Here is a 57,671-nt window from a genome sequence, read left to right on the forward strand (position 1 = left end):
GCCGCGACGAGCAGGGCCAGCACCAGGACCGCGACCTCGCAGACCACCAGCACCCGGACGTTGAGCCACAGGCCCTCGGCGACCGCGGGCAGGGAGCGCAGCGCGACCCGCCAGTCGAAGAACGAGTCGCGCACCCGCGGCCAACCCGGTGCGCCGGTCACCCCGAACCAGACGGCGGCGGCGAACACCACCGTGGAGGCCAGCGCGACCAGGGTGGAGCGCCTGGCCCGGGAGCGCCGGTAGGCCAGGCGCTCCCGCTGGAGGTCGCTGGTCACTTCAACTCGGGGGCGTTGCCCGCCGCGGCCAGCCACTCCTGTTCCAGCCGCGCCAGCGTCCCGTCGGCGCGCAGGGCGTCGACGGCGCCGGAGACGCACGCGGTCAGCGGGCTGCCCTTGTCCAGCACGGCGCCGAACCGCTCCGGTTCGCCGCCGCCGCGCGGGAGTTGGCCGACGATCGCGCCGTCGGTCAGCTCGGCGGAGGTCACGTAGAACGCCGTCGGCAGGTCGAGCACGAGGGCGTCGACCTGCCCGTTGCCCAGGGCGGCCTTGGCGTCATCGTTGGTGTTGTAGACGGCCACTTCCCGCTCCGGGTCGAGTGCGGTCGCCGCGGTGTAGGAGGTGGTGCCGACCTGGGCGCCCAGCTTGACCTCGCGCAGGTCCGCGAGCGACTTCGCCCCCGCGGCGGGGGAGGTCTTGAGCGCCACCACGGCTTGGGCCACGTCGTAGTACGGCGTGGAGAAGTCGACGGCCTGCTTGCGCTCGTCGGTGATGGAGAACTCGGTGAGGTTGGCGTCGAAGGCCTTGGGGCCGGGCTGGATCGCCGCGGTGAAGGTGACCCTGGTCCAGGTCACCTCCTCGCGGGTGTAGCCGAGCCGGCCCGCCACGGCGTAGGCCACCGCGGACTCGAAGCCCTTGCCGGAGGTGGGGTCGTTGTCGACGTACCAGGGTTGGTACACCGGTTCGTCGGTGGCGAAGGTGAACTTCCCCGCCGTGCGGGTCTTGAGCGAGGACTTGGCGCAGTCGCCGCCGGAGCGGGCGGTGCCCTCGTCGGTGGGGGCGCAGGCGGCGACCCCGCCCGCCAGGGTGACGGCGGCGAGGAGCAGAGCGGTCGTACGCATGTGGGCCATCATGGCGCACCCGGGGCCGGGTGCCCGCACTCCGGGACGGCGCGTCGGTCGGGCACCCCCGGGGTGGGCGCCGAGCCGGTCGGGAGTTTTCGGCGCCGGGGGTCTGGTTCGGGCGGGCCGGGCGGTCTAGGTTCGGCGTACTTCGCGCAGGAGGAGGGCCCGTGGACGTCGGGAACCGTTGTGGCACAGGTGCATCCGTTCGGCTGGCGGCCGTTCGGAGCAGCCGGTGAGCGCCTGGCCGCAGTTGCGCGAGACCCGGGTGGTGCGCTCGGGCAGTCCACTGGGGACAGTGGTGTCGTGCAGCCTCACCGACGTGATGCTGTCCGGCCTGCCGGTGTCGGTGGTGTTCTTCTACCGGGTCGCCCCCGACCTCGGGCGCCTCGCGGACGGGCTGGCGGGGGCGCTGCGCCACGTGCCCACCTTCGGCGGGAGGCTGCGCTCGACCGGCGACTCGCTGGAGATCGCCTGCGACGACGCGGGCGTGCCGCTGGCCGTCTACGACCTCGACGACACCCTGCCCGAGGCCATCGCCAGGGCCACGCTGCCCGCCGCGGGCCAGGTCGACCACGTCGACGCGCCCCGGGCCCGCGCGGGCGCCGACCCGCTGCTGACCGTCCGGGTGAGCCTGCTCTCCGACGGCGGCATGGCGCTGGGCTGCTCCTGGCACCACGCCGTCGGCGACATGGCGGCGTTCATGGTCTTCATGCGCGCCTGGTCGGCCTTCACCGAGGGCGGCGAACCCCCGGTGACCGACCTGGTCACCGACCGCGAGACCTACCTCGACGCCGTGCTGCCGGAGGGTGGCGCGGACCGCCCGGGCTTCAAGTTGCCCGAGGGCGAGCACGCCGCGGAACTCGATCGGCACCTGGCCGCCGCCACCCGGGCCAACCGCACCACCCAGATCCACTTCCCCTGGCCCGAGGTCGACGCCCTGCGCGCCGCGGTGATCGCCGACGCGGGCCGCGGGCTGTCCACCAACGACGTCGTCTGCGCGCACGTCGCCAGCACCGTGCGCGCCCTGGACGGGGACACCGCCGTGCGCTGGTTCGCCATGCCGGTCAACGTCCGGCGCACCCTCGGCCTGCCCGACGACGTCGTCGGCAACTTCGTCGGCGAGGTCTTCCTCCCCGCCCCGGCCGACCGCACCGCGCACGCGGTGGCCATCCGCACCGAGGTCGACGCCTTCGCCTCCCGGCACCTGAACCTGCGGGCCAACCGCGAGTTCGTCCGCCGGGTCGGCCCGGCCAGGGTGCTGGAGTGCGTGCCGATCGGGTTCGACCCGGGCAACCGCACCCTGTCGATCACCAACTGGAGCCGCTTCGGCGTCTACGGCGTCGTCTTCGACGGCACCGCGCCCGCGTTCTTCAGCCCCACCACCAACCTGGCCCTGCCCTGGGTCGGCTGGCTGGTGGAGGGCTTCGACGACTCCGGCCTGCTGTGCACCCTGACCCTCCCGGCGAAGCTGGCGGCCAGGCTCCGCACCCCCGCCGGGCAGGCCCTCCTGCACGCCCACCGCCCGGCGGGCACCGAGGTCCCCGAGTTGGCCACCCGAATCCGCAGACTGGCCTGACCGGGTCGTTTTCAGGGCCGCTTAAGCCGCACCCGCCGCCCGCGCGGACACGCTGGCCGCATGAGCGAGGATGTGACGACCCGGGGTGGTGTCGTCGTCGACGACCGGCCACCCGTCTCCCGGGGCTGGACCGCGCGGTACGCGATCGCCAGCACCGGCATGTGGCTGGCGTTCCTGACGCCCGCGCAGGCCCAGTTGGCCCGGCAGGCCGAGCTGTTCGACCCGGCGGGCAAGGCGGCGCTGCTCGGCCTGGCCACCGGTGTCGGTGCCGCGGTCACCGCCGTCGCGGTGCCGGTGTTCGGTGCCCTCAGCGACCGCACCCGCACCCGGTGGGGCCGTCGGCGGCCGTGGGTCGCGGGCGGCATCGCCGTCGCGGCGGCGGGCCTGGTGGCGCTGGCGGGCGCGCAGGGCGCGGTGTCGCTGGTCCTGGGCTGGGTGCTGGCGCAGGTGGGGCTCTCCGCGGTGCAGGCGGGCCTGGTCGCGACCATCCCCGACCGGGTGCCGCGCCCGCAGCTCGGCCTGGTGGCCGGGTGGGCGGGCATGACGCAGATGCTGGGCGCGCTGCTGGGCACGCTGCTGGTCAACCAGGTCGTCAAGGACCTCGCCCCCGGCTACTTGGCCTGCGCGGCGGTGGCCGTCCTGGCGGTCGTGCCGTTCCTGCTCGGGTACCGGGAGCCGCGGGACCTGCCCGCTCCGGTGCGCACGGGGCGGAGGTCGACCATCCAGATCACCCCGGACCTGGCCTGGGCGTGGGCCAGCCGCTTCCTGGTCACCCTCGGTTTCGCCCTGGTCACCCAGTACCTGCTCTACTACCTGACCGACGAGCTGACCCTCGCCGACCCGCAGCGCGGCGTGCTGGTCATCACCGCCATCACCGTGCTCGGCGCCATGGTCTCCGCCCTGGTCACCGGCCGCTGGTCCGACCGCCTCGGCAGGCGCAAGGTGTTCGTCGCGGTGGGTGGTGCGCTGATGGGCGCGGGCGCGCTGTTCCTGGCCCTGGTGCCCGCCTGGCCGGTCACCGCGGTCGCGGCGGGCGCGGTCGGCCTCGGCTTCGGCACGTTCCTCGCGGTGGACCTCGCCGTGATCGCCACCGTGCTGCCCTCGGCCGCCGACACCGGCCGCGACCTCGGCGTCTTCGCCATCGCCAACGCCGCCCCGCAGGTGTTGGCCCCGGTGCTGGCGGTGCCGGTGCTCGCGGTGTCCGGCTACCGGGGCCTGTACCTGGTCACGGCGGTGGTGGCGGTGGTCGGCGGGTTGCTGGTGCGGCGGGTCCGCTCGGTCGGCTGACCGGGTTGCCGAACGCGACAACGGTCTCCCCGGGGGGAGGCCGTTGTCGCCTCAGAGCACTGTCCGTCCCGGACACCGCCGCGCGGTGCCGGTCGTGGTCGAAACCCGCGCTTCTGTTCCGTCACAACGCTTCCGCGAGTCGGGAGCGCGTCCCGGTCAGCAGCCCATCTCCCGGTGGTCGCGCCAGAACTGCGCCGCGGTCAGCACCGACAGCCCGTTGCGGCCGAACACCAGGAAGTCCGATGGTCGGACCTCCCCGATCAGCCCGCCGTCGCGCAGCACGCCCACCGCGACGTCCTCCCGCCACTCCACAGAGAACTCCGCGCGCACCTTCCCCTCGGCGCGCAGCGCCGCCACCCACCGCCGCATCTCCCACAGCAGCGAGGGGTCGTCGTAGGCCACGGCCCGCACCGGCGCCGCCCACGGCTGGTAGACCCGCACCGCCCCCTTCGACCCGCCGGGAATCGGATCGCTCGTCCTGTCACTGGTCCGGCCACTCGATTTGATCATCCCCACCGCACGACACTACCATCGATTCGAACACGCGTTCGAGTGCGGTGGAGCTGTGCGTAGAGTCACCGCGAGGAGGACCTCAACGGGGTCTCAGCGACCACGGGATACGGTGACCCCCGAAACCGGGTGGGGAGTGGCCGACATGGTGACCATGGGCAAAAGCGCGCTGACGTGGGTGCGCAAGACGATGGCGCGCGCGGTGCTGAAGCGCGTGGGCCCGCGGGCGCTGTCCCTGCTGCCCGACAACCTGCTGGTGCCGCTGCGCCGTGACGACCTCGAACCGGTGACCGAACTCGACGAACTGGCCGACCGGGCACCGCTCACCCTGCTGCCCGCCCCGTTCGGGGTGCGGCTGTGGCTGGTCACCGGCTACGACGAGTGCAAGCAGGTGCTGGCCGACAGCACCGGCTTCAGCAACGACTTCTCCCACCTGGGCAAGATCCTGGAGCTGGAGCAGAACCCCGGCGGCCTCGGCTTCGCCGACCCGCCGGTGCACACCCGGCTGCGCAAGGTCCTCACGCCCGAGTTCACCATGCGCAGGCTGTCGCGGCTGGCCCCGCGCATCGACGAGATCATCGCCGACTGCCTCGACGACATGGCCGCCGCCGACGGCCCGGTCGACCTGGTGGAGAAGTTCGCGCTGCCGATCCCGTCGCTGACCATCTGCGAGCTGCTCGGCGTCCCCTACGCCGACCGCGAGGAGTTCCAGCGGCTGGCCGAGGCGCGGTTCGACCTGTTCGGCGGCGCGGGCGCGGGCTTCGGCCACATCTCCGAGTCGCTGGCCTACCTCAAGCGGGTCGTGCGGCAGCAGCGCGAGCAGCCCGGCGACGGCCTGATCGGCATGATCATCCGCGAGCACGGCGACGACGTGGACGACGACGAGCTGGCGGGCCTGGCCGACGGCGTGCTCACCGGCGGCTTCGAGACCACCGCCAGCATGCTCGCCCTCGGCGCCCTGGTGCTGCTGCGCGACGACAAGACCGCCGCCCTGCTGCGCGAGGACGACAGCGCCATCAACCCGTTCGTCGACGAGATGCTGCGCTACCTGACCGTGGTGCAGGTGGCGTTCCTGCGCTTCGCCCGCAAGGACATGGTCATCGGCGGTCAGACCGTCCTGGAGGGCGACGTGGTGGCGTGCTCGCTGAACGCGGCCAACCGCGACGAGTCCGGCCTCGGCGCGGGCATCCGGCAGTTCGACCCGACCAGGGCACCCAGCGCGCACGTGGCCTTCGGCTTCGGCGCGCACCGCTGCATCGGCGCCGAACTGGCCAAGATGGAGCTGCGCGCGGCCTACCCGGCCCTGGTCCGCCGCTTCCCGGACCTGCGCTTCGACCCCACCGCGGGGCCGCTGGCCTTCCGCGAGACGTCGATCGTCTACGGCGTGGAGTCCATCTCCGTCCTCACCTGAGGACCCTGCGGATCACCTGAAGAACCCCCGCCGCAACCTGCGCGGTGGGGGTCGGCCGCGCCATGCTCGGGGCATGACCGCACTGGAGGACCGCGCCGCGGTGCGCAGGCTGCTCGACCGGTTCGGCTTCGGCCCGCGCCGGGGCGACCTCGACCGGGGGTTCGCCGAAACCCTCGACCGGCTCCTGGCGCCCGCCGCCCCGGTCGCCGCCCCGGACCTGCCCGCGCCGGAGCGGCCTGCCGGGAACCAGGAGGCCAAGAAGCGCGCGAACGCCGCCCGCGCCGACCAGGAGGAGCGGTTCGCGGGGTGGTGGCTCGACCGCATGGTGGCCGAGCCGACCGCCACCGAGCGGCTGACCTGGTTCTGGCACGGCCACTTCGCCACCAGCGAGCAGAAGGTGCGCAGCCCCCGGGCCATGCTCGCGCAGAACCGGACCTTTCGCGCGCACGCCCTCGGTTCCTTCACCGACCTGGCGGGCGCGCTCGTCGTGGACCCGGCCATGCTGCTGTGGCTCGACGGCAACGACAACACCGCGGCCGCGCCGAACGAGAACCTGGCCCGCGAGTTCATGGAGCTGTTCGCCCTGGGCATCGGCCACTACACCGAGGGCGACGTCCGCGAGGCCGCCAAGGCGCTCACCGGCTGGCGCGTCACCCGCGAGCAGGACGAAGCTCGGTTCACCGACAAGCGGCACGACCGGTCGGCGGTCACTCTGTTCGGCCGGACCGGTCCGCTCGACGCCCCCGGTTTCGTGGCCGCGGTGCTGGCCCGCCCGGAGTCGGCCGGGTTCGTGGTGGGGCGGCTGTGGTTCCGGCTGGTGTCGTCGTCCCCGCCCCCGGCCGACGTCCTCGACCGCCTCACCGCCGCCTACGGCCCCGGCCGCGACATCGCGGCCACCCTGCGCGCCATCGCCGCCGAACCCGCCTTCCGCGACTCGGCCACCACGCTGGTCAAGCAGCCGGTGGAGTGGCTGGTCGGGCTGCTGCGGGCGGTCGACGTGCGACCGTCCGCGCTGCCGGACAAGACCCGCAAGCGGGTCCGGATCGGACTGGCGGGCATGGGGCAGGTCCCGCTGCGCCCGCCCAGCGTCGGCGGCTGGCCCGCCGCGGCGGCGTGGCTGACCACCTCGGCGGGCGCCGCCCGGCTCGCCCTGGCCAGGTCCGTCGTCGCCGGAGCCGACCTGACCGCCGTCGGCGGCGACCCGGTCGAGGGCGCGCGGGTCCTGCTCGGCGTGGACTCCTGGTCGGACCGGACCAGGTCGGCGCTGGAACAGGTGCGGGGCGACCCGAAGCAGTTGGTGGCGATCGCCGCGTGTGCCCCCGAATACGTCGTGAGCGGATGAGGAAATCATGGACTCGGTGACGCGTAGGCGTTTCCTGACCCTGACCGGTGTCGCGGGCGCGGGTGCCCTCGCCGCGGGGGCCACCCAGGTCGATTGGGGCACGCTGATGACGGCGGCCTCCGACACCCCGCTGGACCCGGGCGCGGGCGTGCTCGTCGTGGTCACCCTCTACGGCGGCAACGACGGCCTGAACACGGTCGTCCCGGCGGGGGACGCGGTGTACCAGGACCTGCGGTCGGACCTGGCGTACCGGCCGGAGGAGGTGCTGGACCTGGGGGAGGGGTTGGGCCTCAACCCCGGGATGACGGGCTTCAAGGGCCTGTGGGACCAGCGGCGGCTGGCGGTCGTGCGCGGTGTCGGCTACCCGGAACCGGACCGCAGCCACTTCCGGTCGATGGCCATCTGGCAGACCGCCACCCCGAAGTCCGCGTCCACCACGGGCTGGCTGGGCCGCTGGCTGGACACACTGGACGGTGACCCCCTGCACGCGCTGTCGGTGGAACCCGTTGCCCCGCCCCTGTTCGCGGGCGAGAAGGGCGGTGCGGCCAGTTTTCCGGTCAACGGCCTGACCCTGCCCGGGGGCAACCCGGGCAAGGCCTTCGAAGCGCTCGGCCGGGCCCAGGAAGGCGAGGACCCCTGGCGGGCGAGGGCGGCGAAGGCCATCGCCGACCTGCACCGCGGCGTGGACACCTTCGCCGAGCCCGCCGCGGGCGAGGACCGGTCCGCCCCGGAGGACGAGCAGTCGACCAAGGGCGCCTCCGCGGGCGGCGGTTCGGCCCTGGGCAGGCAGCTCGCCATGGTCGCCAACCTCATCGAGGCGGGTGTCCCGACCCGGGCCTACTCGGTCTCCCTGGGCGGCTTCGACACCCACGCCGACGAGCGGGGGACCCAGCAGCGCCTGCTGACCGAACTCGACGGTGCCCTCACCCCGTTCGTCGACCGGATGCGCGGGACCGACCGGGGGCGCAACGTGGTGGTCCTGGTGTACTCCGAGTTCGGCAGGCGGGTCCGCGCCAACGCGGGCCAGGGGACCGACCACGGCACCGCGGGCCCGGTCTTCCTGCTGGGCGAACCCGTCGCGGGCGGCTTCCACGGCGAACAGCCCGGCCTGGCGGACCTGGACGGGGACGACCTCAAGGCCACCACGGACTTCCGGGACGTGTACGCGACCCTCCTGGGCAGGGTTCTCGCCGCCGACCCCGCGCGCGTCCTCGACGGCCACCGGGGGAACGTCGACCACCTGATCCGCGCCTGACCGGGCAGCGGCGAGTCGGCGGAGGGCGGTGGGGCTTGGGCGGGTTGCGGACCGCGTCGTTGCGGTGGCGGGTGACGGTCACGGCCTGCGCGGTGGTCGGCGTCGTGCTGATCGCGCTCGGGGTCGTGGTGCGGACGGTGTTCGCGGGGCAGGTGGAGCGCGGGCTGGACGGGCTGGTGGCGAACCGGGCGCAGCTCGGGCGCCAGTTGGCGCGGGAGGGCGTCGGCCCCGCCGCGCTGGTCCGCCGGGTGGACGCCCACGGGGTGCGGGTGGGGTTGACGCTGGCCTCGGGGGAGAGCTTCGGAGAGGTCGGGGGTCCGCCGGAACCCGGTGTCCGCAGGGTGCGGATCTCCCTGGCCGAACCGGGCAGGCTCGACGGTGCGGTGCTGGTGCTCAGCGTGGACACGGCCCTGGTGGACGGTGCGACGTCCGCGTTGGACCGGGTGCTGCTGATCGGCGGGGCGGCGGCGCTGCTCGCGGCGGTGTCGGCGCTGCTGTGGGGGATGCGGGCGGCGCTCGCGCCGCTGGACGCGATGACCCGGCTGGCGCGCGCCACCGCCGCGGGTGGGCGGGGGGCGCGGTTGGCGCCCACCCACCCGGACACCGAACTCGGCCGAACGGCCCGCGCCTTCGACGAGATGCTCGACAGCCTGGAGGGCGCCGAGGACCGCCTCCGCCGGTTCGTCTCCGACGCCGCGCACGAGCTGCGCACCCCCGTCGCCGGGGTGCAGGCCGCGGTGGAGGCGGTCCTCGACCCGGACGTGGACCCGGAGACCCGCGACCGGCTGCACCTGCACCTGATCCGCGAGTCCCGCCGGGCCGCCCGGCTGGTCGACGACCTGCTGCACCTGGCCCGCCTGGACGCGGGCATCGACCTCGACCCGTCCCCGGTGGACCTGCTCGACCTGGCCCACGCGCACGCCGACCGGGTGCGCCTGGTCGCCCCCGAGGTGCGGGTCGTCGTCTCCGGCACGCCCACGACGGTGGTGGCCGACGCCGAACGCCTGACCCAGGTCCTCACCAACCTCACCGACAACGCGCGCAAAGCCATGGGCGGCAAGGGAACCCTGACCCTGGCCGTCACCGCGGCCGACGGGCACGCGCTGGTCGACGTGCGCGACACCGGTCCCGGGATCGCCCCGGAGAACCGGGAACGCGTCTTCGACCGGCTGGTGCGCTTCTCCGGCGGCGCGGGCGCGGGTCTCGGCCTGCCGATCGCCCGCGGCCTGGCCAGGGCCCACGGCGGCGAACTCTTCTGCCTGCCGGCAGAGGGCGGCGCGTTCCGCCTGGTGCTGCCGGGGTAGGCCTACTCGCGCAGGGTGTAGCCGTGGCCCCGGATGGTGTGGATCAGGCGGGGGCCGTGGGCTTCGAGCTTGCGGCGCAGGGCGCTGATGTTGACCTCGACCAGGTTCGCCGCGTAGTCCTCGTAACCCCAGACCGCGCCCAGGATCTGGGTCTTGGTCGCCACCCGGTCCTTGCGGGCGGCGAGGAAGGCCAGTAGCCGCAGCTCCGTCGCGGTCAGCTCGACCGGGGTGCCCGCCCGGGTGACCACCCCGGACTCCACGTCCACCAGCAGGTCCGCCACCTCCACGACCGGGACGGCGCGGCCGGAGCGGCGCAGCACCGCCGCGACCCTGGCGAGGAGTTCGGCCAGCACGAACGGTTTGACCACGTAGTCGTCCGCCCCGGCGCGCAGGCCGCGCAGGCGGTCGTCGACGCCGTCGCGGGCGGTGACGACGATGACGCCCACCGGGACGGTGCGGCGGACCACGTCGAGCAGGGTGAAGCCGTCGCGGCCGGGCAGCAGCACGTCCAGGATCACCAGGTCGGGGCGGAACCCCGCCAGCGCGGACTCCAGCGCCGCGCCGTCGGGCAGGGCCAGCACCCGGTGGCCCGCGGCGACCAGCGCCGACTCCACCGACTCCCGGATCGCCGGGGAGTCCTCGACCACCAGCACCCGCGCCGCGTCCACCGCGGCATTGTCGCACCACCGGAGGGGGCCGGTGGCGCGACGGGCGCGGGTCACGCCCGCGCGGGTGCCGGTGCGGTCGGGGTGTCGGCGGCGGTGCGGGGTCAGTACTTGCCGAACGCCCAGTTGCCCGGCGAGGCCTCGTCGTCGCTGCGGAAGAACTGCTCCACGCCCCGGACGTACTCCGGCTTGCTGACGTACCCGTCGCCGTCGACGTCGAGCGCCTTGAAGCCCTGCTCGCTGTCGGCGCGCGGGATGCCCAGCTTGGCGTCCAGGGTGACCCACTCGCCCAGGCTGATCAGGCCGTCGCGGTCGATGTCGGTGATGTCGCGGATGACCACGCCGAGCTTGATCGCCCCGTCGGTGACCGCGTCGGCGTCGGCGGCGGCGACGAACTCGGCCCGGCTGACCCGCTGGTCGCCGTCGGAGTCCAGGGTCTGCTGCAGCGCCCGCCACAGCGACGACGCCTCCCGCTGCACGATCCTGGCCTCCAGGGAACCGCCCGCCCCGGCCGCGGCGATCGCCTTGGCGGCGAAGTCCTCCAGGTCGCTCTCCTCGACGAAACCACTGCCGTCGCTGTCGAGCAGCTCGAAGAGCCGGGACAGCTTGCGTTCCTGAATCTGTGCGGGCACAGGCCCATCCTTTCCCCACGCACGGACGAATCGGGCATGATCTTCCCCAGGTCCGCGCACGGGTGCACCCGCCAATCGGGTACGGGGCGCTACTCGGACGGGTGGTCCACCCCGTCACGGTCAGCCCACTCCAGCAGGGGCGCCAGGGAGAACGGGTGCTCGTCGATCCCCGCGTGCGGGTCGCCGAGCTCGGCGAACCGGGCGGGCACGGTCGCGATCGTCAGCTCCCCCGGCTCGACCGAGTCCACCTCGGCCCAGGTGATCGGTGTGGACACCGTCGCCTCCGGCACGCCGCGCACCGAGTAGGCGCAGGCGACGGTGTGGTCGCGGGCGTTCTGGTTGAAGTCGACGAACACCGCGCGCGGGTCGCGGTCCTTGCGCCACCACACCGTGGTCGCCTCCCGCGTGCGCCGCTCGACCTCGCGGGCGAACGCCAGCGCCGCCCGCCGCACCTCGCCGAACTCCCATTCCGGCGGGATGCGGACGTAGACGTGCAGCCCGCCGCCGCCGGAAGTCTTGGGGAAGCCCACCGCGCCCAGTTCGTCGAGGACCTCGCGCGCCACGCCCGCGACCCGGCGCACGGTGGCGAAGTCGCACTCGGGCATGGGGTCGAGGTCGATGCGCCACTCGTCCGGGCGCTCGGTGTCGGCCCGCCGCGAGTTCCACGGGTGGAACTCCACTGTCGACATCTGCACGGCCCACACCACGTCCGCGAGCCGGGTGACGCACAGCTCGTCGGCGTGCCGGTCGTACCGGGGGAAGTGCACGCGCACCGTCCGCACCCACGGCGGCGCACCGTGCGGCAGCCGCTTCTGGTGCACCTTCTCCCCGCCCACCCCGGCGGGGAAGCGGTGCAGCATGCACGGCCGGTCCCGCAGCGCCCGCACGATCCCGTCGCCCACGGCGAGGTAGTAGCGGGCCAGGTCGAGCTTGGTCTCACCGCGCGCGGGGAAGTACACCCGGTCCGGGTTCGAGATCCGCACGGTGTGCCCGCCGACCTCGAGTTCGACGGCGGGGCTCCCCTTGGCTGCCATGTCGCCACGGTAATCGGCGGCCGGTGCCCGCGCCGGGAAACACCATCCTGACCGGACCGTCGAGGCCGGTGGTCCCACGTATTCCACCCACGTAGGTATGCGGCTCGGTAGTACTACCGATGTGCCGGTTAGTCCGTTTGCAGCAAGTTGTCCAGGACCTGTTTCCCCACCGGACGGAGCTGAGCATGACCGCAGCGCACGTGGACGAGCGGCACGCCGTCCTCCGGCGGGAGGTGGTCGGGGCCCTCCGGCGCGAGGAGGGGGTCGACGGGCTGCCGCAGGCGCTGCTGGACCCGCTGGTGGAGACCATCCGGACCGCCGTCACCGGGTGCCTGCAGGTCATGGAGCACCCCGACGACTACGACCCCGACGAGTGGGCGGCGCTGTTCCGGGCCCGGCGCGGGGCGCTGCCGGAGGGGCTGCACCGCGAGCGGGCGGCCCGGGCCTACCGGGTCGGCGCGCGGGTCGCGTGGGAGATCGCCGTGGTGCACGCCCGGCGGCTGGGCGTCCCGGCCGACCGGGTGGCGCGCGGCGCGGAGGTCGTCTTCGCCTACCTGGGCGCGATGGCCGACTCGGGGCCGCCGCCGGTGTCGCGCGCCCTGGCCAGGGTGCGGCTGGTGGGGCTGCTGCTGCAGGACCCGCCGCCCGGGCGCCCGCAGCTCGCCGAGGTGGCGGGCGAGGCGGAGTGGCCGCTGCCCGGCACGGTCCGCGTGGTCGCCCTGCGCCACCGCCCGGGGCGCGACCCCCGGCTGTTCGCCGACCTCGGCCCGGACGTCCTGCTCGACCTGGACGGTCCCGAGCCGTGCGTCATCGCCCCCGCGGGCAGGCTGGACCCGGACGCGGTGGCGAACGCCCTGCCCGGCTGGCGGGCCGCGCTCGGCCCGGCCACCCCGGTCGGGACCATCCGCTCCGCCCTGGAGGTCGCCACCCGGGCGCTGGACCTGGTGGAGAAGGGCCGCATCCCCGACGCCCCGGTCGTCGACTGCGACGAGCACCTGCTGAGCCTGGCGCTGTTCACCGACGACTTCCTCATCGACACCCTCGCCGACCGCCAGTTGGCCCCGCTCGAACCGCTGCGCAACTACCAGCGGGTGCGGCTGCTGGCCACCCTCGACCAGTGGTTCGCCACCCGGGGCCGGGTGGTGGACATGGCCGAGCACCTCGGGGTGCACCAGCAGACGATCCGCTACCGGGTGAACCGGCTGACCGAGCTGTTCGGCGACCAGCTCGCCGACCCGCGCAAGCGCTTCGACCTGGAGCTGGCGGTCCGCGCGAAGGTGCGCCACGAGCGCGCGAGCTGATCACCGGTTCCCGGGTGCGGCCATAATCGACGCGTGGTCGAATCCGTGCCCGCCGGGGTCACCAGCCACGTCGGCCGCGCGGGCGAGACCCGCGCGCTGACCGCGCTGCTCGGGTCCGCGGCGCTGGTCACGGTCACCGGGCCCGGCGGTGTCGGCAAGACCAGGCTGGCCTCGACGGTCGCCGCGCGGGCCCGCTTCGCCGACGGCGTGGCCTTCGTCGAGCTGGGGGAGCTGCGCGAGGCCGAACTGCTCGCCCCCACCGTGGCCGAGCGGCTGGGCCTGGGCAGCCAGACCACCCGCCCGCCGGTGGAGGTGCTGACCCACCACCTGCGCACCCGCCGCCTGCTGCTGGTGCTCGACAACTGCGAGCACCTGGTCGACGCGTGCGCGCACCTGGTCGAGGCGCTGCTGCGCGCCTGCCCCCGGCTGGCCGTGCTGGCCACCAGCCGCCAGTCGCTGGGGGTGGCCGGGGAGCGGCTGTTCCCGGTCAGCCCGCTGGCGGTGCCCGAACCGGGGGAGTCCGCGGCCGCCCTGGGCCAGTACGACGCGGTGCGGCTGCTGGTCGACCGGGCCACCGCCGTCGTCCCCGGGTTCGCCGTCACCGCGGACAACGCCGAGGACGTGATCCGGCTCTGCGCGGCGCTCGACGGGTTGCCGCTGGCCATCGAGCTGGCCGCGATCCGGCTGCGGTCGCTGTCGGTGGCCCAGGTCGCCGACCGCCTCGCCGACCGGTTCACCCTGCTCGACCGGGTCCGCCCGTGGGGGCCGGGGCGGCACTCCGGCGTCCGCGCGCTCATCGACTGGAGCCACGAGCTGTGCGACGACGGCGAGCGGCTGCTGTGGGCGCGGGCCTCGGTGTTCTCCGGCCCGTTCGACCTCGACGCCGCCGAGGAGGTCTGCGCCGACGCCGATGTCCCCGCCGGGGGCGGTGGCCTGCCCCGGGCCGCGGTCCTCGACGCGCTGGCCGGGCTGGTCGACAAGTCGGTGCTGCTGCGCACCGAGCGCCGCGGCCGGGTGCGGCACCGGATGCCGGAGATGGTCCGCAGGCACGGCGAGCAGCGGCTGCGCGAGCTGGGCGGCGAGGCCGCGACCCGCCGCCGCCACCGCGACCGGCTGGCCGCGCTCACCGAGGGCTTCGCCGCGCACTGGTTCGGCCCGGACCAGGTCGACTGGATTCGCCGGGTGCGCCACCAGCACGCCGACCTGCGCCGGGCGCTGGACTTCTGCGCCCACGACCCGGCCGAGGCGGTGGTGGGCCTGCGGATGGTCACCGCGGCCAAGGAGTACTGGATGGCGCACGGCCTGACCACCGAGGGCCGGATGTGGCTGGGCAGGCTGCTCGACGCCGCCCCGCCGGACGCCCCCGGCCGCGCGCACGCGCTGTGGCTGGCCGCGTTCCTCGCCCTGGTCCAGGGCGACCGCGCGGGCTACGCGACCGCCCTGGACCAGATCCCCGACACCGCCGACGGGCACGCCCGCGCCTACACCAGCCACGTGCGCGGGTACGCGGCCCTGATGGACGGCGACGGCGCCGCCGCGGCCGGGCTGTTCGGCGCCGCCGCCGACACCCTGGGCGCGCTCGGCGACCGCGGCGGGCAGGTGTGGGCGACCTACAACCTGGGCCTGGCGCTGTGCCACGCCGGGAACCTGCCGCGCGGCCGGGAGGTGCTGGCCGCGGCGGTCGCCACCTGCACCGAGGTCGGCGAGGTGTGCTGGCTGGCCTGGGCGCTGTGGTCGCGCAGCGCCGCGGAGTACCTGTTCGGCGACCGGGCCGAGGCCGAGGCCGCCGGGCTGGAGGTGATGCGGTTGCAGCGGCGCGTCGACGCCCGCACGGTGGTCACCTTCACCCTGGCCACGCTGGCGGGCTGCGCCGCGCACCGGGGGGCGCCGCGGCGGTCCGCGCGGCTGCTCGGCGCCGCCGCCGCGGCCGCCCGCACGCTGGGCGCCTCGCTGGCCAACTACGCCGCGTTCGGGTCACCGGTCAGCCGCGACAGCTCCCTCGTCGTCGACGCGATCGGCGCCGCCGCCGCGGCCGAGGAGTTCCGCGCGGGCCTGGCCATGGACACCGACGCCGCGGTGGCCTACGCGCTGGGCGAGGAGCGGGCGCCCGCCGACCCCGGGCTCACCGCCCGCGAGGCGGAGGTGGCCGCGCTGGTGGCCGAGGGGCTGACCGACCGGGAGATCGCCGAGCGGCTGGGCATCGCCCCGCGCACCGCCGAGACGCACGTGGCGCACGTCCGGGCCAAGCTCGGGGTGCGCGGCCGGGCGCAGATCGCGGCCTGGGTCGCCGGACGGGTGAAATAGCTTTCATTTTTGCCGACCTGTTGTTTTTCGCAACAGCCCTTCACGTACGTTGTTTCAAGGCCCGAAGTCCCGATATCGACCGGTCCGGGCAAGTCGTTGGACCGGTCGAGATCGGTTCACGGCGGCATGTGGTGAGATGACAAATTCGGAAAAGCCCAGGTCTCGGTGTTGTGTGGGTCGCTTTTTCGGAGCTAATCTGAGCCCCGATGGCTTTTGCGGCGGAATTGGCCGCACGCCACCGACACCCTTTCGTTGATTTCCCCGGACGGGGTTCTCCCTGTCCACGTATCACTGTTGATACCTGAGGAAGGAAGACCGTGAGTCCTCGCAAGGTCTCGAAGAAGCTGGTCGCGGGCATCACCGTGACCTCGGCCGCCGGGCTCGTCGCGGCAGGCCTGCTGGTCGGTGGCGGCAGCAGCTCCGCGGAGCCGGTCTCGCTGACGCTGAACTACACCTGCCCGTTCCCGCTGATCGGCAACCAGAACATCAAGGCGGTCATCAAGACCGACCTGCCGACCAAGATCGGCATCGGCGAGCCGAGCGGCGAAATCAAGATCACCGCCGTCACCACGGTCCCCGAGACCGCCACCCAGGGCCTGACCCTGGTCGGCGCGACCACCGTCGAGGGCTCCGCGCAGGCGGCCTCGACCGTCGCCGCCCCCGGCATCACCCTGCCGGTGAACGTGCCGATCACGGTGCCGAAGACGAACGTGCCCGCCTCGGGCGCGTTCGACGTGACCGCCACCGGGTCCGCCCCGTCGCTGTCGTTCCAGCAGGCGGGCGAGGCCAAGATCACCGTCGGTGACCTGAAGCTGACCCTCACCCCGAAGAAGGCCGACGGCACCGAGACCGGCCTGGGCACCTTCGACTCGGCCTGCACCCAGGTGCCGGGCCAGAACAACCTGCTGCACACCTTCACCATCGGTGGCGGCGGTGGCACCACGCCTCCGACCACCCCGCCGACGACGCCGCCGACGACGCCCCCCACGACGCCGCCGACGACCCCGCCCACCACGCCGCCGACGACCCCGCCCACCACGCCGCCGACGACCCCGCCGACGACGCCCCCCACCACCCCGCCGACCACGCCCCCGGGCAACGGCGTGAAGGTGAACTACGACATCACCGGCACCTCCTCGCTCAAGTCGCTGCTGAACGGCACCGTCCCGCTCAGCGGCGAGTTCAACGCGGTGGCCGACCTGGCCGCGGGCAAGTACACCGGTGACCTCAAGCTGAACCCGACCAGCGGTCAGTTCAAGATCATCGGCTTCCTGCCCGCCGAGTCCAGCATCGCCTTCAAGCCGGTCGGCCAGGCGAGCGGCACCGTCGCCACCGGTGCCATCACCTTCAACGGCAAGCTCGACGTCGTGCTGACGAAGATCTCGCTGTTCGGCATCCCGATCTACCAGGGTGACACCTGCAAGTCCCCCAACTCCACGGACATCGCGCTGAAGTCGGTCGGGAACTTCGACGTCCTCAAGGGCGGCAAGATCCAGGGCACCTACAACCTGGCGCCGACCGAGAACTGCGGCCCGCTCGGTGCTTTCATCGCTCCGTTCGTGGCCAGCACGGGCAACACCATCGACATCGACCTGGCGATCAAGAAGTAGTCAGCTCCTGTCACGGCCTGCCCCCTCCCCACCCGGGAGGGGGCAGGCTTTTTTTCCGCCAGGTGGACGGGTGGTTGGTGACCGACCGGAGCAACCGATACGGTCACCCGGCCGTGCCCGACCGGGCCCGGCGGACGGGAGCGGTGTCGCGGGCGATGGGTGTGCGCAGTGGACGGTGACCCGCTCCCGCCGGACCCGGCGGGCTTCCCCGACCCCGCCGAGCGGTGGGGGCTGAGCAGCCACGTCGGCCGCACCGCGGAGATCGCCGAGGGCGCCCGGCTGCTGGGCGCGCGCAGGCTGGTCACGCTGACCGGGCCGGGCGGGGTGGGCAAGTCCCGGCTCGCCGACCGGGTCGCCGCGCACGCCGCCGACCGGTTCCCCGACGGCCGCGCGGTCGTCGAGCTGGCCGGGCTGCGCGAACCGGCGATGGTGGCCGAGGTCGTCGCCCACCAGCTCATCCAGCACGACCGCTCGCCGCGGCCCGCGCTGGAGGTCGTGGTGGACCACTTGCGCGACAGGGCCCTGCTGCTGGTCCTGGACAACTGCGAGCACCTGGTCGGCGCGTGCGCGGACCTGGTGCGGGCGCTGGCGCGGGGCTGCCCCCGGGTGGCGGTGCTGGCCACCAGCCGCCAGTCGCTGGGCGTCGACGGCGAACGGGTGCTGCCGGTGCCGCCGCTGGCCGTGCCGGGGGAGGGGCCGCTGCCGGTCGCCGCGCTGGTCGAGGTGGACGCGGTGCGGCTGTTCGTCGACCGGGCGCAGGCGGTGGTCCCGGCGTTCGCGGTCACCGGGGACAACGCCGCCGACGTCGCCGAGGTCTGCCGCAGGCTGGAGGGCCTGCCGCTGGCCATCGAACTGGCCGCGGTGCGCATCCGGGCGCTGTCGGCGGGCCAGCTCGCCGAGCGCCTGACCCGCAGCCTGCCCACGCTGACCGCCGGGTCGCGCACCGCCCCGCAGCGCCAGCACACCCTGCGCGCCACCCTCGACTGGAGCTCCGGCCTGTGCTCCCCGTCCGAGCGCCGCGTGTGGGCCCGCGCCTCGGTCTTCTCCGGCACCTTCGACCTCGACGCCGCCGAGCACGTGTGCGCGGGCCCCGACGGCGGCGGCGGCCCCGACGACGTCCTCGCCGCCATCGACGGTCTGCTGGACAAGTCCGTCCTCACCCGCGAGGAGCACGACGGCGTCGCCCGCTACCGGATGTCCGGCGCGGTCCGCGAGTACGGCGCCGAGCGGCTGGAGTCGGCCGGGGAGCGCGCCGCGGTGGCCCGGCTGCACCGGGACTGGTTCGCCGTGGTGGCCGACCGGTTCGCCGCCGCCTGGCTGGGCCCCGACCAGCTCACCTGGGTGCGCAGGCTGTGGCGCGACCAGCCCAACTTCCGCGTCGCCACCGAGTACTGCGTCAGCACCCCCGGCGAGGCGGTCGTCGCCGTCCGGATGGGCCTGGCGATGATGCACCACTGGACGCTGCACGGGCTGCTCAGCGAGGCCCGGATGTGGATGGACCGCGCACTGCCCGGCATCCCCGACGACGCCCCCGAGCGCGGCACCGCACTGTGGCTGGCGGGCCTGTCCGCCCTGGGCCAGACCGACGTCCCGGCCGCCGCCGCCCACCTCACCGCCGCGGGCGCGGTCGCCAAGCAGCACGGCGACCGCGCCCTGCGCGCCCGCGTCGCCAGCACCTGGGGCATCGCCTCGGTCTACGGCGGCGAACTGGCGGCGGCGCGAACCTTGCTGGACAAGGCGCTCACGGTCTTCCGCACCCGCGACGACCTGGTGCCGGACCGCCTGTTCGCCCTGGTCTTCGCCGCCCAGGCCCTCGGCCTCTCCGGCGACACCGAGGGAGCCAAGGCCCTGTTGACCGAGGGCACGGCCCTCAGCCGCGCCTGCGGCGAGCACTACTTCCGCGGCTGGCTGCTCTACGCCAGAGCCCGGGTCAGCCTGGCCGAGGGCGACTGGGCCGAGGCGGAGTCCACCGGCCGCCAGGCCCTGCGGGCCCAGTGGGACCTCGGCAACCGCTTCACCGCCGCCTTCACCACCGAACTCCTCGCCACCGCGGCGGCCAAAGCGGGCTCGGCGGAACAGGCGGCGTTCCTGTTCGGCGTCGCGGGCGGCATCTGGGCCCTGATGGGCTCCAGCCCCGACGCCTACCCCGCCATCGGCACCACCCACACCACCGAGGTCGAAGCGGTCCGCGCCGAACTGGGCCGCACCCGCTACGACCAGGCCTACGCCCGAGGCCTGCGCACCTCCCCCACAGCGGCCCTGCGGCCCACCCCGGCCGCGACACCGCGCGGCACCCTGACGAAGCGCGAACTGGAGATAGCCGCCCTGGTCGCCGAGGGCCTGACCAACCGCGACATCGCCGAACGCCTGGTCATCGCCCGCCGCACAGCGGAAAGCCACGTCGACCACATCCTGCGCAAGCTCAACCTGACCAACCGCTCCCAGATCGCCGCCTGGATCAGCACCCGCCCCTGACCCTGCCCCCAAGGCCGCCCGACAACTCCTGCGCAGGTGGAGAGGGTGTCGCCCAGCCACCCGATGACGTCGCCGAGTTCGCCCTTGACCTTCGGATGACGCCCACCGGTCGCCCGGGCAACCGGGGTGTTGTCTCGACTTGATAACGCCCCGGTCACGGCGTTGATATACTTGCGCCGTTCGGGGGTATCCGCGTGGTGCCCCGGTGGCTACCGTTCCCGGCATCCGAACGGTCGCTGCCCACCCGAGTGGTTGCGGCGCAAGGGAAGTCGGGGTCTTGTGGACGGTTCGCCGGACGATGAGCCAGGTGGTCAGGGCGCGGGCAGCAGGCGCAAGCTCCTCGCCGCGCTGATCGGCGGCGGCCTCGGTGCGGCGGCCTGCGTCCCGGTCATCGGCAGCGGCCTGTTCGCCCCCGACGACGAGGAACCCCAGCCGCCCCGGTCGCGCGCCGACGGCACCCCGCGCAAGGCGGCCACCACACCCGCCGACGGCGGCACCTACCTCGACCGCGACGACAGCTACACCGCGGGCGCGGGCGGGCAGGCGGGCTCGGCCACCCCGGACCCGGCGGAGCTGTTCTCCGGCCCGGCCGCCGCCGCGGCCGCCACGGAGGTCACCGTGCCCACCATCCTCGACACCTCCGCCCCCGAACTGCACCTGTTGCGCCGCTTCACCTTCGGGCCGCACCCGCGGACCGTGGCCGAGGTCCGCCAGGTCGGCATCGACCGCTGGCTGGCCGCGCAGTTGGCCCCGGACACCGTGCCCGACGCCGAGGGCGACGCCGCGTGGCGGGTGTTCCCGCTCGCAGCGATGTCACCGGCCCAGGTGCGCGGCGCGGTGCGCGAGTACGGCTGGGACGCCATGCTCGCGCACGCCCAGGCCACCCTCGCCAGGCAGTTGTGGTCGCGGCGGCAGGTCCACGAGGTCGTGGTCGACTTCTGGGCGAACCACCTCAACGTCACCCTGCCCAGCGACGGCGCCTGGGACGTCGGCCCGTCGTACCACAACACGGTGATCCGGGCGCACGCGCTGGGTTCCTTCCGCGCCATGCTCACCGCGGCCATGCGCCACCCCGCGATGCTGCGCTACCTGTCGAACGACGAGTCGCGCCGGGAGTCGGTCAACGAGAACCTGGGCCGCGAGCTGCTCGAACTGCACACCGTGGGCGTCGGCGCGGGCTACACCGAGGACGACGTGCGCAACAGCGCCTTCCTGCTCACCGGCCGCACGACCACCAAGGAGGGCGAGTTCAAGTACGACCCGAAGTGGCACTGGACCGGCCCGGTCACCGTCCTGGGCTTCGGCGACGCCAACGCCTCCGGCCCCGGCGGCCTCGCCCTGGGCGACCGCTACCTCGCCTACCTGGCCACCCACTCGGCGACGGCGCGGCAGATCGCCCGCAAGCTCGCCGTCCGGTTCGTCGCCGACGACCCGCCGAAGGCGCTCGTCGACCGGCTCGCCGCCGTGTACCTGGAGTCCGACACCGAGATCGTGCCGGTGCTCAAGGCGCTGCTGTCGTCGCGGGAGTTCTGGGCGTCGGTCGGGCAGAAGACGCGGCGCCCGCTGGAGAACGTCGTCGCCGCGGCCCGCGCGCTGGACGTGCGGCCGGGGTCGGACACCGCCAAGTCCGTCGCCGACCTGTACTGGAGCCTCGACGAGGTCGGCCAGCGCCCGCTGGGCTGGGCGCCGCCCAACGGCTACCCGGACGTGGCGGGCGCGTGGGCATCGGCCGGGTCGATGCTGCAGGTGTGGAACCGCCACCGCGGCCTCGTGCAGGGCTGGTGGAAGGGCCTGACCTACACCAAACCGGAAGACCTCGTCCCCACCAAGGGTTCGGCCGCGTCCTATGTGGACGCACTGTGCGAACGCCTGCTGTTGCAGCGGATGAGACCGGCGCACCGCCAGGCCCTCGTCGCGTTCTTCGACGGCGCCACCGCCGCGCAGGCCGCCCCGCACCTGGTCCCCGTCGTGCTCGACTCCCCCTACTTCGCCCTGCGCTGAGGTCGCCGTGACTGATCACCTGCACCCCGACTGCCCGGACACCGCCCGCCTCGGCCCCAACCGGGCGGAATCCCTGCTGCGCGCCCGAGCGGCCCGCGTCGAGCACGACAACGGCACCCGGGACCGCCTGTGGAGCGGTGGCTTCACCCGCAGGCGGGTGCTGGCGGGCGCGGGCATGGCGGGGGTCGCGGCGCTGGGCGCCCAACTGGTCACCACCCGGGTGTCCTTCGGCGCCCCCGGCCCCGGCACCCTGGTCGTGGTGTTCCTCCGCGGCGGCATGGACGGCCTGTCGGTCCTGGTCCCCGCCGACGACCCGGTCCTGCGCGCCGCCCGCCCGAGGACGGCGGTGTCCGGCTCGCTGCCCCTGGCCCGCGGCTTCGGCCTGCACCCGGCCCTGGAACCGCTCAAGAAGCACTGGGACGCGGGCAGGTTCACCGCCGTCCCCGCCCTGTCGACACCGGACGTCTCCCGCAGCCACTTCCAGGCCCAGGACGTGCTGGAGCGCGGCGGCGCCGCCAGCTCCGGGTGGCTCGACCGGGTCCTGGCGGAGATGGGACCGGGCACCACCTTCCGCGCGGTCGGCGAGGCCAGCACCCTGCCCAGGTCCCTGGTCGGCACCTCGGGCGCGGTGGCCCTGCGCGGGATCGACGGGTTCCGGCTCGCAGGCTGGGAGGGCGCCCACGAGCGCACCACCGCCGCCCTCACCACTCTCTACACCGGCCTGGACCACCCCCTGGCCGCCCAGGCGGCGACCACCCTGGGGGCGCTGCGGACGGCGGGCACCATCGCCACCACGGCCTACCAGTCCGCCGCCCAGTACCCCGACGGCGCCTTCGGCAAGTCCCTCGCCGACGTGGCCCGCCTGATCAAGTCCGGCGCGGGCCTGCGCGTGGCCTGCGTCGACCTCGGCGGCTGGGACATGCACACCGACCTGGCCACCGACATGACCCGCAACCTCACCGAGCTGGGCAAGGCCCTCGACGCCTTCGCCACCGACCTCGGCCCGGCCCTGGACACCACCACCCTGCTCACCATGACCGAGTTCGGCCGCCGCATCGCCGAGAACGGCAGCGCCGGAACCGACCACGGCCACGGCTCGGTGGCCCTGCTGCTCGGCGGCGGCCTGCGCCCCCGCACGATCGCAGGAGCCTGGGACGGCCTGGCCGAGAACGTGCAGGACCACGGCGACGTCCCCGGCAGCAACGACCACCGCGACCTCCTCGGCGAACTCGTCACCCGCCGCCTGGGCCTCACCGAGGCCAACCTCGCCAAGGTCTTCCCCGGCCACGACTACCGCCGCCTGGGCGCCCTGACCTGACCCGGTGGACGCCTCCCGCCCGGGCTCCGCCCCGAGCCTCGTGGACGCCTCCCGCCCGTGGCCCGCCCCCTGTGGACAACCTCCGCCCGCGCCCGGTTCCTGTCACCACCCCCTGGTTGGATCGATTCGGGGGCTTCGCCGCTCAGCCTGTGGACAACCCCCGCCGACCACCCCGGCACTGTCGGTCCCCGGTGGTTGGATTGATTCGGGGGCTGCTCAGCACCGCCTCACAGCGAGCCCATGGCGATCAGCTGCCCCAGCGCCCGGATGTCGGCCTTGCCCCGGAACTCCAGCCGCACCTTGCCCAGCCCGCTGAACCACAGCTCCAGCTCCGCGTCCAGGTCGAAGTGGCCCGCCGTCTCGATCGAGAAGGCCTGCACCTTGCTGTACGGGAGGGACGTGTAGTCGCGCTTCTTGCCGGTCATGCCCTGGATGTTGACCGTGATGAGCCGCTTGTCGGTGAAGGCGACGAAGTCGCGGACGCCCTTGAACGCGGCGACGAGTCGTTCGCCGGGGATGAGAACGGGGGCCAGATCCTGTCCGATGTCGCGCGTGTCGATGGGGGAGAGCTTGAAGACGGAGGCTTTCTCAAAGTCGATCATGGTGAACGAGCTTAGACCTGGGATCATCGCCAGCGTGACCGATGCGCGTTCCGTTTCCCGACCGCCCACCCCGCCCGCGGGTCGGGCGGTGGTGCTGGTGGTGTCGCTCCTGGTCGTCGGCGTCGCGGCGGGGGCGGTCACGCTGTGGTGGACCGGCGGGTGGGGGGTGAGCGGCGACGCGGCGGCGGGCGCGCGGGCGAACGCGGTGTGGACCGGGCTCGTGGCCGCGGTCGCCGCGGGCGGGCTGGTCGGGCTGCTGCTGTTCTGGCGGGCCCAGCGCACCGCGGTCGCCGACCTCGACCACCGCGAGCGCGACCTGGCCCTGCGCCGCGAGGCCGCCGCCGACACCCAGGCCCACCGCCGCCGGATGGCCGCGGTCGCGCAGGCGGAGGCGGTGGAGCAGCGCATCACCGCCGCGGTGGACCAGCTCGGCGCGGACCGCGACCCGGTGCGCCTCGGCGGCCTGCACACCCTGGAGCGCATCGCCGCCGCCGACCCGGGCCGCAGGCAGGCCGTGGTCGACGTGCTCTGCGCGTGCCTGCGGGCGCCGTACGACACCGGGGAGATCGCGGTGCGGCTGGCGGTGCAGCGGGTGCTGACCCGGCACCTGCGCCCCGGCGACGACCCCGCCACCCCAGCCCCGGACTTCTGGCCGGACCTCGACCTGGACCTGACCGGCGCGCACCTGGTCGACCTCGACCTGACCGGCTGCCGCCTCCGCGCGGTCACCCTCGACCAGGCCGTGTTCGAGGGGCGCACCAGCTTCCGCCGCACCCGCTTCGGCGGCCGGGCCCGCTTCCGCGGCGCCCGCTTCCGCGACGGCCTCGCCGCCCGCGGCGCCCGCTTCCACGGCGGCGCCGACTTCCGCGACGTGCGGTTCGACGCCCCCGACGACTGGGCGGACGCCGGTTTCCGCGCCGCGGACTTCCACGGCGACACCACCTTCGCCCGCGCCGCGTTCGCCGCCGAAGCCCAGTTCCGCGACGCCCGCTTCCATGCCGACGTGTCCTACGGCCGGGTCGCGTTCGACGCGGGCGCCGGGTTCGCCGGGGCGGAGTTCCAGGGGAGCGCGTGGTTCGGCAATGCCGTCGTCACCGGGTCGGCCGACCTGGCGGGCGCCAGGTTCCGCAGGCACGCCCGGTTCTGCGACACGGTGTTCGACGGTCCGGCTGACTTCACCGGCGCCCACTTCGACGGATTCGCCGACTTCGAGGCCGTGGACTTCCGTGCCTCGGCGGCTTTCGCCGAAGCCGAGTTCACTGCTGATCCGCCTGCCGAGGTCGCTCCGTTCCTCACTGCCGACTGACCGGGTGCCTGCGGCGGCGTGGTTCCGCTTGCCGTTTCAAGGGCCCGGGATTTTTGGGGGCGTGCCCGGGTGGGTGGATCTGCTTGGGCGGGGCCCCTACGGCGATCATGTGCCCAGTGCGACCGAGTGAGGCGGAAAGAGTGCCTCACAGCCCGGGCAGGCTTGCACATGATCGCCTTCCCCACCCAAGCACATCCACCCACCCGGGCAGAGCCGTAGCCGGGCCGGCGGTTCGTTGGGTGGCCGGGTTTCGCTGCGCCCGGTGGGGTTGCTGGTGGCGGGCCGCCCGGCCGGTGGTTGGCGGGTGGTCGGCGGCTGCGCTGGGGTTCGGGGTGGCTGGGCCTGCGGTCCGCGCCCGGCGCGGGGCCGTGTTCGCCTGGGTAGCGTTCTGCCCATGCGTGCTGTGCTGTTCGAGGAGTTCGCCGGGCCCGTCGCGGTTCGGTCGGTGCCTGATCCGACACCTGCCCGTGGTGGGGTGGTCATCCAGGTGGGTGCCACGGGTCTCTGCCGCAGTGACTGGCACGGGTGGCAGGGGCACGATCCGGGGATCGCGCTGCCGCACGTGCCCGGCCACGAGCTGGCGGGCACCGTTGCCGCGCTCGGTTCTGACGTGCGCGGGTGGGCGGTGGGGGACCGGGTCACGGTTCCGTTCGTCTGCGCCTGTGGGCGCTGCCCGGCCTGCGCGGCGGGGGCGCAGCAGGTGTGCGAGCGCCAGACCCAGCCCGGGTTCACCCACTGGGGGTCGTTCGCGGAGTACGTGGCGATCGACGACGCCGAGGTCAACCTGGTCGGGCTGCCCGCCGGGGTGCCGTTCGACGTGGCGGCGGGCCTGGGGTGCCGGGTCGCCACGTCGTTTCGGGCGGTGGTCGCCCAGGGGCGGGTTGCTCCGGGGGAGTGGGTTGCCGTGCACGGGTGTGGCGGGGTGGGGTTGTCGGCCGTCGCGGTCGCGGTGGCGGCCGGGGCCAGGGTGGTGGCCGTGGACATCTCCCCGCAGGCCCTGCTCCTGGCGCGGCACCTGGGTGCGGAGGCCGTCGCGGGTTCTGCCGCCGAGGTGGTGGAGGTGACCGGGGGTGGTGCGCACCTGTCGCTGGACGCGTTGGGCAGTGCGGTGACGTGTGCGGGGTCGATCAACTCGCTGCGCAGGCGCGGCAGGCACGTCCAGGTGGGGTTGCTGCCGACCGACCCGCCGGTTCCGATGGGGCGGGTGATCGCCTACGAGTTGGCGGTCCTGGGCAGCCACGGGATGCCCGCGCACGCCTACCCGGCGCTGCTGGACCTGGTCACCTCGGGTCGGCTGCCGGTGGATCGCATGATCACCCGCCACCTCCCGCTGGTGGAGGCGCCCGCCGCGCTGACCGCCATGGACACCGCCCCGGGCAACGGGGTGACGATCATCGAACCGTCGCGTGCGGGTGGAGCGGCCTGATGGCTGTGCCCCCGGGGGAGGCCCGGGGGCACAGCCGCGCGATCGGGGTCAGCGGGGCTCGTAGGACAGGTTGGGGCGGAGCCAGCGCTCGACCTCGCCCACCGGCATCTGCCTGCGCTCGGCGTAGTCCTTGACCTGGTCCTGGTTGATGCGGCCCACGGTGAAGTAGCGGGAGGCGGGGTTGGCGAAGATGATGCCGCTGACCGCCGCCGCCGGGGTCATGGCGTAGGACTCGGTGAGGCCCATGCCGTGGGATTCGGCTTCGAGGAGGGTGAAGAGGTCCTTCTTCTCCGTGTGGTCGGGGCTGGCGGGGTAGCCGAGGGCGGGGCGGATGCCGCGGAAGCGCTCGGCGTGCAGGTCGGCCAGGTCGGGGGTGGCGTCGGGTTCGAACCACTCGCGGCGGGCCTTGAGGTGTATCCACTCGGCGAAGGCCTCGGCAAGGCGGTCGGCGAGGGCCTTGACCATGATGGCCTTGTAGTCGTCCTGCTTGGCCTCGTACTCGGCGGCGAGCTTGTCGGCGCCGTGGATGGCGACGGCGAAACCGCCCAGGTGGTCACCCCCGGGGGCCACGTAGTCGGCCAGGCAGCGGTTGGGCCTGCCCTCGGGCTTCTCGGTCTGCTGGCGCAGCATCGGGAAGCGGACACCCACCTCGGGGAGGACGATGTCGTCGCCCTCGCTGTGGGCGGCCCAGAAGCCGTAGGAGCCCCGGGCGGTGAAGGAGCCCTCGGCGATGATCTGGTCCAGCAGGGCCATGGCGTCGTCGAAGAGTTCGCGGGCCACCGGCTGTTCGAGGATGGCCGGGTACTTGCCCTTGAGCTCCCAGGCGAGGAACAGGAAGGTCCAGTCGACCATCTCGCGGAGCTCGGGGATGGTCGGGGACACCTCCCGCACGCCGGTGAACGCGGGGGTGGGCAGGTCGGCGAAGTCGACCTCCTCGCGGTTGGCCCTGGCCGCCGCGAGGGTCAGCAGGGCCTTGTGCTGGCGGTTGGCGTGCTGCACGCGCAGCTTCTCCTGGTCGACCCTGGTCTCGGCGGCCAGCAGCTCCGCGCGGTCGCTGTTCATCAGGTCCGAGACCACGCCGACCACGCGGGACGCGTCGAGGACGTGCACGGTGGTGCCGTCGTAGGCGGGGGCGATGCGCACCGCGGTGTGCTGGCGGGACGTGGTCGCGCCGCCGATGAGCAGCGGCAGCTTGAGGCCGCGGCGCTGGATCTCGGTGGCCACGCCCACCATCTCGTCCAGCGACGGGGTGATCAGCCCGGACAGGCCGACCGCGTCCGCGCCCTCGGCGACCGCGGTGTCGAGGATGGTGGCCGCGGGCACCATCACCCCGAGGTCGATGACCTCGTAGTTGTTGCAGCCCAGCACCACGCCGACGATGTTCTTGCCGATGTCGTGCACGTCGCCCTTGACCGTGGCCAGCACGACCTTGCCCTGGCCGCGCACGGCCTCCTCGCGGCCCTCCAGCCGGGCCTTCTCCTTCTCCGCCTCCATGAACGGCTCCAGGTAGGCCACCGAGCGCTTCATCACCCGGGCGCTCTTGACCACCTGCGGCAGGAACATCTTGCCCGCGCCGAACAGGTCGCCGACGACCTTCATGCCGTCCATCAGCGGGCCCTCGATCACGTCGAGCGGGCGCGCGGCGACCAGGCGGGCCTCCTCGGTGTCCTCCTCGACGAAGTCGACGATGCCGTGCACCAGCGCGTGCTCCAGCCGCTGCGCGACCGTGCCCTCGCGCCAGGTCAGGTCGACCACGCGCTTGGTGCCCTTGCCCTTGACGTTCTCCGCGTAGGAGACCAGCCGGTCGGTGGCGTCGGGGCGCCGGTCGAACAGCACGTCCTCGACCAGTTCCAGCAGCTCGGCCGGGATGTCCTGGTAGACCGCGAGCTGGCCCGCGTTGACGATGCCCATGTCCAGCCCGGCGGTGACGGCGTGGAACAGGAACGCCGAGTGCATGGCCTCGCGGACGACGTCGTTGCCGCGGAAGGAGAACGACAGGTTCGAGATGCCGCCGCTGATCCGCACCCCGGGGCAGCGCTCCTTGATCAGCGGGAGCGCGTCGATGAACGCCTTGGCGTAGCCGTTGTGCTCCTCGATGCCGGTGGCCACGGCCAGCACGTTCGGGTCGAAGATGATGTCCTCGGCCGGGAACCCGACCTCCTCGGTGAGCAGCTTGTACGCCCGGGCGCAGATGTCGACCTTGCGCTCGGTGGTGTCGGCCTGGCCCTTCTCGTCGAAGGCCATCACCACCACACCGGCGCCGTAGTCGCGGATGGTGCGCGCCTGGGCCAGGAAGGGCTCCTCGCCCTCCTTGAGGCTGATCGAGTTGACCACGCCCTTGCCCTGCACGCACTTGAGCCCGGCCTCGAGCACGCTCCACCGGGAGCTGTCGACCATCACCGGGATGCGGGCCACCTCGGGCTCGGTGGCGATCAGGTTCAGGAACGTCACCATCGCCGCCTCGCTGTCGAGGAGGTCGGCGTCCATGTTGACGTCGAGCAGGTTCGCCCCGCCGCGCACCTGCTCCAGGGCGACGTCCACCGCGGCCTGGTGGTTGTCGCCCTCGATCAGCCTGCGGAACTTGGCCGAGCCGGTGACGTTGGTGCGCTCGCCGATCATCACGAACCCGGTGTCCGGGCCGATGGCGAACGGCTCCAGCCCGCTGAACCGGGTCGCGGGCTCCGGCCACGCCACCTCGCGCGTGGGCATCCCCTCGACCGCCTCGGCGATCGCGGCGATGTGCGCGGGGGTGGTGCCGCAGCAGCCGCCGACGGCGTTGACCATGCCGCTGCCCGCGAACTCGCCGATCAGGGCCGCCATCTCGGCCGGGGTCTGGTCGTAGCCGCCGAAGGCGTTGGGCAGGCCGGCGTTGGGGTGGGAGGCGGTGAAGGTGTTGGCGAAGCGGGCCAGCTCGGCCACGTGCGGGCGCACCTCCGCCGCGCCCAGCGCGCAGTTCACGCCCACGACCAGCGGCTCGGCGTGCGCGATCGAGCGCCAGAACGCCTCGACGGTCTGCCCGGACAGGGTGCGGCCGGACAGGTCGACGATGGTCACCGAGATCCACAGCGGGAGCTGCGGGGCGACCTCGCGGGCGGCGGCGATGGCGGCCTTGCAGTTGAGCGTGTCGAAGATCGTCTCGATCATGAGCAGGTCGACCCCGCCCTCGGCCAGCGCCGCGATCTGCTCGGCGTAGGTGGCCTTGACCTGGTCGAAGGTCACCGCGCGGTACGCCGGGTCCTCGACCTTCGGCGACAGCGACAGGGTGACGTTGAGCGGGCCGATGGACCCGGCGACGAACCGGCCGCCCGCCTCGTCGGCGGCCTGGCGGGCCAGCCGGGCCGCCGCCAGGTTCATCTCGCGCACCAGCGGCTCCAGGCCGTAGTCGGCCTGCCCGATGCTGGTGGCGGTGAAGGTGTTGGTCGTGGTGATGTCCGCGCCCGCGGCCAGGTACTGCCGGTGCACGTCGAGGATGACGTCGGGGCGGGTGAGGTTCAGCAGGTCCGGGTCACCCGTGACGTCCTTGGGGTGGTCCGCGCCGATCAGGTCGCCCCGGAAGTCCTCCGGGCTGAGCTTGGCGCCCTGCAACATGGTGCCCCACGCACCGTCGAGGACCGCCACCCGCTGGGCGAGCAGTTCCTCGAGGGCACGAGTCCGGTCACCGGTAGTTGTCGTGGCGCTCGACGGAGTTGCCAATGGCCCACCTCTCCTGTTGGAGACGCCCTTGCCGACTGCTTCGCGGGACGAGCGTGGCGGGGTGACCCCCGTCGCAGCGCCTCTCGACCCGGGCATCGACTTTACCAAGGCCGGGTCCGCCGGGTGGGTGGCGATCCACACCTCGGACACCGACCGCGCGCGACCGGCGGTTTCCGGTGCCTCGATCCCGCTCACGTCTGCCCGCACGGCCCGCCCCAATCGTCGTCCTCGGTGGTGGCGGGACCAGCCTGTCGCCCCGGGTGCAACGCGAGAGCAAGACGGCGTCGTTCCCGGTGCCGAGGCCACCGCCCGGCGTCCATCCCGCCCGGCGGGCCCTGGTCAGCGCACATCGAAGACCTTGCCCGGGTTGAGGATGCCGCGCGGGTCGAGCGCCGCCTTCACCGCGCGGTGCATGGCCAGCACGGCCGGGGACAGCTCGGCGCGCAGCCCACCGCGCTTGAGCAGGCCCACGCCGTGCTCGCCGGTGACGGTGCCGCCCAGCGCCAGGGCGTCGCCGATGATCCGCTCGAACGCCGCCCGGGCCCGCTCCCGGGCGGCGGTGTCCCCCGGCGGGGTGATCAGCAGCGGGTGCAGGTTCCCGTCGCCCGCGTGCGCGATGTTGGCGATGAAGGTGTCGTGCGCGGTCGCGGCGGCCTCGATGCGCGCGAGCATCTCCGGCACCGCCGCCACCGGCACGCAGACGTCCTCGGTCAGCACCGGCCCGAGCCGCTCCAGCGCCGGGTAGGCCAGCCTGCGCGCCTCGAACAGGGCGTCGGCCTCGGCCTGGTCGGTGGAGCGGGCCGCCCAGGTCGCCCCGGAGCGCTCGAAGCAGGCCAGCACCGCGTCGGCCTCCTGCTCCCCGGCCACCCCCGGCGCGTCGGTGCGGGCCAGCAGCACCACCTCGGCGTCGACGGACAGGCCCATGTTCTTCCACCGGTCGACCGCCGCCAGGCAGTGCCGGTCGACCAGTTCCAGCGCCGAGGGCGTCAGCCGCGCCTGCGCCACCGCCGCCACCGCCCGCCCGGCGTCGACCGCGGAGGAGAAGTACCCGGCCACGGTGTGCTCGGGTGGTCGGGCCGGGCGCAGGCGCACGGTGACCTCCGTGATCACCCCGAGCGTGCCCTCCGAGCCCACCACCAGGCCGGTCAGGTCGTACCCGGCGACGCCCTTGGCGGTGCGCCGACCGAGCCGGACCACCTCGCCGGTGCCGGTGACGACCTCCAGGCCGAGCACGTAGTCGCGGGTGACGCCGTACTTGACGCAGCACACCCCGCCCGCGTTGGTCGCCACGTTGCCGCCGATGGTCGACCAGGGCGCGCTGGCCGGGTCGGGCGGGTACCAGAGGCCCTGCTCCGCGCACGCCGCCCGGAGCACGTCGTTGACCACGCCGGGCTCCACCACGGCCAGCCGCTCCTGGGGGTCGACCTCCCGGATGGCGGTCATGGCCTCGGTGGTCAGCACCACGCAGCCCTCGACCGCGTTCGCGCCGCCGGAGAGCCCGGTGCCCGCCCCGCGCGGGACCAGCGGGGTGCCGGTGTCGAGGCAGGCGCGGACGGTGGCCAGCACGTCGGCCGTCGTCCGGGCGCGCACGACGGCGGCCGGGGTGCCGTGCGGGGCCCACTCCGCCTCGTCGTGCCGGTGGCCGCCGGTGTCGTCGAGGAGGGTGCCCGCGGGCAGTGCGGCTCGGAGCCGTTCGAGGACCGGTGCTGCTGTCATGCCGTCCACGTTATGGGCAGTCGCGGAATCGTGCGCCGAACCATCCACAGCCCCTTCATTCGTCCACAGTGCCCGGTCGGGCCTTGCCGGGTGCGGGCGGGCCGGTGTATGGGAGCCGCCGCCGTTCGGGTCGGGGGTGTACGCGGGGCGGGAGCCGCGTTACCGTCCGAAGCGGTCTCCCCGGCGCGCCGGGGGAACACTGGCTTACGTGGATGTGTTGAGGGAGAGGGGAAGCATGCCGGAGCGGGTGGCGACCGACCTCCGCCGCGGCGGCCTCGCGGACCTGCCCGCCGTACTGGCGATGCTCGACGGCGCGGTCGACTGGCTGGTCGCGCGCGGCCGGGCCGGGCAGTGGGGGGAGCGGCCGCTGTCCGAGCGGCCTGCGCGGGTGACGAAGATCGTGCGGGACCACATGGTGTGGCTGGCCGAGGTGGCGGGCGAACCGGTGGGCGCGATCATGCTCCAGCCGGCGGCGCCCGCGCACATCCCACCCGCGAGCGGGCCGCAGCTCTACGTGACGCTGCTGGTGGTCGACCGGCGGTTCGCCGGGCACGGCATCGGGCGGACGCTGCTGGACCTGGCGGTGTCGGAGGCGCGCAGGCTGGGGCTGCCGGTGCTGCGGGTGGACTGCTTCGCCGGGGTGGACGACCGGCTCGTGCGCTACTACCGGGCGGCCGGGTTCGTCGAGGAGTCGCGGTTCGACCTGAACGGCTGGGAGGGGTGCGTGCTGTCGCAACGGGTGTTGTCCACAGGCTGAGGGCCGGTGGTTCCGGATTGTCGGTGCCCTGTGGTTGAGTTGAAATCGGGGGTCCCCCGGGGCTTGTCCACTGTGGACTGGCGGTGGGGGCGGGTGCGTGCTGGTCGTGCACGCGTGTCGGTCGTGGGTGCAGGTCGGTCGTGGGCGGCCGTCGGTTGTGAGCGGCCGTCGGTTGTGAGCGGCCGTCGGTTGTGGGCAGGCGTCGGTTGTGGGCAGGCGTCGGCTGTGGGTGCAGAGGGGGTTGCCACGGGGTTCCCTGGCGGGGGCGGGAACTCCTGTGCGGTCGGGGGTGGAGCAGGGGTTCGGTACGGCAGGTGAACGGAGGGGGTTGGTTGCGCACGGTCGGGTGAGGCTCGGGCTCGATCGGCGGATCAGGTGGGCGGGGCGCTTGTCCTGCCGGGAGCGGGCAACCCTGGGGCCCCAGTGCCCCCGCCTCGGGTGGGAAGCCATTCGGGGCGGGGGCGCGTCGCCGCCGCGGAGAAGGGCGGCGACGCGCCAGGGGGCGGGGAGGGCTACTCCTCCTCGTCCTCCGGTTCGAAGGGGGCGACGGTCCACGGGGAGGTGGGCGTCTCGCGCTCGGCGGCGTGGCCGATGGGGATGGTGGACAGGTCGGGCAGGGTGGTGTCGCGGTCGACGAGGACCGCGAGTTCGACCACGCGGGCGTCGTCGAGGTCGATCTCGGTCTCGCCGAAGAACTGGAACTCGCCGTCCTCGTCGTGGAAGATCCAGACGACGGGTTCGCCGTCGAGGACCGGCTGGGTGGTCCAGGCGCGGTCGCCGTCGAACTCGTCGTCCTCGGACTGCTCGCTGATCTCCCAGGCCGCGCCCACCACGGCCCGCTCGGCGGCGTGGCCGACGGGGAGGGTCATCAGGTCGGCCAGGCCGGGGTCGAGCTTGAGCAGGTCCTCGATGTGGGTGATGACGCCCTCGTCGTCACTGGTGACCTCGGTGTCGCCGAGCACCCGCCAGTCGCCGTCGTGGTCGTGGAACACCCAGGTGATCGGCTCGCCGTCGAGCACGTAGGTGCTGGTGTAGGCGTGCGGGTGGTCGTGCTCGTCCTGCTGGTCGTCGTGCTCGCTCATGGGCGCCATCGTGCCCTAGAGGCCCCGGTCCAGTACCGCGGCCGTCACCCGGTCGTCGATCGAGGAGGTGGGAGACTCCGCCGCGACCCACGGGTCCCCGCCGAACCAGGTCTGGAAGATCTTCTCCGCGGTCCGGGTGGCCAGGGCCTGGCTGGTCAGCGTCGGGTTGGCCCCGCCAGCCGAGTTCGCTAGCGCCGAGTTGTCCGCGATGAACAGCCGCGGCACGAAGCGCGCCTGGCCATCGGAGTCCAGCACGGAGGTGGCCGGGTCCAGGCCCATCCGCATGCTCGACTGGACGTGCAGCAGCAGCGGCGCCCAGTCCATCCGGTGCACCGCGCGCGCCCCGGCGGCCCGCATCAGCTCGACCGACCGGGCCGCGAGGAAGTCGCGGTTGCGGCGGGTGCGGGCGGTGCGCTTGCGATGCTGGATCTCCACCCGCGCCACCCGGCCGTGCTCGTCGGAGGGCAGGACCGACGACAGCGTCACCCGGTTGTCCGCCTGCACGTCGTCGTCGGTGACCACGAGCGCGGTCAGCAGGTTGTCGACCTTCGACAGCGCGCCCTTGAGGTCGTTGCCGACCAGCCGCCCGAGCGTGTCCGCGCCCTGCGGGCCCACGCCGCTGTCGTTGTCGTAGACGCCGGAGATGCCGGAGTCGCTGAAGGTCATCGCGAAGCTCTGCAGGGCGGGTGGCAGGCAGACGTTCTCCACCCCGCCGTACCCGGGGAAGTCGCAGCGGACGTTGGAACCGGCGCCGCGCGAGGAACCCACGTAGGAGTCGAACTCGCCGAACACCCAGTCCAGGTGGTGCTCGGTCAACCCGCGCCCCACCCAGTCGTTCGGGTTGGGCAGGCCGCTGTTGAACCACAGCCGCGGGTTCTCGACGCACCCGCCGGAGAGCACCACGACCTTCGCCTCCACGGTGTGCAGCGCGCCGTCGGGCGTCCGGTAGACGACCCCGCGCGCCTCCCCGTTGGACATCAGCACCTTCACCACGTACGCGTCGGTGATCAGCTCGGCCGCCTTGCCGCCCTGGGACCACGCGTCGGCGGTGAGCATCATCGGCACGTAGGAGTTGTCCGTCGACCGGCGGGCCTTGAGGTTGCGCGGCGCCTGCCGGGGTTCGACGCAGCCCTGGAAGCAGTGCCCGCAGAACGTGCAGCCCTGCGCGTCCGGGTAGAGCAGTTGCAGGCGGTCGTTGGTCCGGCCCGCCGTGCCCTGCGGTTGCAGGATGCAGTTCTCCTGCGCGCGGTAGGCCGGGCCGTGCACGTCCTTCGTCGTCTGGTGCGCCAGCCCGAGCCCCTCGGCGCCGCGGAAGAAGAAGGACTCCTTGGTGCCCATGGGCGCGGTCTGCACCGGCAGCGTCTGCTCCACCCACTCCAGGTACGGGCGGAACTCGTCGTAGCCGAAGGGGAACAGGTGCGCGGTGTCGTACTCGGCCTTGTCCGGCCCGTCGTAGCCCGCGAACACCCCGGCGGGCGGGCGGGGGCAGTTGCCGAAGTAGTGCAGCGTCGTGCCGCCCACCCCGGCGATCTGCCAGACGAAGGAGTTCTGCGGGAAGTCCCGCAGCCACGGCGCCTCCGACCGCCTCGACGGCCCGACCCGCAGCACGCCGGTGATCGGGTTGTTGGCGTCGTCCTCCAGCCGGGTCCACTCCTGCTCCGGGCGCAGGTGCCGGGCACCCGCCTCCAGCACCAGCACGTCCAGGCCACGACCGGCGAGCTCCTTGGCCACCACCGGGCCGCCGCCGCCGGACCCGACCACCACCACGTCGCGCATCTGCACTCCTTCAATCAGCTCGGTCGGCTCGATCAGCTCAGTCGGTGACGCGGTCGACGCCGCGGTAGTAGCCCTGGAACTCCGCCCACCCGTCGCTGACCCCGGCGTAGCCGGACAGGTCCCAGCCGACCGGCCGCCGGGTGAGCTGGTGGGTGGTCCGGTCGAACACCGGCGCCTCGGAGTAGACGGCGAAGGCGGCCAGGGTGGGGATGGTGTTGATCAGGAACCGGACCGGGGTGCCGTCGGCCAGGCCGGGCCGCTCCAACCGGCGCAGCACCTCGGCCTTCTCCGCGTACTTCAGGTTCGCGAACGCCGCGGCGAACGGGCCGAAGTTCGAACCGGGGTTCACCGCGCTCGCGGTGATGTTGAGGATCGCGGCGACCGCCGCCGCGCCCGGCAGGTTCAGGTCGAACGGCCTGCCCACCAACGGGTACGGGATCGCCTGGTCGTAGGTGTACTCCAGCGCGGGCGCGGCGAGGGCGTCCACCCCGCCGGTGGTCTCGGAGGTCACGCCCTGGTGCCGGGAGAACCGGTCGCCGCCGGGGACCAGGAACGCCAACAGGCCCTGGAAGGTGTCGCGGATCGGGGGCAGGGCAACGGCTTCCGCGGTGGGGAGCGAGACCCCCACCGCGGTGAACGCCGCTGCGAAACCCAGTCCGGTGAGCAGGGTTCGTCGGTTGATTTCGGTGGGCAATGGACACCGCCTCAGCTCGGGTGTTGCCCGACATTAGGTTGGTGTCCAGCGCTCCACCAGCACCTGCGCCGAAGTTCCCCGACGTTGACAACGACGTGGTCTGAGGTTGTGGAAAGTGCTGTGCGTCTTGAGGTGTAAGCGTCGAGAATCTGGGTACAGGGGTGTTTCTTGTAGCAGACGAACAGTGCTCGCCTTTTGGGTGGCCGGAGACGAGGTCCAGGCCGGGGGCGGCCTGGACCTTGTCGGGTTCGGTCAGGGGTGGGGGATGTGGTTGTGCTTGATTGCGGTGATCAGGGTGGGGATGTGGGTGGTGAGGGTGGGGCCGGTGGTGTTTTTGGAGTCGCGGAGGGCGGTGAGGGTGCCCAGGACCTCCACGCAGGTCTGGTCGTTGGTGCTCTTGGTTGATTTACGCCAGGTGGAGGCGGGGAGCATTGCGCACCTTTCAGTTGGTGACGTGGCCGGACTTGATGGCCGTGATGAGGGTGGGGATGTGGGTGGTGAGGGTGGGGCCGGTGGTGTTCTTGGAGTCGCGGAGGGCGGTGAGGGTGCCCAGGACCTCCACGCAGCTCTGGTCGTTGGTGCTGCGGGTCGACTTACGCCAGGTTGGCCGGGGGGACATCTGTTGTGGTCTCCATTCGGTTCGCCAGTTCGTGGATGAAGCGCGCGGAATCGTCAGGACTCATGCTCACCTGCCGCACCTTCTCCACGGCTCGTTTGTATGCGTTGACATCGTAGTCTTGATGCAGCCACAAGGTTGTGCGACGGGTTCCGACGAAGGCCACGGTGTTGATCTGACTGGAGTCGATGAGGGTGAAGGTGCTTTCCAGGCCCGGGTGCCAACCCGCCCCGAAAGGGATCAGGTGGAGGTGGATTCTCGGGCGGGACGCCATGCCGACGAGGTGGCGCAGTTGTGCGGTCATGGTTTGTCGGCCGCCGATGTTCTGGTAGAGCGCGCCTTGGCCGATGAATGCCGTGAGTTGTGGGGGTGTTTGCCGGTCGAGGATGTGCTGGCGGTTGATCCGCGTGTGCACCCGGGCGGGGATTTCCTCGGCGGCGATGTCGTCGCGGGACATCATGGCCGAGATGTAATCGGGGGTTTGCAGTGGGCCTGGGACCAGGAGTGGGCTCACCTCGGTGATGGCGGTGGCGTTCTCCTCGAACTCGACGTAGGCCGCCATCTGCTGGCGCTGCTCGGGCAGGGTCGTCGGCATCCACTGCGGGTCGTGGGTGCCGAAGGCGAGGGTCATGATGTTCTCGTACTCGTCGCCCTCCACGCCCAGTACCGTCAGGATGCGTGCCACCTGGTCGGGGGCGGGGGTGCGCTCGCCGGTCTCCCAGCGGGAGAGGATCGCCGGGTCCTTGTTGAGTCGGAAGGCGAACTCGCGCAGCTTCCAGTCCCGACCGAGCCGCGCCTGTCGCAGGGCGTTGCCCAGTACCACCGATTTGGGGGTCTTCGCCATTCCCACTCCGCTGTTGTCGGCCGGTTACGTCACTGCGTAACCGGTTTTTCCAGTCCATCACCCGTTGCGCGTAATGCGACACCGGGCTATCTCGGCGGGCACTCCGCGCTTTCCCAACGGACTCCGTTGAAGCAGCAAGCTACCACCGGCGGCGGACATTGCCCGACGTCCATCCACATGTGGACAACTCGCTTTGTCGGCGCATTTCTGTCGTACCCCCTCGGTAGTGTGGAATTCGGGGGTTCCCTGGGGGGTGTGGACAACTCGGGGGTTGTGCGGCGGGTTTGTCGGCGGGGGTGTGGTGGGATGCGGGTGAGTTCTGCCCGGGGTGGACGTGGGGCGGAGGTGGGGTGGTGTTCGGGGGTGAGGCAGGGCGGGGGAAGGGAGTGGAGCGGGGCGGGACTGGGTGTGGCTGGAGCGGGGCGGAGGGGGGAGCGTGGTGTGCGGTTGGGCGGGTGTGGGGTGGGGGTGGAGCGTGATGGGCAGTCGGGCGAGTGGGTGAGTGAGTGGGTGAGGTGGATCGGGGCGGAGCTGAGGTCGGGCGGGGTGAGGAGAGGAGGGGTGAAGTGTCCTTTGTGGCAATCGGCTGTTGCCGCACTGGGAATGATCTTGATGGGTGACCGTCCACCGGTGGGGCGTTGTTAACTGTGCGTTGCGATGTTCTCCGGATCTATCGAATGGGTGAATGAGTGTGGAGGATTGAAGGGGCTTCCTCGACGGCGCGGGCGGGCTGTTGGCGTTCATTGGTCTGGTGCCGCGATCGGGGCTGGAGGGGGGTGTGCGGTTTGCCGGGATCGCTGTTCGGGATCGAGGACCGGGGTGCGACCTGGGCGGGTGGGGGTCGATTGGCCCAGTGGGTGGTCCTGGTCGGGGCGCTGCGAGTGCTCTCGGTGGGTGGGATTGACGGGTGGGCGGGTGGGGTTGGTCTTGATGGGGGATGGCGTGAAAATTGTTCTCGTTTGGGGTTGGTGAGTCTTCACGGCGGAAAGGGGGTGCGCTTTCGGGGAGTGCGTGCGGGGTATCAGGCAGTTGGTGACAACTTTCATGTTCCGGCCGTGGAATGGTTCAGCGGTGGACCTGGGAAACGGGCGGTACCGGATCGGGGGATGACGCTTGTCGGACCAAGTGGTTGCGAGGTACAAACACCGAATGCCCGCCCTCCCCGCCTTCCTTTCCCGCTTTCTCGCCGTCGCCCTGCTGGCCGGGTTGTGCCTGGTCGGTTCCGGGCCGGTGGCCGTCGCCGACTGGACTCCCGCGCCCGCCTCCTACGGGATGGGCGAGCAGCGGGAGGTGCCGGTCACCATGGCCGACGGCACCGTGCTGCGCGCCGACGTCTACTTCCCCACCAGACCTGACGGCACAGCCGCCCCGGGGCCGTTCCCCGTGGTGCTGACCCAGACGCCCTACGGCGCGTTGATGAGTGCGGCGCCGGGGTTGACCGATCCGGATGCGGGGCTGACCCTGCTCGGTGGTGGGAACAAGTACCTGGTGCAGCGCGGGTACATCAACGTGATCGTCGACGTGCGGGGGACCGGGGGGTCGCAGGGGACCTGGGACTTCCTCGGGCAGCGGGAGGCCCAGGACGGTGCGGCGCTGGTCCGGTGGGCCGCCGGGCTGCCGAACTCCAGTGGGGTCGTGGGGCTGGATGGGGCCTCGTACATGGCCATCAATCAGTTCTTCACCGTCGCCGAGTTGGGGCCGGGGTCGCCGGTGAAGGCGATGTTCCCGATGGTGCCCAGCATTGATCCCTACCGCGACATGGTGTTTCCCGGCGGGAACTTCGGGGCTGCGTCCAATGTGGTCTACCTGGCCCTCACCGGGTTCATGCAGTTGGTCAACGCCGTCACGGCGGGCAACCCGGACCTGCTGGTGGTGCTGTTGCAGCGGGTGGCGGGGCTGCTGACCTTCCACGTCAGCACGCTCCTCCAGGGCACGACCGACGGTGAACTCGTCTACGACGGGGCCTACTGGCAGGCGCGCAGCCCGCGCGGTGTGCTCGACGACGTGGTCCGCTCGGGGGTGCCCATCCAGATGATGGGCGGGTGGGACGACGTGTTCGAGCGCGGCCAGCTCCACCTCTACAACGACCTCCAGTCGATCGCGGCGGGTGGGCGGGCCGGGCAGCCGATGCGGCCGGAGCAGGTCGTGGACCCCCGGTACCGGTTGACGATGGGGCCGTGGCACCACGTCACCGTCGGGTCCGGGATCGACGTGGACCGGTTGCGGTTGCAGTGGTTCGACCACTACCTCAAGGGCCTCGACACCGGGATCGGCGGGCCGACGCTGCGGCTGAACGAGGTCGGCACCGACCGGTGGGTGGGGGCGACGCACTTCCCGTTCCCGCAGGCCACTCCGACCGCGCTCTACCCGCGCGCCAACGGGGGGCTGTCCACCACCGCCTCGACCACGTCCGGCTCCGACACGATCATCTACACGCCCGCCGCCGTCCCGTGCAACCGGGGGTTGGACCAGGCGACCGCCGGTGGGCTGGTCGCGGTGTTCAACGCGTTGCGGATTCCGCCGCCGTGCGCGCACAACGACAACCTCACCCAGTTGCCGCTGCTGGGGCAGACCTACACGACCGAACCGTTCAGCACGCCGCAGGTGATCGCCGGGCCGATGTCGGCTTCGATCGTGGCCACGTCCAGCCGGGCGGACACGCAGTTCGCCGTGACCGTCTCCACCGTCGCGCCGAACGGGGTGTCCACGCCGGTGAGCAGCGGGTCGCTGCTGGGGTCGCAGCGGGCGGTCGACGAGGCGCAGAGCTGGCGGGCGCCGGACGGGAACTACCTGCTGCCCTACCACCCGTTCACCCGGGAGGCGGCGCAGCCGGTGCCGGTGTTCTCCCGGGTGCGCTACGACATCGAGGTGCCCACGACGGTGGCCCGGGTCGAAGCCGGGCACCGGCTGCGGGTGACCGTGTCCAGCGCCGACACGCCCCGGCTGCTGTCCACGCCGCTGGACCTGCTCAACCAGCTCGGCGGGGTCTACGGGATCAAGTGGGGGCCGGGCGGGTCGCTCGTGGAGATCCCGCTGGCACCCGTGGACGCGTTCGCGGAGGCCCCGCCCGCTTGAGGTCTGCCGGTCTGGGGTTCGGCCTTCCGGGGGTCGGGCTGATGGGGCTCGACCGCCTGGATCGGGGGCTGGTCGGGTCCGGGCGGTCGCCCGCGGTGTTCGGGGCCGCAGGCGACCGGTCCGGTGGTCGGGAGCACCCACCTGCCGGGGTGGCGGGTCAGTCGGCGTGGTTGTGGGCTCGGTCTTGGGAGTGGGGTGCGGCGAGGGTGTGGGCGTCGACCTCGGCGGCGAGGGTGGCGATGGTGACCTCGTCGGGGTCGGCGGTGGTGGTGTCGGGGGGCAGGGTGATGCCGAAGCGGTGTTCGACCCTGGACAGCAGGTGGCGCAGGGATTCGCTGGTGCCGCCGAGGGTGGCGAAGTCGTCGGTGAGGGTGGGGGTGGTCTGGGTGTCGAGGGCTTCGCGCCAGAGTTGGGTGAGCAGGTGCTGGGTGGTGGTGCGGCCGGGGTTGGCGCGGTCGACCTCGCCGTCGCGGGTGCGGGGGAGTTCGGCGACCGGGAGGTAGCGGTGGGGGCGCAGGTGGTGGGGGAGGGCTTCGGCCACCCGGCCCGCGACCTCCAGGCGCAGCCGTTCCCACCAGACCGGGTCGCCGGTCACGCCCGGTGGGGGGACCACGTAGGCGACCAGTTCCGGGTCGCCCGTGGTGGCGGTGGTGGTGACCAGGCAGGCCTCCACCTCGGGGTGCTGGTTGACCACCGCCTCGACCTCCGCCGGTTCCACCCGGTGGCCGCGGACGTTGAGCTGGTCGTCGGCGCGGCCCAGCCAGGCGAAGCCGCCGTCGGGGAGGGGGCGGACGCGGTCGCCGGTGCGGAAGGTGCGCTCGCCGTCTCGGACCACGAAGCGGCGGGCGGTGCGGGCGGCGCGGTTGAGGTAGCCGCGGGCCACGCCGGGGCCGCTGACGAACAGTTCCTCGCCCGCCAGGTGGAAGGTGACGCCCGGCAGCGGGCGGCCGATGGGGCTCACCGACGGGGCGTCCAGGTCGGCGGTGGTGAGCCGGTGGCAGGAGGCGTGGACGGTCGTCTCGGTGCTGCCGTACGTGGTGACGAGCTGGGGGCCGGTGTCGCCGTGCCGGGCGAACCAGGGGCGGAGTATTTCCACGTCCACGCGTTCGCCTGCCAGGACGACCGCGCGCAGGCTGGGTGGGGTCGGGCCCGCGGCCTGGAAGTGGCGGAACGCCGTGGGGGTCTGGTTGAGCACGGTCACGGACTCGGCGGTGACCAGCGCGTGCAGGCGCCGCGCGTCGCGGGCCACCGCGCGGGGGACGACGACCAGCCTGCCCCCGTGCAGCAGGGCGCCCCACAGCTCCCAGACCGAGAGGTCGAAGCCCACCGAGTGCAGCAGGGGCCAGACGTCGTCGGCGCCGAACCCGAACCGGTGGTCGGTGGCGGTGAACAGGTGCAGCACGCTGCGGTGCTCGACCAGCACGCCCTCGGGGGCGCCGGTGGGGCCGGAGGTGTGCATGACGTAGGCGAGGTCGGTGCCCGCGACCGGGGCGGGCGGGGTGGGAGCCGCCACCTCGTCCGGGTCGTCGATGAGGACCGCGGGGACGTCGGGGGCGAAGCCCGCGGTGCGGGTGGTGGCCAGGACCACCGGGGCGGCGCAGTCGGCCACCAGCCAGCGGATGCGCAGCTCCGGGACGGCGGGGTCGACCGGCACGTACGCGCCGCCGGACAGCGTCGCCGCGACCAGGCCGACCACCAGCTCCAGGCCCGGGTCGGCGATCAGCGGCACCGGCGTGTCCGCGCCGACGCCCGCCGCGCGCAGGGCCGCCGCCACCCGCTCCGCCCTGGCGGCCAGGTCGCGGTAGGTCAGCTCGCCGTCGTCCGCCGTCACCGCGACGCGGTCGGGGTGCTCGGCGACCGCGAGCCGGAACGCCTCCGCCAGCGACCGCGCCCGCGCGGGCGGTGGCTGCGCCCGCCGGTCTGCCCGCTGGGCCGGGGGTTCGGCGTTCGGCATCGGTTCTCCTGCGCTGGAGCGGAATCCGGGCGACCGGCCACGGATTCGCGCTGTGGCGGAAGGGTTTCCTCGACGGTCGAGCGAAGACGCGGTGTGGGACGGGTTCATGGTGGCCGGGGGGTCGGTTGTCGTCAACCACCGTTGGTGGTACGTCACTCGTGCACGTGCGGATGCCCGGGAAAGCGCGAAACCCCGCTCCACGGCCGGGAGCGGGGTTTCGCGGCGATCCCGGTGCTCAGGCCGAGCCCGCCGCCAGCAGCGACCAGCACATGAACGCGACCGCGGCGATGTTGAACACCGAGCGGATGTGGTTCCAGCGCGTCCACGGGCCCTCGTAGCGGGTGCGGACCCCCGCCGGGTCGGTGATGTTGCCGCGCTTGACGGTCTTGTCCAGCATGTCGTTGAGCGGGACGTTGAAGCGGCCGGTGAGCATGAACGAGATGAAGTACGCGCCGAAGGCCAGCACCAGCGGCAGCAGGACCGACCGCTCGCCCCAGTGCAGCGCGATCGCGGCGATTCCGAACAGGACGGAGCCGACGTAGCAGAACATGAACCAGCCGTTGAGGATGGCGGAGTTGATCCGGGCCATCACGTCGATGAAGGTGCGGTCGTCGGTGCCGCGCAGGCCGATCATGACCGAGATGGAGAAGCCGAAGAACAGCCCGGCGACGATTCCCATGGTGATCGTGGTGAGCACCAGCAACACCACTCGGACGGTTTCCACGACTCAAGCACCCCCTGGGTGGCAAGAACAGATCGGACTTTCCACCCATATTCAACCGGTCGCCGCCACCGGGGTCCATACGCGACAAGCGCGGGTCTGTAAGCCTGCGTCTCGCGTTCACCCGCCCGGGGTCAGGGGTGGTCGAGCAGGGCGGCGGCGATGAGGTCGCGCATCACCTCGCTCGGGCCCGCGGCCATGGTGGCGGCCCTGGCCTCGGCGTGCGCCCTGGCCACGGGGGAGTCGGCCGCGTAGCCGGGCGAGCCGTGCAGTTGCAGGCACCGGTCGGCGACCTCGCAGGCCAGTTCGGTGGTGAGCAGCTTGGCCATGGACGCCTCGGTCGCCGGGAGGTCGCCGCCCGCCAGCCGCCGGACCGCGTCGTAGGTCAGGTGGCGGGCGGCGTGCAGCCGGGTGGTCAGGTCGGCGATCGTGTGCCGGGGCGCCTGCCTGCTCGCCAGCGGGGCGCCGAAGGCGTGCCGGGTGCGCAGGTGGTCGCGGGTGGCGTCGAGGCAGTGCTCGATGCCGCCGAGGGCGAGGGTGGCGGCGACCAGGCGTTCGAGCTGGAAGCCGCGCATGAGGTAGTAGAAGCCGCTGTCGCGCTTGCCGATCACGTTCGACGCGGGGACCCGGGCGGCGGTGAAGCGGAGTTCGGCCGTGGCCGCGCTGTGCCAGCCGGGTTTCTCCTGCGGGGTGGCCTCGACGCCGGGGGTGGCGGTCTCCACGACGACCAGGGACACGCCGGTGGGGCCGGTGCGGGCCCGCCCGGTGCGCGCGGCGACGACCAGGAAGTCCGCGGTGGTGCCGTTGGTGATCATGGACTTGGTGCCGTCGAGCAGGAGGTCGTCGCCGTCGGGGGTGGCGGTGACGGCGAGCGCGCCGAGGTCCGAGCCCGCCTGCGGTTCGGTGACGGCCAGCGCCGCGACCGCCGTGCCCGCGATGGCGGGGGTGAGGTACCGGTCCTTGAGCGCCGCCGACCCGTGGGCGGCGAGGTAGTGGGTGGCCATGTGGGAGTGCACGGCCACCGCCGCCCGGAACCCGCTGTACCCGGTGCGGCCCAGTTCCTCCAGCAGCACCACCGAGCGGAACAGGTCGTCGGTGGTGTGTAGCAGCCCCAGGTAGCCCCACGACCCCAGCCGCTCCCAGGCGTCGCGGGGGATGGCGCGGGCGCGCTCCCAGTCGGGCAGGTGCGGGAGGACGTGCGCGGCGAGGGTGGCCCGCACCCCGGCGCGGAACTCCTCGTGGGCCGGGGTCAGGTGCACCGAGCGCGGGCTCATCGGACGGCGTCCTCCAGCGCCGCGGTCAGGTCGGCGAGGCGGGTGGCGGTGAACACCGTGTCCGGGGCCAGCACGTCCTCGCCGAGTCGGTCCTCGACCTGGGCGATGAGCCGGACGGCGGTGAGGGAGTTGCCGCCGAGGGCGAAGAAGTCGGCGTCGGGGTGCACGGCGTCGGGACCGAACAGCCCCGCCCACACCTCGGCCAGCACGGCCGCGGCCGGGGTCCGCGAACCCGCCTGCTCCTCGGGCACCTCGTCCAGGGAGCGGACGAACACGACCCGGTCGACGCCCAGTTCCGCCGCCAGGTCCGGCGGTGGCGCCCAGGTGACCCCGTTGCCGGGGCGGGCGTCGGGTCTGCGGCCGTAGACGGTGTGGCACGGAGTGTCGACCAGCCGGGGGTCCTGGTCGTGGGCGGTGCTGAAACCCTTGTCCGCCAGCAGGTCCAGGGTTCGCCGCAGGCGGCCGTCGAGGTCGTGCACCTCGACGGCGATCTGGCGGATGCGCGGCCAGGTGGCGTCGTCGATGCCCGCGAGCGCCTCCTCCTCGGCCTTCTCCACGTCCAGCTTGAGCAGGTCGACGGTCCGTTCGCCGATCACCGCCGACAGTGTCGTGACCGGCACCCGCCGCACCACCGGGGCCATCCGGTCGGCGACGAGCCCGCTCAGGTCGGCGCCGGTGTCCCCGGTGACCAGGTAGGCGTGCAGCACCGCCTGGTCCTCCGCGGCGTCGGCGAAGCGGCCGGACATGACGGTGTTGCCGGGGTAGAAGGTGAACTCCGCCTCGCCCGCCCGGTCGCCGACCGCGGCGGCCACCACGGTGACGTCGGCGCCGTGCAGCGCCGCGTTCGCCGCGACGGCCGCCGCGGCCTCCGGCAGCGGCTCCACGGCGATGATCGTCGCTCCGGGGCTGTGCGCGGCGGCGAACAGGCTGAACATCCCGATGTTGGCGCCCGCGTCGACCACCACGGCGCCGTCGGGCAGGGCGATCCCGTGCCGCAGGTAGGCGTTGTCCGCCCAGACCTCCCGGTGCAGGAACTCGGTCTCGGTGCGGTTGATCCCGGCGACCGGGAACCCCGGCACCGGCTCGTGCCAGGCCAGGGGGTCCGGCAGGGCGGTGCCCAGCGCCCGGTGCGGCAGCGGGGCGCGCACCGGGTCGGGGACGACGTAGGCGGTGCCGCCGCGGACGACGGCGGCGCTGACGGCGGGGTGCTCGGTCATCTCGGCTCCGGGTCTGTCTGGTCGCTGTGGCGGCGGGGGTCGGGGTCGGCGATGAAGCCGGTGGCGAGGGTGAGCAGGTCCTCGCCCGCGTCGAAGGCGGACAGGTGGTCACCGGTGGGGAACTCGACCAGGGCGGCGTTCGGCAGGGCGGCGGCGACGTACCGCGACCCGGCCGGGTGCGCGGTGGTGTCGGCGCCGCTGGTGACCACCAGGGTCGGCTGCGCCGCGGCGGCGGCCAGCGGGCGGCAGTCGGTGGCCATGATCGCCCCGTTGAGGGCGCCGTAGCGGTACAGCAGCTCCGGGGTGGCGTACGGGTAGTAGAGGTGGTGGGCGATGTCCGCGCGCAGCGTCGCCAGGGCCTGCGGCCTGCGGAACAGCCCGTGCAGCGACGCCGCCTTCGCCCTGGACCGGCCCGCCATGGTCATCAGCGCTTGGACGTCCTGCTGGTGGGCGGTCTTGGGCGCCGCCTCCCCGAGTTCGTAGTCGCCGTGCCACAGGCTCAGCGAGCCGACCCGGTCGGTGCGCGCGGCGGCGGCCAGCGCGATCGGCGCGCCCCCGCACAGACCGACCAGGTGCGCGCCGGTCATGCCGTGCGCGTCGAGCAGGGTGAGCAGGTCGGCCGCCTGGGTGTCGACGCCGGTGGCGCCGTCGTCGAACTCCGGGGTGAACAGCCCGCGCGAGTCCCAGGTGAGCACCCGGTGCTCGCGGGAGAGCCGGTCGAGCCAGCGGGAGATGAGCCCCACCGGCATCCCGCACGCCGACACGACCACCACCGGCGGCCCGTCGGCGGGCCCGGACAGGTGGCAGCGCAGCGGCACGCCGTCGGCGGCGGGCACGACGGCGGGAATCGGCAGCGGTTCCACCGCCCCCACCGGCTCCGTCCAGTCCACTCGGGACAATCGGGCGGTGATGACCAGTTCCGCCGCCGACAACCCGGTCACGTCCGGCACCACCGACACCCCGGGCAGGCCCAGGGCGTCGGTGAGCGCGGAGAGCACCGGCGCGGCGGCGGCGGGCAGCGCCACCCGCTGCGGCGGGTCCAGGGCCAGCAGCAGCGGGGCGACGTCCGCGACCGCCGCGCGGGCCGTCACCGGCGGCGGGTGGGGAACGGGTGGCCCAGGGTCGTCTCGGTGGCGATCCGGTTGTGGTCGTAGGCGTTCTCCCCGCTGACCAGCACCGCCCCGTAGCGCTCCAGGCTCACCTGCCCGCCGTACTCCTCGATCTGCTCGGTGTCGGGGTAGATCCGCACCGAGGTCGGCACGTACCGGGCGGCGAAGCCCAGCCGCATCTGCTTGCTCAGGCCGCTGTGCGGGTGCGAGGCGTGCATCAGCGTCGACCAGAACACGATGAACTGGCCCGCGGGCATCTCCATCGACCGCGCCTGCGACTCGTCGGGCTTCCAGTCCGGGTCGATCTGGAGCTCGCGGTAGTCGTAGCCGAAGAAACCGCGCCGCACGCCGTCCTTCTCCACGTTCGTGGCCTGCTCGGGGTCGTAGTGCATCCGCTTGGTCTCGTCGTAGTTCATGCTCTGGTGGGTGCCGGGGATGAACTGGAGGCACCCGGTGTCGACCATCGCGTCGGTGAAGGCGCACCACACGGTGATCGTGCCGCCGAAGTCGGACCCGTTGGGCCACAGGATCTGCGGGGTGCCCGAGGCGTTGGCGAAGGTGTCGGCCTGGTGCCAGTCGGTGCCCTCGTCGCCGGGGTACTTGGGGAAGAACTCGGTGCGCCAGCACAGCACGTCCGGGCCGAGGATGCTGCTGACCCGGTCGACGATCTGCGGGGAGCAGATGTGGTCGGCGAGGAACGCGTTGTCCAGGTGCCGGTCGTAGTTGGCGATGTTCGTGGCGCCGGACTTGGCCGCCTCGTCCTGGTAGACCGCGTCGGAGCGGTCCATCAGCCGGATGCGCTCGCGGCGCCAGGTCTGGGTGATCTCGTCGTGCTCGTAGAGCGGGAACGGACCGGCGAAGCCGTTCTTCTGGAACCCGGCCAATTCGTCGGGGGTGAGGGGGAACTCGGTCACGGTCAGCCTTTCGTCGCTGTGGTGGCGCGCTCGACCGCCGCGGCCAGGGAGGACACGGTGACGCCGTCGAGCAGCACCGCCAGGTCGAGTTCGGTGCCGAAGTGCTCGTTGACCCTGGTGAACATGCGCAGCAGGCTCAGCGAGGTGCCGCCGAGGTCGAAGAAGTCCAGGTCGTGGTCCACCGCGTCGGCGCCGAGCACCTCCCGCCAGATCCGGTCGACCTCGCCCTCGGTGCCCTCGGCCACCTCGCCGCCGGTCAGCACCGCGGCCCGGTCGAGCTTGCCGTTGCGGGTCAGCGGGAGCGCCGCCACCGGGAAGTACGCCGAGGGCCGCAGGTGCCGGGGCAGCGCCTCGGTGACCAGCGCGGCCAACTGCGAGCGCAGGCGTTCCCAGCGCACCGGGTCGTCGCCGACCCCCGGCGGCGCCACCACGTGCGCGACCAGCCGCACGTCGCCGTCGCCGTGGTCGCGGGCGCCGACCAGGCAGCCCGCCACCTCGGGGTGCCCGCCGAGGACCGCCTCCACCTCCGCGGGCTCGATCCGGTAGCCGCGCACCTTGAGCTGGTCGTCGACGCGGCCCAGGTACTCGTACTCGCCGTCGTCGCGGCGGCGGACCCGGTCGCCGGTGCGGTAGGCGCGCTCGCCGTCGAGGTCGACGAACCGCTCGGCGGTCAGCTCCGGGCGGTCGAGGTAACCGCGGGCCACGCCGACCCCGGTGACGTACAGCTCGTCGCCGCGCAGGTGGAAGTCCAGGCCGGGCAGCGGGACCCCGATCGGGCTGACCCTCGGGTCGGCCAAGTCGGCCGGGGTGATGCGGCGCAGCGAGGCGTGCACGGTGGTCTCGGTGATGCCGTACATGTTCACCACCTCCGGGCCGTCGTCGGCCTGCCGGTCGAACCACGGGCGCAGCAGGCCGACGTCCAGCCGCTCCCCGCCGAGCACGACCAGGCGCAGCTTGTCCGGTGGCGCGCCGGTGCCGACGAACTGCCGCAGCGCCGACGGGGTCTGGCTCAGCACCGTGACCCCCTCGGCCCCGACCAGCGCGCGGAAGCGGCCCGGGTTGCGCGAGACCTCGTGCGGCACCACGACCAGCCTGCCGCCGTGCAGCAGGGCGCCCCAGACCTCCCACACGGAGAAGTCGAAGGCCACCGAGTGGAACATCGTCCACACGTCGTTCTCGTCGAAGCCGAACCGGGACCCGGTGCCGCGGAACAGGTTCAGCACGCTGCGGTGCTCGACCAGCACGCCCTTGGGGGTGCCCGTCGAGCCGGAGGTGTGGATCACGTACGCCAGGTCGGTGTCGCGGACCGGCTCGCCACCGGGGTCGCCCTCGACGTCACCGGGGGCGTCGAGCAGGACGGTGGTCGCCCCCGGCACCAGGGCCGCCGTGGCGGTCGTCGCGAGCACCGCGGGCGCGTCGAGGCCGTCGAGCAGCAGCCGGACCCGCTTGGGCGGGGTGTCCGGGTCGACGGGCAGGTAGGCGCCGCCCGCGGTCACCGCCGCGACCAACCCGACGACGAGGTCCAGCGAGGGTTCGGCGAGCAGCGGGACCACGGTGTCGGCGCGCACGCCCGCGACGCGCAGCCCGGCGGCGACCGCGCCCGCGCGCTCGCGCAGTTCGCTGTAGGTCAGCTCGCCGTCCGGCGCGGTCACCGCCACCCGCCGGGGGTGGCGGTCGGCCATGCGGGAGAATTGTTCGGGAAGTGATTGTGCCTGCCGTTCCACGGGGTGAGCGGTGTGTGGCATCTGCTTCTCCTGCGGTGGGCGGAATCGTGGGCGCAGCGTGAACGGACACCCTGGGGCGTCGGTACTTCCGTGCGGATTCGGTGAACACCCTGCCGGGAGTGGGCAGGCACTTTCATGTTGGTCTCGGGCCGGTGCTCCGTCAACCACTGATGGCAGTACGCTTCGCGTTCCATTCGGAGAGGGAGTCGGGAACGCATGGTAATCGAAACCGACGATCGTGCCGCCTTTCGGGTGACGCAGCGGGACCTGGTGGACCCGTTCAGTTCCGCCCGTTCGCCGCGAACGGTGCTGGTCGTGCCCAGCATGACGCTCGACAGCGCCGGTCTGGTGAAGATCCCCGGGGTGAACCACTACGAGGAGCGGTTCCTTGTCTTCCTGCAATTGCTGCGGGACCCGGCCGTGCGCGTGGTGTTCGTCACCAGCGAACCGATTGCCGACGCGGTCGTCGATTATTCCCTTAGATTGTTCGGCTGCACCCGCGAGCGGCTGACAATGCTCGACTGCGGCAGCCGCGACCCCATTCCACTCACTGAGAAGGTGCTCCGGCGGCCGGACCTGCTGGCCGCGCTGCGGGCGCTCGACCCGTCGGTGCTGGTCGCGTTCAACGGCTCGCCGCAGGAGCGGGCGCTGGCCGTGCGGCTGGGCGTGCCGCTGTTCGCCGCCGACCCCGACCTGGCGGGCCTGGGCTCCAAGACCGGCTCGCGCAGGCTGTTCGCCGAGGCGGGGGTGCCGGTCGCACCGGGGTTCGACGGGCTGCGCGACACCGGTGACGTGGTGGCCGCGCTGGCCGACCTGCGCGCGGCCGACCCGACCGTCGGCTCGGCGATCGTCAAGCTCAACGACAGCTTCGGCGCAGGTGGCAACGTCGTGTTCAGCTTCGACGGCGCCCCGGGGACCGGCCTGGCCGACTGGGTGCGCCGCGAACTGCCCGGCCGCGCGGTGTTCGCCTCGCCGCCGGACTCGTGGGAGGACTACGCGGCCAAGGTCGACGAGATGGGCGCGGTGGTCGAGCGGTTCGTGACCGCCGACGAGACCACCTCGCCCTCGGCGCAGGTGCTGCTCGTCGACGGCGCGGCCCGGGTGCTCTCCACCCACGACCAGGTGCTCGCCGGGGCGGAGAAGCAGATCTTCGTCGGCTGCACCTTCCCCTCGCGCGCGGAATACCGCACGCAGGTGCAGGACATGGCGCTGCGGGCGGGAACGGCCTTGGCCCGGGCCGGGGTGAGCGGAATCGCCAGCGTCGACTTCGTCTCCGCCCGCACCGGGGACGCGTGGCGGCATTTCGGGTTGGAGGTCAACCTCCGGATGGGTGGTGGTACGGCACCGTTTCTCATGCTGCGCGGATTGGTTCCCGGCGAATACGACCCGAGCACGGCCGAGTTCCGCGCCGAGGACGGGACACCCCGTTCCTACTTCGCCACCGACCGGGTTCTCCGCCCGGAATACCGGGCGCTGCGACCGGCGGACCTGATCGGCGTTCTCGACACCGAGCGGTTCGACCCGGAATCGCGCACCGGGGCGGCCGGTTACATGCTCAGCGCGGTGGAGATCGGCCGCTTCGGCGTCGTGTACGTCGACCGCGACACCGCCCTCGCCACCGCCGGGTACCGCAGGGTGGTCGCGGGCGTCGACGCGCTCGTCTGACGGCGTGGGAGCCGAGGGGTTCGGGCTCCCCTCGGCTCCGCGACCGGACGACACCCACCGGTGTCGGGGCACCCGTGCGTCACCTGGACCGGTGATCGGGGTGGACGGCGGTGTGAACCGCGTTGTGCCCGCCCCGCGGATGTGACCAAGGTGGACGGACGCATGACCGACAGCCATCGGAGGACCGCACGATGTTCCGTTCCACTGCCCGTGGTGCCGTGATGACCGCCCTCGCCGCCGCCGCGCTGGCGGCTCCGGCGATGACCGCCACCGCGACGACCGACCCCGGCCAGCACCAGATCGTCCCGGTGCACAGCGGGAAGTGCCTCGACGTGCTGGGCGCGAACCCGGGTGACGACACCAACATCGTCCAGTCGACCTGCGACGGCCGCGTCAGCCAGCGCTTCTCCGCCAAGTCCGCGGGCAACGACACCTGGCTGATCTTGTCCGAGGCGACCCTGAAGTGCTTCCAGGCGACGCCCGCGGGCCAGGAGGGCGGGGACGTCGTGCAGCGCACCTGCGACGGCAGCCCCGTCCAGCGGTGGCGGGTGGAGGGCGAGGCCGCGCACGGGTACCAGGTCGTGTCCGGCCTCACCGGCCTGTGCCTTGAGGTGGCGTACGCCTCCCCGGAGGACGGGGCCGAGGTGCGCCAGTACCCCTGCCACGGCCAGGCCAACCAGCGCTTCTCCTTCGACGGCGTCCCCGCGTGACGTGAGGTCCGTCCGGGGGTGACCGGTTCCCGGCCACCCCCGGACGCGGTGGTGCCCGGTCGGCGCACGGCCGACCGGGCACCACCACCCGGCGAGGGCTCTGCTCAGCCCGCCAGCTCCAGGATGACCTGGGTGAGGCGCTCCGGCGCCTCCAGCGGCAGCATGTGCCCGCAGCGCGGCACGCTCTCGAACCGCGCGTTGGGCAGCGCGTCGGCGACGGCGGCACCCAGCTCCGGCTTGATCACGGTGTCGGCGTCGCCCGCCAGGACCACGGTCGGGACGGTGACCGAGGCGAGGGCGGCGCGGAAGTCCATGCCCCGACCGGCGGCGAAGAACGCGGCGCGGGTCTTGCGGTCGATCGCGGCGAACATCGCGCGGTTGGTCTCGCTCACCGACGGCAGCGGCTCCGGGCCCAGGGTCGAGCCGAGCATCTTGCGACCCAGCGGCGCGCGGCGCAGCGCCCAACTGAACACCGGGTTGCCCATCAGGCTGATCTCGCTGTTCGGGGCGTCCTGGTCGTGCGCGGCGGTGGCGAACAGGGCCAGCGCCTTCACCCTGACCCCGGCCTCGGCGGCCCGGTTGGTCACGTACCACTGGGCGGCGAACCCGCCACCGGAGTGGCCCGCCAGCACGGCGTCGCGGACGTCGACCGCGGCGAGCACGTCCGCCAGGTCCAGGCCCAGGCGCTCGACGGTGATCGGTGCGGAGCCCAGCGTCGAGGCGCCGTGGCCGCGGTGGTCGTAGGAGACCACGGTGTGGCCCGCGCTCAGCAGGCGGCGCCGCACGCCCGCCCACGCCTCGCGGCCCGCGGCCCAGCCGTGGCTGAGCACGACCGTGCCCAGGGAGGGACCCGCCGGGGTGGCGACGGTGACGGCGATCTCGGCGCCGTCGGAGGTGCGGACCGTGGAGTCGAGCGAACCCGGGGTGGCCGCCTTGTCGCTGAGCAGGGCGTTGAGCCGGGTGAACGCGCCCTGCGCGCCCTCGGAGTGCTGCTGGCCGACGTCCGACAGCTTCGAGATGACCTTCATGAAGCCCTGTGGGGCGGCGTTGAAGTGCATCGACAGCTTGGTGCGGTTCCCGGCGGCGGGCTCGACGAAGAACTCGCAGGAACCCAGGAACGAGCCGGAGACGTAGTCCGCGGCGATCCGCCTGCCCGGGTCCACGCTGGTGGTGCGGGCGATGAACTTGAACTTCGGGCCGCCCTGGTCGACGCCCTTGGCGTGCACGGTCACCTCGGTCTCGCCGAGGAGTTCCTGCGGCGGGCGGGCCCCGGCCTTGAAGGTGTTCTTCGGGGTCCACCACCTGCCGCCGCCGTTGAGTTCGCTGACCAGCTCGGCCCAGACCTTGTCCGGTGTGGACTCGATGTAGTGGGTGTCGATGATGTCGTACGTGGGCATCGTGTGCCTCCCTTGAGCAGAAGGGTGAGTGCCTCCTTTCGGGGAGGCGGGGAACGGGGTCGGGGACGCGGTGACCGCGCCCCCGACACTGGGATCAGCCGAAGAAGCCCTGACCCGGGGTGAGGACGTGGTCCGGGTCGTAGCGCCGCTTGGCCGCGAGCAGGCCGGACCAGGCGGGGCCGAAGTGCCGCTGCCACTGCGCGCGGGTCATGCCCGGGATGGCGCCGACGAGGTACCGCTTGCCGCCGAGGGCCACGGCCCGGTCGTAGAGCCTGCGGTTCTGCTCCAGCATCGCCGCGATCCGGGTCTCGCCCGGCGGCGGGAAGCGCAGCAGGTCGAACAGGTAGACGATCGGCTCGTCGGCCCGGGAGAACAGCGGCTGCCTGACCTTGGCGGTGTTGATCGGCGACAGCACCGAGAAGCCCGCGCCCAGGTCGGCGGGGGTCAGCTCGGGCACGACCGACTCGACGAACCGCTTGACCGTCGAGGCGGGCATGATCAGGCTCAGCCACGGGTGCGGCTGGGCCATGAAGTCGTTCTCCTTGAGGAAGTCCTCCCAGGCGTTGGCCCGGAACACCCAGTCCAGGTACGGCAGGGGGTAGATGTCCGCGGCCGACCGCACGTCGCGCAGGCCGTTGAGCAGCGCGGCCTGGTCGGGGGCGGCGGCGTAGGACACGGCCTCCAGCCGGTACCACCAGCCGGAGTCGTCCGGCTTGCGGGCGAGTTCCCCGGACTGGTGCTCGAAGCGGCCGTCGCGCAGCAGCTTCTCCTGGTCGGCCAGGAAGATGCCCAGGTTGTCGTAGAACAGGGAGAACACGAGCGCCGAGGTCGGCGCCGGGATCATCTTGACCTTGAGCTTGGTGATGATCCCGACCTGCCCGCCGCCCGCGAGCGCGGCGTGGAACAGGTCCGCGCGGGTGGTGGGGGTGGCGGTGAGGACGCGGCCGTCGCCGGTCACGACCTCGATCTCCTGGACGGTGTCGGCTTGCAGGCCGTACTTCGCGGTGCCGCCGCCGATGCCGCCGACGCTGACCGTGCCGCCGATCGACAGGTGCAGGTAGTCGGTCAGCGCGGGCGGGGTCTTGCCCTTGGCGTAGCCCGCGGTGACCAGCTCGCCCCAGGTGACCCCGGGGCCGACCACGGCGTGGTTGCTGCCGATGGTGTGGATGGTCGCCAGCGCCTTGGCGTCGATGGACACGCCGCCGCGGACCTGCGCCTGGCCGTAGCAGGAGTGCGACTCCACGTCGGCGTCGCGCCCGCCCTGCCCGTTCACCGCGACCTTGAGGCCGAGGCGGCGGGCGTACTGCACGACCTTGACGATGTCGGCCACCGAACCGGGCCGCAGCACGGCCTTGGGCAGGTCGTGCACCAGGCCGCCGAAGTCCTTGCCGAACGCGGCGAGCGCGCCGGGGCTGTACTCCAGCGTCCCCTCCAGGCGCGGGGCCGCCACCAGGCCCGGGGTCCGGGTCGCCGCGTCCGCGGTGACCCAGGAACCCGTGACCGTGCTGAACCCCGCCACCGCCGCCCCGACACCGAGGCCCTTGAGCAACCCGCGACGGCTCAACGCCGGTCTGCCCGCGTCGATCGTGTCTGCGTCGATCCTGCCCATGTCCCCTGTTCCCCTTACGCCTGAGCCGTGATGGGGCTCTGCTCGCCGATGAGCGTGGTGACCTGGTAGGACTCCAGGTCGAACTTCTTGGTCTCCTTGCGGAACCGCCAGGTGTAGGTCGGCCAGATCGAGGGGTTGCGGCCGTGCGCGTCCTGGTACCACGAGGCGCAGCCGCCCGCGGTCCAGACCGTGCCCTCCTGGAGCTTGCCCAGCTTCTCGGTGAAGGCCGCCTGCGCCTGCGCGTGCACCTCGACCGAGGCCAGGCCGCGGGCGTCGATGACCTTCAGCGCGTCGAGCACGTAGTTCAACTGCGCCTCGATCATGACCGTCTGCGACGAGTGCCCCAGCGTGGTGCCCGGGCCGAGCAGCATGAACAGGTTCGGGAACCCGCTGACGGTGGTGCCCCGGTACCCGGTCATCCCGTTCTCGGCCCACTCCTTGCCCAGGGTCAGGCCGTCCTTGCCGGTGATCCGGGCGGCGAACGGGCGCTCGGTGGCGGCGAAGCCGGTGGCCAGGATGATCGCGTCGACCTCGCGGGTGGTGCCGTCCGCGGTGGTGATCGAGTTCGGGCCCACCTGGGTGATGCCGTCGGTGATGAGCTGGGCGTTGTCGGCCTGGATCGCCGGGTAGTAGTAGTTGGAGAACAGCATCCGCTTGCAGCCGACGGTGTAGTCCGGGGTGAGCTTGGCGCGCAGCTCCGGGTCGGCCACCGACTTCGCCAGGTGCTTGGCGGTCATGCCGCCCAGGGTCTTCTCGGCGATCGGCGGGCGGGTCATCATGAACGCCAGGACCTCGCGGCCCCACTGGTTGAACCCGCGGCGGAAGCTCTGGTAGCCGGGGACCTTGCGGAACATCCAGCCCTTGAGCTTCGAGGTGGGCTTGTCGTTCTTCGGGCCGATCCAGGCGGGGGTGCGCTGGTGGACGTGCAGCTCGCCGACCTTCGGCTGGATCTTCGGCACGAACTGCAACGCCGAGGCGCCGGTGCCGATGACGGCGACCTTCTTGCCGTCGAGGTCGTAGTCGTGGTCCCACCGAGAGGAGTGGAACATCGTGCCCTGGAAGTCGGTCAGACCGGCGATGTCCGGCACCACCGGGTCGGACAGGTAACCGGTGCCGGTCACCAGGACCTGCGAGGTGTAGTCCCCGGCGGTCGTGGCGATCCGCCAGACCTTGGCCTCGTCGTCCCAGTCGGCGGAGACGACCTCGTGCCGGAACCGGATGTGCGGGCGCAGCCGGAAGCGGTCGGTCAGGTCCTTGAGGTAGGTGAACAGCTCGTCGCGGGTGCCGAAGGTCTTCGACCAGTTCGGGTTCTGGGCGAAGGAGAACGAGTACAGCAGCGCCATGACGTCGCACTCGGCGCCGGGGTAGCTGTTGTCGCGCCAGGTCCCGCCGACCTCGTCGGCGCGGTCGAAGAGCAGGAAGTCGTCCACGCCGGACTGCTGGAGCCGGATCGCCATGCCCAGCCCGGAGAAACCGGTGCCGATGATCGCGACCTTCACGTGGTGGGTGCGCTTTCCGTTGCCGCCGCTGGAGGTCGGGCCGGCCGGAGAGTCGATCGTGGAGTCGGTGATAGTCACGGCAGACCAGTCCTCAGGCGTTGCGGTGCAGGACGATGCGGAAGTTGTTGAAGACCTTGTCCTCAAGGGTGTACGCGAAGATGTCCAGGTAGCGCTCGAAGCGCTGCACGACCTCTTCACCGACCATCCCGACGGCCTCGGGGCGGCGCTCGGCCAGGTTCTCCAGCCACGCCCGGCAGGCGCGGGAGAAGGTCTCGCGCTCGTTGCGCAGCTCGATGATCTCGAACTTGCCCTCGAACGACTGCACCAGCTCGTTGGTGTGCGGGATGTAGCAGCCCTCGAACTCCTCGCGCTGCAGGAACTTCAGGTCGTCGATGAGCTGGCGGGTGATCCGCGGCGACTCGATGGTCATCATGTGCAGGACCAGGCGACCGCCCGGCTTGATCAGCGAGTGGCACTGGTTGAAGAAGGCGCGGAAGCGGTTCACGCGCTCCTTCGGGGTGAGGCTGGAGAGGACGAAGTGCTCCAGGGCGTTGACGCAGAACGCGGCGTCGTAGGGCTCGTCGGTGCGGTGGTCCTCCCAGCTCTCCACCTTGATCTCGACCTTGTCGTTGCCGAGGGAGTCGACGTACTCCTTCTGGCTGCGGCTCAGGGTGACGCCGACGGCCTTCTGCACGCCGTGCTTGTCCACCGCCTGGGTGAGCATGGTGCCCCAACCCGAGCCGATGTCGAGGACCTTCTTGGCGCCCACGGCACCGGCGGCCTCGATGAAGGCGTCGAGCTTGCGGTACTGGGCCTCGTCGTGGGCCTCGCGCAGGTCCTCGCCCTCGTACCAGTAGCCGCCGGAGTACATCATCGCCGGGCCCAGGATCAGGCGGTAGAAGTCGTTGCTGACCTCGTAGTGGTGGCGGATCGCGTCGACCTCGGGGTTGATCTGCCGGGTTTCGAGGGTGGTCATGGTGGCCTTCTTCCTTGTCGTGGCTCCGGGGCGCGGCTGGCGGCCTCCTCAAACTGGGGATGAGGTAATCGCGGTGGGCGCAACAGCCGCGCAAGTCCGGAAACCGCCCCCCGTTGCGCTCCTCCCAGTGGTGAGACGCGCGAACACGTCTTGCGTCGGACTTGCAGCCG

General features: G+C 72.8%; 44 protein-coding genes (1 of these 44 only partly in view). 18 read left to right on the forward strand and 26 right to left on the reverse strand.

Translation table 11 applies throughout. The annotated features are described in order from the left end of the window. Together DFQ13_RS21200 and DFQ13_RS21205 are read right to left on the reverse strand one after the other, a co-directional pair. On the reverse strand, positions 1-275 hold the beginning of the coding sequence (locus tag DFQ13_RS21200; RefSeq protein WP_219994570.1) for an amino acid ABC transporter permease. It extends 556 nt beyond the left edge of the window; the window shows 275 of its 831 coding nt (coding positions 1-275); it begins with the start codon at positions 273-275; its stop codon lies beyond the left edge, outside the window. Further along, positions 272-1,117: an ABC transporter substrate-binding protein gene (locus tag DFQ13_RS21205; protein WP_035281837.1), complete on the reverse strand. Its 846-nt coding sequence runs from the start codon at positions 1,115-1,117 to the stop codon at positions 272-274. Before DFQ13_RS21205 ends, DFQ13_RS21200 begins: the two co-directional genes overlap by 4 nt. A 235-nt stretch (positions 1,118-1,352) precedes the next feature. Here DFQ13_RS21205 and DFQ13_RS21210 point away from each other — a divergent pair, with 235 nt between their 5' ends. Beyond that, positions 1,353-2,696 carry an acyltransferase gene (locus DFQ13_RS21210; RefSeq protein ID WP_110081069.1) on the forward strand — a complete coding sequence of 448 codons (1,344 nt, stop codon included), beginning with the start codon at positions 1,353-1,355 and terminating at the stop codon, positions 2,694-2,696. A gap of 60 nt (positions 2,697-2,756) precedes the next feature. After that, complete coding sequence (locus DFQ13_RS21215) at positions 2,757-3,983, forward strand: MFS transporter (RefSeq protein ID WP_110081070.1); 1,227 nt, start codon at positions 2,757-2,759, stop codon at positions 3,981-3,983. 156 nt (positions 3,984-4,139) lie between these two features. Here DFQ13_RS21215 and DFQ13_RS21220 read toward each other — a convergent pair whose 3' ends face one another. Further along, positions 4,140-4,424, reverse strand: a complete 285-nt coding sequence (locus DFQ13_RS21220; RefSeq protein ID WP_035281801.1) for a hypothetical protein — start codon at positions 4,422-4,424, stop codon at positions 4,140-4,142. 214 nt (positions 4,425-4,638) lie between these two features. Here DFQ13_RS21220 and DFQ13_RS21225 point away from each other — a divergent pair, with 214 nt between their 5' ends. The 4 genes from DFQ13_RS21225 (at position 4,639) to DFQ13_RS21240 (ending at position 9,805) form a co-directional block, all read left to right on the forward strand. After that, the gene (locus DFQ13_RS21225) at positions 4,639-5,904 is read left to right on the forward strand and encodes a cytochrome P450 (protein WP_035281835.1); all 1,266 of its coding nucleotides are present in this window, start codon (positions 4,639-4,641) and stop codon (positions 5,902-5,904) included. A gap of 73 nt (positions 5,905-5,977) precedes the next feature. Then, entirely contained in the window at positions 5,978-7,246 is a 1,269-nt protein-coding gene (locus DFQ13_RS21230) for a DUF1800 domain-containing protein (protein WP_110081071.1), read from the forward strand. Between the two features lie 7 nt (positions 7,247-7,253). Continuing rightward, a complete protein-coding gene (locus DFQ13_RS21235; RefSeq protein WP_110081072.1) occupies positions 7,254-8,501 on the forward strand; it encodes a DUF1501 domain-containing protein in 1,248 nt (415 codons plus the stop codon). 35 nt (positions 8,502-8,536) lie between these two features. After that, on the forward strand, positions 8,537-9,805 hold the full coding sequence (locus tag DFQ13_RS21240) for a sensor histidine kinase (RefSeq protein WP_110081073.1): 1,269 nt from the start codon (positions 8,537-8,539) through the stop codon (positions 9,803-9,805). A gap of 2 nt (positions 9,806-9,807) precedes the next feature. Here DFQ13_RS21240 and DFQ13_RS21245 read toward each other — a convergent pair whose 3' ends face one another. From DFQ13_RS21245 to ligD, 3 genes are all read right to left on the reverse strand, one after another. Then, positions 9,808-10,473, reverse strand: a complete 666-nt coding sequence (locus DFQ13_RS21245) for a response regulator transcription factor (protein WP_110081074.1) — start codon at positions 10,471-10,473, stop codon at positions 9,808-9,810. Between the two features lie 101 nt (positions 10,474-10,574). Further along, positions 10,575-11,102 (reverse strand): EF-hand domain-containing protein, encoded by a 528-nt coding sequence (locus tag DFQ13_RS21250; RefSeq protein WP_035281793.1) that lies wholly within the window; start codon positions 11,100-11,102, stop codon positions 10,575-10,577. Between the two features lie 89 nt (positions 11,103-11,191). Then, positions 11,192-12,136 (reverse strand): non-homologous end-joining DNA ligase, encoded by a 945-nt coding sequence (gene ligD / locus DFQ13_RS21255; RefSeq protein ID WP_035281791.1) that lies wholly within the window; start codon positions 12,134-12,136, stop codon positions 11,192-11,194. Between the two features lie 185 nt (positions 12,137-12,321). Between ligD and DFQ13_RS21260 the strand changes: the two genes are divergently transcribed. The 6 genes from DFQ13_RS21260 to DFQ13_RS21290 all read left to right on the forward strand — a co-directional run bounded on the left by DFQ13_RS21260 (position 12,322) and on the right by DFQ13_RS21290 (position 23,145). After that, positions 12,322-13,437, forward strand: a complete 1,116-nt coding sequence (locus tag DFQ13_RS21260) for a PucR family transcriptional regulator (RefSeq protein WP_110081075.1) — start codon at positions 12,322-12,324, stop codon at positions 13,435-13,437. Between the two features lie 33 nt (positions 13,438-13,470). Continuing rightward, the gene (locus DFQ13_RS21265) at positions 13,471-15,741 is read left to right on the forward strand and encodes an ATP-binding protein (RefSeq protein ID WP_110081076.1); all 2,271 of its coding nucleotides are present in this window, start codon (positions 13,471-13,473) and stop codon (positions 15,739-15,741) included. A 317-nt stretch (positions 15,742-16,058) separates the two neighbouring features. Further along, positions 16,059-17,351, forward strand: coding sequence for a DUF6801 domain-containing protein (locus DFQ13_RS34015; RefSeq protein WP_181400091.1), 1,293 nt, complete (start codon positions 16,059-16,061; stop codon positions 17,349-17,351). 168 nt (positions 17,352-17,519) lie between these two features. Beyond that, positions 17,520-19,826, forward strand: coding sequence for an ATP-binding protein (locus DFQ13_RS35655; RefSeq protein ID WP_110081079.1), 2,307 nt, complete (start codon positions 17,520-17,522; stop codon positions 19,824-19,826). A gap of 279 nt (positions 19,827-20,105) precedes the next feature. Further along, the gene (locus DFQ13_RS21285) at positions 20,106-21,827 is read left to right on the forward strand and encodes a DUF1800 domain-containing protein (protein WP_181400092.1); all 1,722 of its coding nucleotides are present in this window, start codon (positions 20,106-20,108) and stop codon (positions 21,825-21,827) included. A 7-nt stretch (positions 21,828-21,834) separates the two neighbouring features. Then, the gene (locus DFQ13_RS21290) at positions 21,835-23,145 is read left to right on the forward strand and encodes a DUF1501 domain-containing protein (RefSeq protein WP_110081081.1); all 1,311 of its coding nucleotides are present in this window, start codon (positions 21,835-21,837) and stop codon (positions 23,143-23,145) included. Positions 23,146-23,372: 227 nt separating this feature from the next. Here DFQ13_RS21290 and DFQ13_RS21295 read toward each other — a convergent pair whose 3' ends face one another. Continuing rightward, on the reverse strand, positions 23,373-23,747 hold the full coding sequence (locus tag DFQ13_RS21295) for a PH domain-containing protein (protein ID WP_035281783.1): 375 nt from the start codon (positions 23,745-23,747) through the stop codon (positions 23,373-23,375). A 34-nt stretch (positions 23,748-23,781) separates the two neighbouring features. Here DFQ13_RS21295 and DFQ13_RS21300 point away from each other — a divergent pair, with 34 nt between their 5' ends. Continuing rightward, positions 23,782-25,053, forward strand: coding sequence for a pentapeptide repeat-containing protein (locus DFQ13_RS21300; RefSeq protein ID WP_146241317.1), 1,272 nt, complete (start codon positions 23,782-23,784; stop codon positions 25,051-25,053). A gap of 394 nt (positions 25,054-25,447) precedes the next feature. Further along, entirely contained in the window at positions 25,448-26,479 is a 1,032-nt protein-coding gene (locus DFQ13_RS21305) for a zinc-dependent alcohol dehydrogenase family protein (RefSeq protein WP_110081083.1), read from the forward strand. 48 nt (positions 26,480-26,527) lie between these two features. Here the strand turns inward: DFQ13_RS21305 and metH are convergent, their stop codons facing one another. Both metH and DFQ13_RS21315 read right to left on the reverse strand, forming a co-directional pair. Next, positions 26,528-30,172: a methionine synthase gene (gene metH / locus DFQ13_RS21310; protein ID WP_233438511.1), complete on the reverse strand. Its 3,645-nt coding sequence runs from the start codon at positions 30,170-30,172 to the stop codon at positions 26,528-26,530. 339 nt (positions 30,173-30,511) lie between these two features. After that, positions 30,512-31,888, reverse strand: a complete 1,377-nt coding sequence (locus DFQ13_RS21315) for an FAD-binding oxidoreductase (protein ID WP_110081187.1) — start codon at positions 31,886-31,888, stop codon at positions 30,512-30,514. A gap of 235 nt (positions 31,889-32,123) precedes the next feature. Between DFQ13_RS21315 and DFQ13_RS21320 the strand changes: the two genes are divergently transcribed. Next, complete coding sequence (locus DFQ13_RS21320; protein WP_110081084.1) at positions 32,124-32,645, forward strand: GNAT family N-acetyltransferase; 522 nt, start codon at positions 32,124-32,126, stop codon at positions 32,643-32,645. Between the two features lie 512 nt (positions 32,646-33,157). On the opposite strand, the gene DFQ13_RS21325 is transcribed toward DFQ13_RS21320, so the two are convergent. The 6 genes from DFQ13_RS21325 to DFQ13_RS21350 all read right to left on the reverse strand — a co-directional run bounded on the left by DFQ13_RS21325 (position 33,158) and on the right by DFQ13_RS21350 (position 37,657). Then, on the reverse strand, positions 33,158-33,727 hold the full coding sequence (locus DFQ13_RS21325) for a hypothetical protein (protein ID WP_052022005.1): 570 nt from the start codon (positions 33,725-33,727) through the stop codon (positions 33,158-33,160). Between the two features lie 15 nt (positions 33,728-33,742). Then, complete coding sequence (locus DFQ13_RS21330) at positions 33,743-35,503, reverse strand: GMC family oxidoreductase N-terminal domain-containing protein (protein ID WP_035289409.1); 1,761 nt, start codon at positions 35,501-35,503, stop codon at positions 33,743-33,745. Between the two features lie 37 nt (positions 35,504-35,540). Then, positions 35,541-36,197, reverse strand: a complete 657-nt coding sequence (locus DFQ13_RS21335) for a hypothetical protein (protein WP_110081085.1) — start codon at positions 36,195-36,197, stop codon at positions 35,541-35,543. A 252-nt stretch (positions 36,198-36,449) separates the two neighbouring features. Then, positions 36,450-36,629, reverse strand: coding sequence for a DUF397 domain-containing protein (locus DFQ13_RS21340; RefSeq protein ID WP_110081086.1), 180 nt, complete (start codon positions 36,627-36,629; stop codon positions 36,450-36,452). A 10-nt stretch (positions 36,630-36,639) separates the two neighbouring features. After that, entirely contained in the window at positions 36,640-36,816 is a 177-nt protein-coding gene (locus DFQ13_RS21345; RefSeq protein WP_110081087.1) for a DUF397 domain-containing protein, read from the reverse strand. Continuing rightward, positions 36,791-37,657, reverse strand: a complete 867-nt coding sequence (locus DFQ13_RS21350; RefSeq protein ID WP_110081088.1) for a helix-turn-helix domain-containing protein — start codon at positions 37,655-37,657, stop codon at positions 36,791-36,793. The genes DFQ13_RS21345 and DFQ13_RS21350 overlap by 26 nt, the downstream gene beginning before the upstream one ends. A 1,149-nt stretch (positions 37,658-38,806) precedes the next feature. On the opposite strand from DFQ13_RS21350, the gene DFQ13_RS21355 reads away from it, so the two are divergent. Further along, positions 38,807-40,732 carry a CocE/NonD family hydrolase gene (locus tag DFQ13_RS21355; protein ID WP_110081089.1) on the forward strand — a complete coding sequence of 642 codons (1,926 nt, stop codon included), beginning with the start codon at positions 38,807-38,809 and terminating at the stop codon, positions 40,730-40,732. Between the two features lie 157 nt (positions 40,733-40,889). Here DFQ13_RS21355 and DFQ13_RS21360 read toward each other — a convergent pair whose 3' ends face one another. From DFQ13_RS21360 to DFQ13_RS21390, 7 genes are all read right to left on the reverse strand, one after another. Beyond that, on the reverse strand, positions 40,890-42,686 hold the full coding sequence (locus DFQ13_RS21360; RefSeq protein ID WP_110081090.1) for a non-ribosomal peptide synthetase: 1,797 nt from the start codon (positions 42,684-42,686) through the stop codon (positions 40,890-40,892). Between the two features lie 235 nt (positions 42,687-42,921). After that, positions 42,922-43,410, reverse strand: coding sequence for an anthrone oxygenase family protein (locus tag DFQ13_RS21365; RefSeq protein WP_035283433.1), 489 nt, complete (start codon positions 43,408-43,410; stop codon positions 42,922-42,924). Positions 43,411-43,541: 131 nt separating this feature from the next. Further along, complete coding sequence (locus DFQ13_RS21370) at positions 43,542-44,681, reverse strand: acyl-CoA dehydrogenase family protein (RefSeq protein WP_110081091.1); 1,140 nt, start codon at positions 44,679-44,681, stop codon at positions 43,542-43,544. Beyond that, on the reverse strand, positions 44,678-45,898 hold the full coding sequence (locus tag DFQ13_RS21375; protein ID WP_110081092.1) for an FkbM family methyltransferase: 1,221 nt from the start codon (positions 45,896-45,898) through the stop codon (positions 44,678-44,680). The genes DFQ13_RS21370 and DFQ13_RS21375 overlap by 4 nt, the downstream gene beginning before the upstream one ends. Then, entirely contained in the window at positions 45,895-46,989 is a 1,095-nt protein-coding gene (locus DFQ13_RS21380; RefSeq protein ID WP_110081093.1) for an alpha/beta fold hydrolase, read from the reverse strand. The genes DFQ13_RS21375 and DFQ13_RS21380 overlap by 4 nt, the downstream gene beginning before the upstream one ends. After that, on the reverse strand, positions 46,986-47,921 hold the full coding sequence (locus DFQ13_RS21385) for a chlorinating enzyme (RefSeq protein ID WP_110081094.1): 936 nt from the start codon (positions 47,919-47,921) through the stop codon (positions 46,986-46,988). The genes DFQ13_RS21380 and DFQ13_RS21385 overlap by 4 nt, the downstream gene beginning before the upstream one ends. Positions 47,922-47,923: 2 nt before the next feature. Next, positions 47,924-49,603: a non-ribosomal peptide synthetase gene (locus tag DFQ13_RS21390; RefSeq protein WP_110081095.1), complete on the reverse strand. Its 1,680-nt coding sequence runs from the start codon at positions 49,601-49,603 to the stop codon at positions 47,924-47,926. Between the two features lie 294 nt (positions 49,604-49,897). On the opposite strand from DFQ13_RS21390, the gene DFQ13_RS21395 reads away from it, so the two are divergent. Both DFQ13_RS21395 and DFQ13_RS21400 read left to right on the forward strand, forming a co-directional pair. Continuing rightward, positions 49,898-51,310: a hypothetical protein gene (locus tag DFQ13_RS21395; protein WP_233438512.1), complete on the forward strand. Its 1,413-nt coding sequence runs from the start codon at positions 49,898-49,900 to the stop codon at positions 51,308-51,310. Positions 51,311-51,501: 191 nt separating this feature from the next. Beyond that, on the forward strand, positions 51,502-52,020 hold the full coding sequence (locus DFQ13_RS21400) for an RICIN domain-containing protein (protein WP_084175684.1): 519 nt from the start codon (positions 51,502-51,504) through the stop codon (positions 52,018-52,020). A gap of 104 nt (positions 52,021-52,124) precedes the next feature. On the opposite strand, the gene DFQ13_RS21405 is transcribed toward DFQ13_RS21400, so the two are convergent. The 4 genes from DFQ13_RS21405 to DFQ13_RS21420 form a co-directional block, all read right to left on the reverse strand. Further along, on the reverse strand, positions 52,125-53,417 hold the full coding sequence (locus DFQ13_RS21405) for an alpha/beta fold hydrolase (protein WP_219994573.1): 1,293 nt from the start codon (positions 53,415-53,417) through the stop codon (positions 52,125-52,127). 94 nt (positions 53,418-53,511) lie between these two features. Continuing rightward, complete coding sequence (locus tag DFQ13_RS21410) at positions 53,512-55,026, reverse strand: FAD-binding protein (protein WP_110081097.1); 1,515 nt, start codon at positions 55,024-55,026, stop codon at positions 53,512-53,514. Between the two features lie 14 nt (positions 55,027-55,040). Then, positions 55,041-56,603 carry a flavin-containing monooxygenase gene (locus DFQ13_RS21415; RefSeq protein ID WP_233438513.1) on the reverse strand — a complete coding sequence of 521 codons (1,563 nt, stop codon included), beginning with the start codon at positions 56,601-56,603 and terminating at the stop codon, positions 55,041-55,043. 13 nt (positions 56,604-56,616) lie between these two features. Next, on the reverse strand, positions 56,617-57,501 hold the full coding sequence (locus DFQ13_RS21420; RefSeq protein ID WP_035283445.1) for a class I SAM-dependent methyltransferase: 885 nt from the start codon (positions 57,499-57,501) through the stop codon (positions 56,617-56,619). Positions 57,502-57,671: the final 170 nt, after the last annotated feature.

It is taken from the genome of Actinokineospora spheciospongiae, from assembly GCF_003182415.1.
Classification (GTDB): domain Bacteria; phylum Actinomycetota; class Actinomycetes; order Mycobacteriales; family Pseudonocardiaceae; genus Actinokineospora; species Actinokineospora spheciospongiae.

Bases quoted from the DNA above. Each gene is read 5' to 3' on its own strand.
- DFQ13_RS21205 (WP_035281837.1), bottom strand. From the start codon at position 1,117: ATGCGTACGACCGCTCTGCTCCTCGCCGCCGTCACCCTGGCGGGCGGG.
- DFQ13_RS21215 (WP_110081070.1), top strand. From the start codon at position 2,757: ATGAGCGAGGATGTGACGACCCGGGGTGGTGTCGTCGTCGACGACCGG.
- DFQ13_RS21225 (WP_035281835.1), top strand. From the start codon at position 4,639: ATGGTGACCATGGGCAAAAGCGCGCTGACGTGGGTGCGCAAGACGATG.
- DFQ13_RS21230 (WP_110081071.1), top strand. From the start codon at position 5,978: ATGACCGCACTGGAGGACCGCGCCGCGGTGCGCAGGCTGCTCGACCGG.
- DFQ13_RS21235 (WP_110081072.1), top strand. From the start codon at position 7,254: ATGGACTCGGTGACGCGTAGGCGTTTCCTGACCCTGACCGGTGTCGCG.
- ligD (WP_035281791.1), bottom strand. From the start codon at position 12,136: ATGGCAGCCAAGGGGAGCCCCGCCGTCGAACTCGAGGTCGGCGGGCAC.
- DFQ13_RS21260 (WP_110081075.1), top strand. From the start codon at position 12,322: ATGACCGCAGCGCACGTGGACGAGCGGCACGCCGTCCTCCGGCGGGAG.
- DFQ13_RS21295 (WP_035281783.1), bottom strand. From the start codon at position 23,747: ATGATCGACTTTGAGAAAGCCTCCGTCTTCAAGCTCTCCCCCATCGAC.
- DFQ13_RS21305 (WP_110081083.1), top strand. From the start codon at position 25,448: ATGCGTGCTGTGCTGTTCGAGGAGTTCGCCGGGCCCGTCGCGGTTCGG.
- DFQ13_RS21315 (WP_110081187.1), bottom strand. From the start codon at position 31,888: ATGACAGCAGCACCGGTCCTCGAACGGCTCCGAGCCGCACTGCCCGCG.
- DFQ13_RS21320 (WP_110081084.1), top strand. From the start codon at position 32,124: ATGCCGGAGCGGGTGGCGACCGACCTCCGCCGCGGCGGCCTCGCGGAC.
- DFQ13_RS21325 (WP_052022005.1), bottom strand. From the start codon at position 33,727: ATGAGCGAGCACGACGACCAGCAGGACGAGCACGACCACCCGCACGCC.
- DFQ13_RS21330 (WP_035289409.1), bottom strand. From the start codon at position 35,503: ATGCGCGACGTGGTGGTGGTCGGGTCCGGCGGCGGCGGCCCGGTGGTG.
- DFQ13_RS21340 (WP_110081086.1), bottom strand. From the start codon at position 36,629: ATGCTCCCCGCCTCCACCTGGCGTAAATCAACCAAGAGCACCAACGAC.
- DFQ13_RS21345 (WP_110081087.1), bottom strand. From the start codon at position 36,816: ATGTCCCCCCGGCCAACCTGGCGTAAGTCGACCCGCAGCACCAACGAC.
- DFQ13_RS21350 (WP_110081088.1), bottom strand. From the start codon at position 37,657: ATGGCGAAGACCCCCAAATCGGTGGTACTGGGCAACGCCCTGCGACAG.
- DFQ13_RS21355 (WP_110081089.1), top strand. From the start codon at position 38,807: ATGCCCGCCCTCCCCGCCTTCCTTTCCCGCTTTCTCGCCGTCGCCCTG.
- DFQ13_RS21360 (WP_110081090.1), bottom strand. From the start codon at position 42,686: ATGCCGAACGCCGAACCCCCGGCCCAGCGGGCAGACCGGCGGGCGCAG.
- DFQ13_RS21370 (WP_110081091.1), bottom strand. From the start codon at position 44,681: ATGAGCCCGCGCTCGGTGCACCTGACCCCGGCCCACGAGGAGTTCCGC.
- DFQ13_RS21375 (WP_110081092.1), bottom strand. From the start codon at position 45,898: ATGACCGAGCACCCCGCCGTCAGCGCCGCCGTCGTCCGCGGCGGCACC.
- DFQ13_RS21390 (WP_110081095.1), bottom strand. From the start codon at position 49,603: ATGGCCGACCGCCACCCCCGGCGGGTGGCGGTGACCGCGCCGGACGGC.
- DFQ13_RS21400 (WP_084175684.1), top strand. From the start codon at position 51,502: ATGTTCCGTTCCACTGCCCGTGGTGCCGTGATGACCGCCCTCGCCGCC.
- DFQ13_RS21405 (WP_219994573.1), bottom strand. From the start codon at position 53,417: ATGCCCACGTACGACATCATCGACACCCACTACATCGAGTCCACACCG.
- DFQ13_RS21410 (WP_110081097.1), bottom strand. From the start codon at position 55,026: ATGGGCAGGATCGACGCAGACACGATCGACGCGGGCAGACCGGCGTTG.
- DFQ13_RS21420 (WP_035283445.1), bottom strand. From the start codon at position 57,501: ATGACCACCCTCGAAACCCGGCAGATCAACCCCGAGGTCGACGCGATC.